We start from the raw sequence: 57,671 nt of genomic DNA on the forward strand, positions 1-57,671 counted from the left end.
TCTCAGGCTTTCCTCCGGGCGCTTCCCTTCGGTCTTGCGTTTCCGACTCTATCAGATCTTTTTCCGATCCGATTTCCTCGGTGCTTTCCAGGTTCCCGCTCTCGCGTTTCCCTTTCCGGCGCTTCCGACTTTATCAGAAGTTCTGAGTCGGAATTTCCACCCCCACCGGGGGACTGGTTCCAGCGCATGAGGTGGCTGGGTTCCCCGTCGGGTGGAGCCGTAAACGTACTGGAGCGGGGCGCCTCGATGCAAATCGAGGCGCCCCGCTCCCAGTTGGCGTCAGACCTCCACGACGACCGGCAGGATCATCGGCCGACGTCGATAGGTGTCCGAGACCCACTTGCCCAGGGTCCGCCGCACGAGTTGCTGCAGCTGGTGGGGCTCGACCACGCCGTCCTGGGCGGAGCGCTCCAGGACCTCGGTGATCTTCGGGAGCACAGCGGCGAAGGCGGAGTCCTCGATGCCGGAGCCGCGCGCCTGGACATGCGGGCCGCCCGTGATCTTGCCCGTCGACGAGTCGATGACCACGAAGACAGAGATGATGCCCTCGTCGCCGAGGATCTTCCGGTCCTTGAGGGCCGGCTCGCCCACATCGCCGACCGAGAGGCCGTCGACGTACACGTAGCCCGCCTGGACCTTGCCGGAGATCTTCGCCTTGCCCTCGACGAGGTCGACGACGACGCCGTCCTCGGCGATGACGATGCGGTCGTGCGGGACACCGGTGAGGGCACCCAGTTCGGCGTTGGCGCGCAGGTGGCGCCATTCGCCGTGGACCGGCATCAGGTTCTTGGGGCGGCAGATGTTGTAGAAGTACAGGAGCTCGCCCGCGGACGCGTGGCCGGAGACGTGCACCTTGGCGTTGCCCTTGTGGACGACGTTGGCGCCCCAGCGGGTCAGTCCGTTGATCACGCGGTAGACCGCGTTCTCGTTGCCGGGGATCAGCGACGACGCCAGGATCACCGTGTCGCCCTCGACGATGCGGATCTGGTGGTCCCGGTTGGCCATGCGGGACAGCGCGGCCATCGGTTCGCCCTGGGAGCCGGTGCAGACCAGGACCACCTCGTGGTCCTGGAGGTCGTCGAGCGTCTTGACGTCCACGACCAGGCCTGGCGGCACGCGCAGGTAGCCGAGGTCGCGCGCGATGCCCATGTTGCGGACCATCGAGCGGCCGACGAAGGCGACCCTGCGGCCGTACTCGTGCGCCGCGTCCAGAATCTGCTGGATGCGGTGGACGTGGCTGGCGAAGCTCGCCACGATGATCCGCTTGCGGGCGCTCCCGAAGACCTGGCGCAGGACGTTGGAGATGTCCCGCTCGGGCGGCACGAACCCCGGGACCTCGGCGTTCGTCGAGTCGGAGAGCAGCAGGTCGATGCCCTCCTCACTCAGCCGTGCGAACGCGTGGAGGTCCGTGAGGCGGTTGTCCAGCGGGAGCTGGTCCATCTTGAAGTCGCCGGTGTGGACCGCCATGCCCGCGGGGGTGCGGATGGCGACGGCCAGGGCGTCGGGGATGGAGTGGTTGACCGCGACGAACTCGCAGTCGAAGGGGCCGATGCGCTCGCGGTTCCCCTCGGCGACTTCGAGGGTGTACGGGCGGATGCGGTGCTCCTGGAGCTTCGCCTCGATGAGCGCCAGGGTCAGCTTGGAGCCGATCAGCGGGATGTCCGGCTTCTCGCGCAGGAGGAACGGGACGCCGCCGATGTGGTCCTCGTGGCCGTGCGTGAGGACGATGCCCTCGATGTCGTCGAGGCGGTCCCTGACGGACGAGAAGTCCGGCAGGATCAGGTCGATTCCGGGTTGCTCCTCCTCGGGGAAGAGCACGCCGCAGTCGACGATCAGCAGACGGCCGCCGTACTCGAAGACGGTCATGTTTCGGCCGATCTCTCCGAGGCCGCCGAGGGGGGTGACCCTCAGGCCTCCTTCGGGGAGCGGCGGGGGCGGGCCGAGTTCAGGATGCGGATGACTCAAAAGACTCTCCTCAACCATGCGCGCCACGTACCGGTAGGGCACGTGGCGCGCATGACGTTCGTGCAGAAGCAGTTGTCGTTGTGGGATGCGGGCACCGGTGGCCCGCCTATTCAGTTGTGAAGTCCGATGTCAGAGCTGTACCCCGCCGGCGGCAAGATCGATCTTGAGCTGCGCGGTCTCCTCGGCCGTGAGCCCCACCATGGGTGCGCGCAGCGGACCGGCGGGCAGGCCCTGGAGGGCGAGCGCGGCCTTCGTCGTCATGACGCCCTGGGTGCGGAACATGCCGGTGTAGACGGGGAGCAGCTTCTGGTGGATCTCGGTGGCCTTCTGTACGTCGCCCGAGACGAACGCGTCGACGAGGGCGCGCAGGTCCGGCGTGACGACGTGGCCGACGACCGAGACGAAGCCGACCGCGCCCACGGAGAGCAGCGGCAGGTTCAGCATGTCGTCGCCGGAGTACCAGGCGAGGCCGGACTGGGCGATGGCCCAGCTGGCGCGGCCGAGGTCGCCCTTGGCGTCCTTGTTGGCGACGATCCGCGGGTGCTCGGCGAGGCGGACGAGCGTCTCGGTGTTGATCGGGACGCCGCTGCGGCCGGGGATGTCGTAGAGCATGACCGGCAGCTCGGCGGCGTCGGCGACGGCCGTGAAGTGCCGGTACAGGCCCTCCTGTGGAGGCTTGTTGTAGTACGGGGTGACGATCAGGAGGCCGTGTGCGCCCACCTTCTGCGCTGCGCGCGCCAGCTCGATGCTGTGGTGGGTGTCGTTGGTGCCGACTCCGGCCACGACATGGGCACGGTCGCCGACTGCCTCCAGGACGGCTCGTACGAGGTCCGATTTCTCCGCGTTGCTGGTGGTGGGGGACTCGCCGGTGGTGCCGTTGATGATCAGGCCGTCGTTGCCTGCGTCCACCAGGTGGGTGGCGAGCCGCTGAGCGCCGTCGAGGTCGAGTGCGCCGTCCGCCGTGAAGGGCGTGACCATGGCGGTGAGGACCCGCCCGAAGGGGGTCTGCGGAGTGGAGGTCGGAGCCATGGGTTACACGCTACTCGTTGCTCAACGCGGGGTCTGCCCTCGGGGGGTGCGAAAAGTCCGGACAAAGATGGAACCCGGCACTGCCTGCTCGGGGGTTCAAGCAGTGCCGGGTCCGTTTGATGAGACTAGATGAACTTCTGCAAATGCCGCAATACGGACACTTCAAGCGGCTGATCCGTACATCTGTACCGGACGGGGCAGCGGTGTGCGCTACGGCGCGACCCGGCCGTTGGCGTTGAAGGCGGCGTGGGTGAGCGGCATGAGCCGGGCCCACTCGGCCTCCATCTTCTCGCCCACCATCTCGATCTCCCGCTGCGGGAAGGACGGGACCTTGGCGAGCTCGTGCTGGGTGCGCAGGCCGAGGAAGTGCATCAGCGAGCGCGCGTTGCAGGTGGCGTACATCGAGGAGAAGAGCCCGACCGGGAGGACCGCGCGGGCCACCTCGCGGGCGACACCGGCGGCGAGCATCTCCTGGTAGGACTCGTAGGCCTGGCGGTAGGAGTCCTCCATGACGCGCCCGACCAGTTCCTGCTGGGCCTGGGTGCCCTCCACGAAGACGTACTTGCCCGGGCGCCCCTCCTGGACGAGCTTGCGGGACTCGTCGGGGACGTAGAAGACCGGCTGGAGCTCGCGGTAGCGACCGCTCTCCTCGTTGTAGGACCAGCCCACGCGGTGGCGCATGAACTCGCGGAAGACGAAGATCGGGGCGCTGATGAAGAACGTCATCGAGTTGTGCTCGAAGGGGCTGCCGTGGCGGTCCCGCATCAGGTAGTTGATCAGGCCCTTGGAGCGCTCCGGGTCCTTCTTCAGCTCGTCCAGGGACTGCTCGCCGGCGGTGGAGACGCGAGCGGCCCACAGCACGTCGGAGTCGGCCGCGCTGTGCTTGACCAGCTCGACGGTGACGTCGCTGCGGAAGCTGGGCTTCAGGTCGTCGGCGGGGGTGTCGGTCACGGCTCGAAGGGTCCTTCCATCGCTTCTCACGGGCGGCGCCCACTCTACGGGGCGCACATTCGGGGATGGACGACACTTTGCCGCTACGAAGTTGGTGAAAGCGGGCACCATCCGGGGCACTCGCTCGTCTGAGCTGATGACAGTGATTTTTTCGAGACCCGAGAGGAGCAGGACCCTCGATGTTCCGTCGGCGCGAACCGGTTCCGTTCGCCTTCCTTGCCGAAGCCGACAGGTTCCGCAGCAATGTCACTCCCCCGCCCCGTGAGCGGGCGTCGGTGAGTCAGATAGCCGGGAGTTGGCTGTGGGGGCTCACGATCGTCGCCGCGCTCGTGGGGTCCCTGGTCGTCGGGATGCCGGCGCTGACGACCGACCACTCGACCTCGCAGACACAGCAGTCGCAGGCGTCGCAGGGGCACTGAGCCACCACTGACTCGGACGGACCCCCGGAAGTGGTGAGCGGGGGGACGGGCGGATAGCCTCACCGGGCACAGCCCATGCATGGATTGAGTGAGGACCAGCCGTGCCCCTGCCCTTCCTGACGGCCGACCGCACCTTCGAGGCGGCGGAGGACGACATCGCGTTGCCCTTCGACGACCGCGCCCGCTGGCGCCGCCCCTACCGGCCCGGCCCGTGGCGCGTGGGCGTGGCGGCCCTGTGGCTGCTGCTGGCGTCGTACGTGCTGTTCGCCGCCGTCATCATCGCGCTGACCGGCACGCCGGCCGAGGGCGGTGCGGTCTTCGGCATCGCGCTACTGGTCATCGCCGCCTCCCTGCGCCTGCTGCGCATGGGCGTCTGGGTCAGCGCACGCGGAGTGCGCCAGGTGGGCTTCTTCGTCACGCGGTCGGTGCCCTGGGACCGCGTGACCGCCGTGCGGACCGTCCAGCAGCCGGTGCGCTGGCTGGGTCTGCCGCGCACGGTGCAAGGGCAGGCGCTGACCCTCGTACGCGGCGACCGGCAGGACGCGCTGCCGATGCTGTCCACGCACGGCGCCGACTTCCTGGGACGCCCGGCGGCGTTCGAACGGGCGGCGGACGCGGTGGAGGCCTGGGCCCACGAACACGGGCGGGGCTGAGTCACCGCCTGTTGACGTGTCGGGGCCCGGTCCGCCTGTGCGGACCGGGCCCCGACGGTTGTCGGTGCGAGGGTCAGTGCGAGGTCTGGTGCAGGGTGATCGCCCGCTGCATCGCCTTGCGGGCGCGCGGGGTGTCGCGGGCGTCGTGATAGGCGACGGCGAGGCGGAACCAGGCGCGCCAGTCGTCGGGCGCCGCCTCCGTCTCGGCCTTGCGCCGGGCGAAGACCTCGTCCGCCGAGTCGCGGTCGACACGGCCGCTCGGGGTGCGCCGCAGTTCGTCGACGGGCAGGCCGCCCTCGGCGTCGAGTTCGGCGGCGAGCGCGTTGGCCCTGCGGACGAACTGGGTGTTCTTCCACAGGAACCACACGCCGATGACCGGCAGGATCAGCACCGCCACACCGAAGGTGACGGTGATGAGCGTGCCCGACTGGATGAGCATGACACCGCGGCTGCCGACCAGGACGAAGTAGAAGACCAGGACGGCGGCCGTGAGGGCGTAGGAGAGCTTCGCGCGCATGGCTGTCAGGGGCTCAGTTCAGGTCCAGGAAGTGTTCCAGGCCGAACGTCAGGCCCGGAGTGGTCACCACGCGGCGGGCGCCCAGCAGGATGCCCGGCATGAAGCTGCTGTGGTGCAGGGAGTCGTGGCGGACGGTCAGGGTCTCGCCCTCGCCGCCCAGCAGGACCTCCTGGTGGGCCAGCAGTCCGCGCAGGCGGACGGCGTGCACCGGGACGCCGTCGACGTCCGCGCCCCGGGCGCCGTCCAGGGCCGTGGCCGTGGCGTCCGGTGCCGGGGCGGTGCCGGCCGCGCGGCGGGCCTCGGCGATGAGCTGGGCGGTGCGCGTGGCGGTGCCGGACGGAGCGTCCACCTTGTTCGGGTGGTGCAGCTCGACGACTTCGACGGACTCGAAGTACGGCGCCGCGATCTGCGCGAACTTCATGGTCAGGACGGCCCCGATGGAGAAGTTCGGGGCGATGAGCACGCCCGTCTGCGGGGACTCGGCGAGCCAGCCGCCCAGCTGCGCGAGGCGCTCGTCGGTCCAGCCCGTCGTGCCGACGACGGCGTGGATGCCGTGCCCTACGCAGAACTCGAGGTTGTCCATGACCGAGGCCGGCGTGGTCAGTTCGACCGCGACCTGGGCGCCGGTCTCCGCCAGCACCTCAAGCTTGTCGCCCCTGCCCAGGGCGGCCACCAGCTCCATGTCCTCGGCGGCCTCGACCGCTCGTACCGCCTCGGACCCGATCCGGCCCTTGGCGCCGAGGACCGCCACACGCAGCTTGCTCATCTGTTGTGCTTCCTTACGGGAGTGAGTTAGGCGACCGCGTCGTGCAGCCGGGAGGCCTGCTTGTCCTTGAGCGGGCCGATGACCGACAGCGACGGACGCTGTCCCAGGATGGCGCGGGCGACGGAGCGGACCTCGTCCGGGGTCACGGCGGCTATCCGGGCCAGCATGTCGTCGACGGACATCTGCTCGCCCCAGCACAGCTCACTCTTGCCGATGCGGTTCATGAGCGCACCGGTGTCCTCGAGGCCGAGGACGGTGGAGCCCTGGAGCTGGCCGATGGCACGGCCGATCTCGTCGTCGGACAGGCCGTGCTCGGCGACGTGGTCGAGTTCGTCGCGGCAGATCTTCAGCACGTCGTGCACCTGGCTCGGGCGGCAGCCCGCGTACACACCGAACAGTCCGCAGTCGGCGAAGCCCGAGGTGTACGAGTACACGCTGTAGGCCAGGCCGCGCTTCTCGCGGACCTCCTGGAAGAGCCGCGAGGACATGCCGCCGCCGAGGGCGGTGTTCAGGACGCCGAGCGCCCAGCGGCGGTCGTCCGTGCGGGACAGGCCGGGCATGCCGAGGACGACGTGCGCCTGCTCGGTCTTGCGGCCGATCAGGTCGACACGGCCGGCGGTGCGCAGGGCGCGCTTGCCCTCGCGCGGGGCGATGGGGGCGGCGCCGTGGTTCGTGAGGGCGCCCGCCTTCTCGAAGGCCGCGCGGACCTGTCGTACGACCCTGGTGTGGTCGATGTTGCCGGCGGCCGCGACGACGAGGTGGGTGGGGTCGTAGTGCTTCTTGTAGAAGCGGCGGATGCGGTCGGCGGTGAGGGCGTTGACCGTGTCGACGGTGCCGAGGACGGGGCGCCCGAGGGGGTTGTCGCCGAACATGGTCTGCGCGAACAGGTCGTGCACGCAGTCGCCCGGGTCGTCCTCGGTCATGGCGATCTCTTCGAGGATCGCGCCGCGCTCGACGTTGACGTCCTCTTCGAGGATGAGGGAGCCCGTGAGCATGTCACAGACGACGTCTATGGCGAGCGGCAGGTCGGTGTCGAGTACGCGCGCGTAGTAGCAGGTGTACTCCTTCGCCGTGAACGCGTTCATCTCGCCGCCGACCGCGTCGATGGCGGAGGAGATGTCGAGGGCGCTGCGCCGCGAGGTGCCCTTGAAGAGCAGGTGCTCGAGGTAGTGCGTGGCGCCGTTCAGGGCCGGGGTCTCGTCGCGGGAGCCGACGTGTGCCCAGATGCCGAAGGTGGCGGAGCGGACCGACGGGAGCGTTTCGGTGACGATGCGCAGGCCGCCGGGGAGGGTGGTCTTGCGGACCGTGCCGATGCCGTTCTCGCCCTTGATGAGGGTTTGGGTACGGGCGACGGCCCGCGCCTCCGTGGAGGTGCGGGCCGTCGCCTTGGAGCTGCTCGACGTCACTTGTCGGTGTCGTCCTTCTGCTCGTCAGAGCCCGCGGCGGAGCCGCTGTTGGATGCAGTTTCCTCGCCCTCGATCACGGGGATCAGGGAAAGCTTGCCGCGGGAGTCGATCTCGGCGATCTCGACCTGGACCTTGGCGCCCACGCCGACCACGTCCTCGACGTTCTCCACGCGCTTGCCGCCGGCCAGCTTGCGGATCTGCGAGATGTGCAGCAGACCGTCCTTGCCGGGGAGCAGCGACACGAACGCTCCGAAGGTGGTGGTCTTGACGACCGTACCCAGGTAGCGCTCGCCGACCTCGGGCATCGTCGGGTTGGCGATGCCGTTGATCGTCGTACGGGCGGCCTCCGCGGAGGGGCCGTCGGCGGCACCGATGTAGATGGTGCCGTCGTCCTCGATGGTGATCTCGGCGCCCGTGTCCTCCTGGATCTGGTTGATCATCTTGCCCTTGGGGCCGATGACCTCGCCGATCTTGTCGACCGGGATCTTCACGGTGATGATCCGCGGCGCGTTGGGGGACATCTCGTCCGGCGTGTCGATCGCTTCCATCATCACGTCGAGGATGTGGAGGCGGGCGTCACGGGCCTGCTTGAGGGCGGCGGCCAGGACGGAGGCGGGGATGCCGTCCAGCTTGGTGTCGAGCTGGAGGGCGGTGACGAACTCCTTGGTGCCGGCGACCTTGAAGTCCATGTCGCCGAAGGCGTCCTCCGCACCGAGGATGTCGGTGAGGGTGACGTAGTGCGTCTCGCCGTCGATCTCCTGGGAGATCAGGCCCATGGCGATACCGGCGACGGGGGCCTTCAGCGGCACACCGGCGTTCAGCAGCGACATGGTGGAGGCGCACACGGAGCCCATGGACGTCGAGCCGTTGGAGCTCAGCGCCTCGGAGACCTGGCGGATCGCGTAGGGGAACTCCTCGCGGGTCGGCAGGACCGGCACGAGGGCGCGCTCGGCGAGAGCGCCATGGCCGATCTCGCGGCGCTTCGGGGAGCCGACGCGGCCGGTCTCGCCGGTGGAGTACGGCGGGAAGTTGTAGTTGTGCATGTAGCGCTTGCGGGTCACCGGGGAGAGGGTGTCCAGCTGCTGCTCCATGCGGAGCATGTTGAGGGTGGTGACGCCCAGGATCTGGGTCTCGCCACGCTCGAACACCGCGGAGCCGTGCACCCGCGGGATGGCCTCGACTTCGGCGGCGAGCGTGCGGATGTCGGTGACACCGCGGCCGTCGATGCGCTTCTTCTCCTTGATCACGCGCTCGCGGACGAGCTGCTTGGTCAGGGAGCGGTACGCGGCGGAGATCTCCTTCTCGCGGCCCTCGAACTCCGGCAGGAGCTTCTCGGCGGCGAGCGCCTTGACGCGGTCCAGCTCGGACTCGCGCTCCTGCTTGCCCGCGATGGTCAGCGCCTGGGCGAGCTCGGGGCGGACGGCGGCGGAGAGCGCCTCCAGGACGTCGTCCTGGTAGTCGAGGAAGATCGGGAACTCGCCGGTCGGCTTGGCGGCCTTCGCAGCAAGGTCGGCCTGGGCCTTGCAGAGCACCTTGATGAAGGGCTTCGCGGCTTCAAGACCGGCGGCGACGACCTCCTCGGTCGGCGCCTCGGCGCCGCCCTTGACCAGCTGGATGGTCTTCTCGGTGGCCTCGGCCTCGACCATCATGATCGCGACGTCGCCGTCCTCCAGGGCGCGGCCCGCGACGACCATGTCGAAGACCGCGTCTTCGAGCTCGGTGTGCGTCGGGAACGCGACCCACTGGCCGTTGATCAGCGCGACGCGGACGCCGCCGATCGGGCCGGAGAAGGGCAGGCCGGCCAGCTGGGTGGACGCGGACGCGGCGTTGATCGCGACGACGTCGTACAGGTGGTCGGGGTTGAGCGCCATGATCGTGGCGACGACCTGGATCTCGTTGCGCAGGCCCTTCTTGAAGGACGGGCGCAGCGGGCGGTCGATGAGGCGGCAGGTGAGGATGGCGTCCTCGGAGGGGCGGCCCTCACGGCGGAAGAAGCTGCCGGGGATCTTGCCGGCGGCGTACATCCGCTCCTCGACGTCCACCGTCAGGGGGAAGAAGTCGAGCTGGTCCTTGGGGTTCTTGGAGGCGGTGGTGGCCGACAGCACCATGGTGTCGTCGTCCAGGTACGCCACGGCGGAGCCGGCGGCCTGCTTGGCCAGGCGGCCCGTCTCGAAGCGGATGGTGCGGGTACCGAAAGCGCCGTTGTCGATGACGGCCTCGGCGTAGTGGGTCTCGTTCTCCACTAGCGTTTTCTCCATTACTTTGTCGTCTTTTGTCCCGCGGCTGCCCGTGTGGCAGGGGGACGGTGGCGGAGAAGCGCTCCATCGGTGCGGGCCGGTCTTCGATCGAAGCACCCGGGGCTCTGACGCCCGGGGGCCACTACCGAGGACCGGCGGCGGCTAGGCGCGCTTCTCCTCGTTCACTGTCGTACGTGATCTGTGTGGTGCGTGATCTGTGTCGTGCGTATTGCGTTGTGCTACCACACTACAAAGCGTGGGTGACACTCCGCACGTTTCCCCACGTGCGGCATCCCCACGCACGGCAAAGGGAGCGGCCCCCGATCCGCCGGGAACCGCTCCCCCTGCACTACGTCTTACTTGGCGCCCGCAGCACCACGGCGGATGCCGAGGCGGTCGACCAGCGTACGGAAGCGCTGGATGTCCTTCTTGGCGAGGTACTGCAGCAGGCGGCGACGCTGACCGACCAGGATCAGCAGACCACGACGGGAGTGGTGGTCGTGCTTGTGGGTCTTGAGGTGCTCGGTCAGGTCCGAGATACGGCGCGAGAGCATCGCGACCTGGACCTCGGGGGAGCCGGTGTCGCCCTCCTTGGTACCGAACTCGGTGATGATCTGCTTCTTCGTAGCGGCGTCGAGCGACACGCGTACTCCTCGTAGTCTTTGGATGCCACCGAGTGCCCCCGGTCTTTGTCTCGGGGGAGCTTCCGTTACTCGGGAGGCGGGGATCCGCTGGGCGCGGCCTCCAGAGCGCGGGGCTCCGGGGGTGCGTACACAAACGGCCGTCACTCAGGGTACCAGGCACAGGTGGGCACCTTCGCCCGGCTCCCCGAAGCCCCGGGCCGGCGCGCGCGGGGCCACTAGGGTGAGCGCTCGGATCGTTCTTACGTCGGGAAGGGGTCGCTGGGGCATGGCGGAGACGGAAGCGGAGACCAAGGCACGCAAGGAGCGGGAGCGGGACGAGCTGTACGCGCTCGACATCTCCGGCGTCGAGTGGCTGTGCGCGCCCGGTACGGAGGAGCACGAGGAGCGGGTCGAGATCGCCTACCTCCCCGAGGGTGCCGTGGCCATGCGGTCGTCGCTCGACCCGGACACGGTGCTGCGCTACACGGAGGCGGAGTGGCGGGCGTTCGTGCTGGGGGCGCGGGACGGGGAGTTCGACCTGGAGCCTGCGCCGCACAACGGGGGCCTCGCGGCGGAGTGACGGCTCGCGGCCGGGTGACGTACGCCGCGGGTTGGTTGTTCAGGGGGACCGGTCAGTGCCGGTCCCCCTTTCTCACTGCGCCGTGCCCGTCCTGCGTGCCGCGCTCTCGATGCCCAGCACCATCAGCGTCCACTCCTTCTCGCCCTGTTTCGCGGGGCCGTTGGCCTGCTTGGCGCCGAAGTAGAGCCTTCCGTCCTGCACCAGGACGTCGTTGGAGTCGATGATCGTGAAGTTCTCGGCCTCCAGGGGCAGGCCGAAGTAGAAGTACGGCGTCTCCTTGCCCGTCTCGGGGTCCAGGCTGACCAGTCCCATGGGTGCGATGCGGTCGCTGCTCAGACGGAGGGCGAGGAGCTGTCCGCCGCTCGTGCGGATCGGGCGGAGCGTCTCGTTGGGGCCGGACTCGAACTTCTTCGTGGTGTTCCCGGTGGCCAGGTCGAAGCCGACGATCCAGTTGGAGGGGTGCAGGGCGTCGTCCGAGTCCTTGCTCCTGAGGAAGACCTGGCCGCCGCCGACCGGGATGGTCGGGCAGTCGTCGATGACGAGGTAGTCGTTCTCGAAGTTGCAGTCGCCGACGTACTGTCCGTTCTGCAGGCGGATCGTGGCGCGGTTCTCGCCCTTGCCGTCGAGGGAGAGCAGTTCGGTGTACCCGGTGTCGCCGGCCGCGACGGCGAGGACGGGCGGATCGGTGGACGGCACCTTGACGTCGCGGACGCCGGTCGCGGCGGAGTAGGTCCACTTGGTCCGGCCGGTGCGCGGGTCGACAGCGCGCACCTTGTAGGTGAGGGACTCCCAGGAGTCTGCGGGCTTGCCGTCGTGCCGGCACGAGACCCGGATGAGCAGGGCCCCTCCGCCGGCGGCGCCGTCGTCCTTGCAGTTGCCGGTGGTCTTCGTACTCCAGAGTCGGCGGCCGTGGTCCATGTCGTAGGCGTCGGAGCCGCCGCCCCAGGTGACGGCGACGGTGGCGCGGGTCACGGTGACGCTGGGGTCGTCCTGGAGGGCGTCGTTCTCGGGCGTGCCCTTGCTGTTGCCGACGCGCGAGACCGGGATCCGATGCTCCCAGATCTTGTGGCCGTCGTCGAGGTCGAAGAACGCCACGTGGTCGCAGAGGGCGTCCTCGTCCTGGCTCCCCTTGAACAGGACGGCCGTACGGTTCTCACCGGTCACGTGGTCCGTGTAACCGCAGATCGGGCCGGTGAACTGGAGCTTCCAGCGCTCGTCGCCGGGTGAGGCGTCGGTGCCGACGGCGAGCCCGACGACCGATCGGTTGATGCCCTTGGCGAGGATCTTGTCCGTCGCCCACATGCCGGGCATCTCGTACTGCTCACCGGCGCTCATGTCGTCGGTGGAGAAGCGGAAGCCCATGGTGCTGGTGGTGCTCGCGGGCCGCTTCTCGACCGTCTCCCGGACGTCGAGGCGGCCCTGCCCGGTGGCGGCCAACGGCTTGGCGGACGTCTTGGAGTCCTGGTCCAGGGCGCCGGACAGCAGCAGCGCGCCCGCGCCCAGTGCGGCGACCACGACGACGGCGACCGCGCCGAGCAGCGTCCTGCGCCGCTTCTTCCTGCGCTGCTGGTCCGCCGACACGGTGGACTGGGTGTATATGGAAGGCGGCGGGCCGAAGCTCACGCTCGGGGTTCCCTTTCTTTCACCGACTATGGCCAATGCGTACGGGGCGGTCCGTCCGTACGGGGCGGTCCGTCCGTACGGGGCGGCCCGCCTGTACCGGGCGGTCCGTCAATACGGGGCGGTCCGTCAGCTCGTCATCGACCGGGCCGTCGCGTACACGTCGAAGACGGCCAGCGCGAGCGGTACCAGGGTCAGCAGCACGAAGCCCTCGGCGATCTCCAGGAAGCGTCCCCAGAACGGCGTGAGGCCGCCCCGCGAGACGATCAGACCGACCGCGGTGACGATCGCGGCCGCCGCGGCGATGGCGGCGACGAGCCAGATCGTACGGATGTCGAGGTCGGTACGGTCGCCCGTGAGCGCCTCGCGGATCAGCGCGTGCGGCGGGTTGAGCGCGAGGCCGAGGCCGAGCAGCACCAGGGAGGCCAGACCGGCGCCCAGGACCGGGGCGACCTGGGCCGTGTACCGGAACAGGTGGGCGCGCATCAGCAGCGCGACGCCGGTCGCGAGGGCGAGCAGCTGGGCCCAGACGCCGTCGGAGAAGCCGAGGACCGTCGAGGCGCCGACCGCGACGACCGCGCAGCCGCCGACCAGGCCGACCAGGAGTTCGTGACCGCGCCGGGCCTGAGCGGCGACGCGGTCGGCGTCGACCGGCTCCTGCGGGGCGGGTTCGGCGCCGTACGCGCTGCGCGGGGCGCTGTTTGGCGGGTCGAAGCCGATCGGAAGGCGGGCGAAGCGCATGGACAGGCCCGGCAGGAAGGCGAGGGCTCCCACGGCGACCGGGGCGCACAGCGCGCCGACCTCGGAGGGCGTCCAGTGCGCGAGGGTGGCCGCGAAGACCGCGAGCAGACCGACGGCGGAGGCGAAGACGAAGGCGACGAAGGGGCCGTCCCCGCTCGGGGAGCACAGGGTGAGCAGGACCGAGGCAAGCAGCACGGCGGCGCAGGCGAGCAGGAACTGCAGTTTGCCGATGCCCTGTCCGTCGGCGAGCGGGAGCAGTCCGGAGCCGGCCACCGCCACGTTGGGCAGCGCGCCGAGCCCGAGGGCGACGGCCGAGCCCCGGTCGTCGTAGATCCGGGCGCGTACGCAGGCGAGGACGACGAGGAGGATTCCCGTGACCGCGGCGAGGACGCCGGGCAGGCTGTGCATGTCGTGGCTCGGGTCGCCGGTCCACGCCACGAAGGCGAGCAGGGCCGGCAGGACACCTCCCCCGACGAGGCCGGCGGCGCGCGTCAGGTCGCCGCTCCACTGGGTGTGCGCGCGGGTCACGGCGGAGGCGACCGCTTCGGACATGTCGTCGAAGACGGCCGGGGGCAGCGACTCGGAGAAGGGGCGCAGGGTGAGCAGTTCGCCGTCGAGGATGCGCTGGGCGGCGAACGAGCGGGAGCTGTCGAGGACGGTGCCGTCCCGGCGTACGAGGTGGTAGCCGACGGGGGCGCCCTCGGCGGGGCTCTGCTGGGAGAGCCGGAGGATCTCCGGGTAGATGTCGGCGACCGGGATGTCGTCGGGCAGTGCCACGTCGATGCGGCTGTCGGGGGCGACGATCGTGACTCGGCAGAACCCGAGCCCCGTACCCGCCCCGGAAGGCGTTTGGGAACCGGGGCCTCCCCCGGTGGCTGCCGCGGAGGCCGTCATGCTCACCTGCTGCTCCCCCTCAGTGATGATTGTGCGTCTGCGGTGTGAAGGTCCTGCGTCGCTCTCTCCGCCGCTTGCGGGCGGGGTGCGTGACGCGCCGTCGCCGGGGTTCCACACCTCACCGGATCGACCGATTTGCCCCGATCCGACTGGCCCGAGTCCCCTGTGCGCACGCGAACATCCGGCACCCTACCGCCCCCTCGTCCCCCGGGTAGTCAGTAGGATCACGCGGCGGCCTGCGTCCGCCCGACACGGGGTGGCGGACGAACTCCGGGGGCCCCGCCAGGGTCTGTCCGGCGGAGCGGGTCGTAGGAATGCTGCGGCAACCGATGAGCGCAGGTGAACGGGGGCTGGTGCGGCCGGCTGCAAGGCGGAGGAGGACGTCGACGCGACGGGGTGCCTGGAGGTGTCCCTGCTCGAACTCGTCGAGAGCTCGGGGGAGTCGACGGCCGACGACACCGCGGCAGGCGGGCGTGCGAGGCCTCGCGTCTGCGGCTCGGTCCGCCGGACAGGCCGCCGGACAGGCCCTAGGGAATGAGTGACCAGTGAGCCACATCGTCGTCAAGCGCCCGCCTCGGGTGCTGCCGCCCGAGGTGTCCACGGACGAGATCGTCCTGCAGCCTCCGCCCGAACTGCCGCGCGGGCACCAGGAGAGCGTGCTGATGCAGCTGCTGCCCACGCTCGGCATGGGTGGCTCGGTGGTCTTCTTCTTCACGAGCGGTCAGCCGTTCATGAGGATCATGGGCATGGTGATGATCGCCTCGACGGTGGCCATGTCCATCGCGATGGTGGTCCGCTTCCGGCGCGGCTCCCAGGGGCAGTTGGCGGACATGCGCCGTGACTACCTGAGCTATCTGACGCAGACCCGGCGCACCGCCGTCGACACGGCGAAGGCGCAGCGGGACGCGCAGTACTACCTCCACCCCTCCCCCGAGCAGCTGTGGGCGCTGGTCGCCGAGGGCAGCCGGGTGTGGGAACGGCGGGCGGGCGACGAGGACTTCGCCCAGGTCCGCATCGGCCTCGGTGCCCAGGCGCTCGCCACTCCCCTGATCGCCCCGGAGCACGGTCCTGTCGAACAGCTGGAGCCGCTGACGGCGGGCGCGATGCAGCGCTTCCTCGCGGTGCACGGCACCCTGGAGGACCTGCCGATGGCGGTCTCCCTGCGGGCCTTCTACCACGTCACCATCAGCGGTGAACCGCACTCCGTACGCTCCTCCGCCCGGGCCATGGCCGGTTCGCTGGCCGCGCTGCACTCCCCTGAGGACCTGGTCATCGTGGTCGCGGCGGGCCGGGAGGCGCTGCCGCACTGGGAGTGGGCCAAGTGGCTGCCGCACACGCAGGCGTCCGGCGCCGTGGACGGCGCGGGCAGCCGCAGGCTGATCGACAGCGACACGCGCGAGCTGGAGAACCTGCTGTCCACCCGGCTGACCGGCCGCCCTCGTTTCCACCCCAACGCGACGCCGCTGCCGGACGAGCCGCACATCGTCGTCGTCCTCGACGGCCTGTCCCTGCCGCCGGACTCGGTCCTGGCCAACCCGGAGGGGCTGCAGGGCGTGACCGTCCTGGAGGTCGTCGCGGGCGAGCTCACCGGGGCGGGCGGCGAGCTCGCCATCGTCGTACAGCCCGACGCGCTGCACCTCGAGTCGGGGCACGGTGTCGTCTACGAGGGGACGCCCGACGCCCTCTCCCCCGAGTCCGCCGAGGCCCTCGCCCGGCAACTGGCGCCGCTGCGGGTGGCGACCGGTGGGGACGACGACGAACCGCTGCTGGCCAACCTGGAGTTCACCGATCTGCTCAACCTCGGTGACGCGGCGTCCGTCGACACCAAGCGCACCTGGCGGCAGCGTTCGCTGGCGGAGCGGCTGCGGGTGCCGATCGGTGTCGGGGAGGACGGCCGGCCCGTGATGCTCGACCTCAAGGAGGCCGCGCAGGAGGGCATGGGCCCGCACGGGCTGTGCGTGGGCGCGACGGGCTCCGGCAAGTCCGAGCTCCTGCGCACGCTGGTGCTCGGCCTCGCCGTCACCCACTCCTCCGAGACCCTGAACTTCGTCCTCGCCGACTTCAAGGGCGGCGCGACCTTCGCCGGCATGGCGCAGATGCCGCACGTGGCGGCCGTCATCACCAACCTCGCCGACGACCTCACCCTGGTCGACCGCATGGGCGACTCCATCCGTGGTGAGCTCAACCGCCGCCAGGAGATGCTCCGTGACGCGGGCAACTACGCCAACATCCACGACTACGAGAAGGCCCGCGCGGCCGGCGCTCCCCTGCAGCCGATCCCCTCGCTCGTCCTGGTGATCGACGAGTTCAGCGAACTGCTAACGGCCAAGCCGGACTTCATCGAGATGTTCGTCCAGATCGGCCGCATCGGCCGCTCCCTCGGCGTGCACCTGCTGCTGGCGTCGCAGCGTCTGGAGGAGGGCCGGCTGCGCGGCCTGGAGACGTACCTGTCGTACCGCATCGGTCTGCGCACGTTCTCGGCCGCCGAGTCGCGGGCCGCGCTCGGTGTCCCGGACGCCTACGAGCTGCCGAACGTGCCCGGTTCCGGGTTCCTGAAGTTCGGCACGGACGAGATGGTGCGGTTCAAGGCGGCGTACGTCTCCGGCGTGTACCGCTCGGGTACACAGCGGGCGGCGCTGGGCGGCGGTCCGCTGCCGGTGGACCGGCGGCCGGTGCTGTTCACGGCGGCGGAGGTGCCGGTGCAGTACGTGCAGGTGCCGCAGCAGCGTCCCGCGGGCGCTCCGGATGTCGATGAGGCGCTGGCGGACACCGTGCTGGACGTGATCGTGCGCCGCCTCGAGGCGCAGGGTCCGGCGGCGCACCAGGTGTGGCTGCCGCCGCTGGACAGCCCGCCGTCGCTGGACGACCTCCTGCCGGGCCTGACGGCGGTGGACGGCCGGGGTCTCACGCAGCCGGGCTACGAGGGCGCGGGCCGTCTGGTCGTCCCGGTCGGCCTCGTGGACAAGCCGTACGAGCAGCGCCGCGATCCCCTCTGGGTCGACTTCTCCGGCGCGGCGGGTCACATGCAGGTCATCGGCGGCCCGCAGTCTGGCAAGTCGACGCTCCTGCGCTCGCTGATCTGCTCCTTCGCCCTCACGCACACGCCGCACGAGGTGCAGTTCTACGGCCTCGACTTCGGCGGCGGCGGCATGGCGTCGGTGGCGGGCCTCCCCCACGTGGGCGGGGTGGCCTCACGCCTGGACCCGGAGCGGGTACGGCGCACGGTGGCCGAGGTGTACGGCGTACTGACCCGCCGCGAGGAGTACTTCCGCTCGGCCGGCATCCCGTCGATCGCGGACTTCCGTACCCGCCGGGCGCGCGGCGACATCTCGGTCACGGACCAGCCGTGGGGCGACGTCTTCCTCGTGATCGACGGCTGGGGCAACTTCCGTACGGACTACGAGACGCTGGAGCCGATCGTCGTCGACATGGCGGCGCGCGGTCTGGGCTACGGCATCCACGTCGTCCTGACGGCGTCGCGGTCGATGGAGGTCCGCGCGAACCTCAAGGACCACCTGATGAACCGCCTGGAGCTGCGGCTCGGCGACCCGATGGACTCGGAGATGGACCGCAAGGTCGCAGCGAACGTCCCCACGGGCGTGCCGGGCCGGGGCCAGTCCCCGCAGAAGCTGCACTTCATGGCGGCGGTGCCACGCATCGACGGCCTCACCTCCGACACCGACCTGTCGGACGCTACGCAGGCACTGGCGACGGAGGTCACGCGCCACTGGCAGGCGCCGCCGGCCCCCGAGGTCCGGCTGCTCCCCCGCGAGTTCCCCGCGAACCATCTCCCCCCGGGCGACCGCTTCCCGCGCCGCGGAGTGGCCTTCGCCCTCGACGAGGACAACCTCGAACCGGTCTTCGTCGACTTCGAACAGGACCCGTTCTTCCTCGTCTTCGGCGAGAGCGAGTCCGGCAAGTCGAACCTGCTGCGCCTGCTGGTCAAGCAGCTGACGGAGCGCTACTCGGGCGACGAGTGCAAGCTGTTCGTGGTCGACAACCGGCGCTCCCTGCTCGACGTGACGCCGTCCTCCCACCTGGCCGAGTACATCCCGATGTCCAACGCCATGGAGCACCACATGTCGGCTCTCGCCAACCTCATGCAGCGCCGCACGCCCACGGCGGAAGTCACGGCCCAGCAGCTACGGGACCGCAGCTGGTGGCGCGGCCCGACGGTCTACGTCGTCATCGACGACTACGACCTCGTCTCCACCTCCAGCGGCAACCCGCTCTCCGAGCTCACCGAACTCCTCCCCTTCGCCCGCGACGTCGGCGTCCGCTTCATCATCGCCCGCTCGACAGCGGGCGCAGGGCGTGCCTCCTACGAGCCCTTCATGCAGCGCATGAAGGAACTGGGCGCCCAGGGCGTCGTCCTGGCGGGCGACCCGGGCGAGGGCGATCTCCTGGGCGGGGTCCGGCCGCGGCCGATGCCTGCGGGGCGGGGGGTCTTCGTGTCCCGGCGGAGGGGGAAGCCGTTGGTGCAGGTGGGGTTGGTGGAGGGGACGTACTAGGCGCTGGTCGAGGCACCGTTTCCTGTCGAGAACCCCGGAGGGCTTCGCCCCGCATTGTCCAGTGGTACGGCTGTGACGTGTGGAAGATGCGGCGAGATCCGTGAACCAGTTTGTACTCGGCTCACGGATCTGGCCCGTTGGAAGCCGGAGCATTCAGGCCCGCCCGGGGAGCACGGGCCTCGGGATCCCGGCAGCGGCGGACACCCCGCACCGGACCCCAGCAGCTTCGGCGACCTCGAAGCGAGCCAGAAGGAGCTGGCGATCGGTGCGGCGATCACGACGAACGTTCCGCCGGAGGGCCGCGCCAAGGAGGACACGGACAACAAGGGCGAGATCACCGCCCTCCGAGGGACGACGTCTTCTTCGAGAGGTCACCGATAGCGGATGACATACAGGGCGTGGACGCCAGGTCCCTCAAGTGAGGGCACGGCGTCCGAGGCGGCTCCGTCGATCAGCGTGACTCCTTGGGACGTGTGTACCGCGTTCAGGAGCCAGCCGACGGACTCTCGTCCGCGGGTGTCCACGCGGCGCACCCAGACAACGGCTCGGGCCTCCAGGGGGAAGGCCCGTAGCTCCTCCATCGCGGTGGACCAGGTCGCGTGGGCGGTGGTGGAGAGGACGGGGCCGAGAGCGGACAGGGTGGGCTGGAACCAGGCCGCTTGAGCGGGTGGTGGGGGCTTCGAGAAGCCCGGCGAGCCCGGGCTCCCGCCGGCGTCCCAGCGGGCCAGCCAGGTCCAGGGGTCGGCGTTGGGCAGGCCGAAGGGGGCTGTCGTCGACTTGGGCACAATCAGCGTGGCGTCGAGCATGGCGTCCTGCCAGTGGCCGTCACGCAGGTAGCTCTTCGTGTTGCACGCGAACACCCAACCGCGTCGGATCTCGTCCTGCGGTGCGGGGTCGAGCAGCTGGACAGCGCCGTTGTAGGCCTGGTCCACCCACAGCTGTGCCTTGCGGAGCGCGGAGCCGAAGTCGTTCGCCTCTGATTCCCACGGCCAGCGCTGGGCCGGTCCCGTGTCCGGCAGTTGGCGGATGAGGACCAACTCACGGAGCATGGACGTGTCGAGCTTCGCCAGGCCGCCCACCTGGGCGTCCAGCAGGACGACCTGCCCATGGTTGTTGTGTGCGTAGAGCAGGTTGCCGGTCGCTTCAGCTCCGCCGAGTTGCCGACGGACCCAGACCACACCGCGGGTGTCCGGGCCCGGGTCGCCCACCGCTCTGATCACCGAGTCCCAGTCACTGACCGGGATCTGTTCGAAGCTCGGGAAGTAGCGCCGGGCCAGCCGGTCCCACCAGCCGGGAGCCTCGTCGGAGGGCTGCCACGGCAGGGGCGTCGAGGGGGCGCCGTCGATCGCGGAATGCACAGTCACCACGCAACCGCGCGCATTGATCCGGCGGGACTGGGCGGAGACGCGGTTGGCCGCCTCCTGCGGGGCGGCCGGTGCCATGTCAGCGAGCGGATCACTGGCCGAGGGGTGGAACGGCGCGCTGCCGTCCTTGGAGACGACCAGGGAGGCCGCCAGCATGGGTGTGGGAGGGTACCCCGGTTGCGCAAGGGTCCGGCAGGCGAACATCCACGCCGTGGTGGTCTCGTACACGGGGTGGGGGGCGGCCAGTTCGACGAGGTCTCGGTAGGTGTGGTGGAGCCAGGCTGCGGCCTGTCGATCAGGGCTGAGCACTGGGTCAGCTCCCGGGGCGCTGGTCGATGCCCGGCCAGTCGCCCACTTCACGCCGACGCATGTACTCGGCGACGGGAAGTGCGGTCGGCGGCCAGTGCGCCGCTTCTTCCTCGTGCGGAACAATCACCACAGCAGTGAAGGGCGCATCCGCGAGATGCCCGGTCTCGAGATGCTCCTTCCAGTCGAACCGGATCGCCCAACCGAAGCCGTACTCCTCGGATTCCGGCAGCATGACCAAGGAGTCGGTTTTGTCGGGATACCTCGTCCTTACGAACTGTGCGGCTGCCTCGACTGCTTCGGACTTGCTCACCGCTTACTTGACTCCCTCGTGATACGGAATGTGCCCAATTGCAGACGCATTCTTTTCGAGTCGCCCCAAGGCGCCGAACTGGCCGTCCAGGAAGACAACTCCATGGGTGGGTTCTCAGCGTGGAAGACGTGCGCCGAGTACGCAGCCTGGGCCCGCTCCTCAGGGGGGAGGGCCCGAAGGTCTCGTCCAGGAATGCCTCGTACTGCTCATCGCTCACGCCTGTGGCGTGCTGGACGTTCAGTGGGCCGGGGATGGGGCCGGTCATCGCCTGCGAGGTCATCACGTCCCTGGCGGCGTCCTTCAAGCCCTGCTTGCTGGTGTCGGCACGCCCATCTCCGGGATCACTACGTCCAGGAGGCGCCAGCCGAGCACCGAGACGCAGTCGCGTCCGTCTCGGGGGCCGCCCTGCAACTGGTCGAATCTGGCGACGTTCGCTTCGCTGGTGAAGGCATGGATCCATCGCACACCACCGAAGTCGGCGGTCAGAAAGCCCTCGCCTCGCACGATGGGGAGGAGGACTGTGGTGTCCCGGAAGCGGCGATCGTATGCCTGATCCGCTGTATCCGCTCGGTGGCGCCGAGGGTTGTTGCGTCGAGGCCTGGGGGCGCTTCGACGCGTGCGGCTGCGTCAGGGTCGTCTGGTGTCGCGGTCGGTTCCAGTCCCGCGATTAGCTTTGCTGATTTTCTGACGATTCCCCGAGCCGGAGGGTCCGAGGCGGCCGCTTCGCGCTCAACCGCCTACCTTTTCAGCCCTTCCCACTCGTCCCAGACCACTGGTGGTTCCTCAAGGTGATACGGGACGGGGTGGGCACCTCCCGCGCGTGCCCACCCCGGATGTCGCTCTGTCAGCTCACTGGAAGTAGCTGGCTGCCTTGAGGTCGCCGCCGCGGTAGTCGCCGCTGGCGGTGTTGACCTTCTGGCCGATGCTGACGAGGGCCGTGTGGATGGCGGCGGCGTCGGCGTCCCACTGCTTCATCTTCTCGCCGAAGGCGGTCGCGGCCTCGCCCTCCCAGCCGGCGGCGGCCTGGACCACGGCGGCCTTCAGCGCCTGGAGGTCCTCTTCGAGCTTCTTGGCCTGGTTACCGAGCTCGGTGGTGATCGCGTCGAGACCGCCGTACTTTACGGCGAGTTCGTCGTAGTGCACTCCAGCCATGGTTCCTCATCTCTCTTCGTTGAAGTTCGGTGGGGGCTCTGTGGCCCCGCGGCCCCGCTCAGTAGCTGTTGAGAGCCGAGTGCGCGCCGCCCTGCTGGACGTCGATGCTCGACATGGTCGCGCGGACCTCGTCCTCGAGCTTGTCCTTGTCCTTGCGGGTGGCGTTGATGTTGTCCAGGAACCAGGTGAGCAGCCCGCCGATGTGCTTCACGCGCTCGTTGATCTCGACCTGCTTGTCGTTGAAGGCCTTGGCGCCGATGCCTCGCCAGTTCGCCTCCATCATGTCCAGCGTTCCCTGGAGGCGGGAGAGCTGGCCCTTGATGGACTCGTACCTCTCCACGATGTTCTTTTCGAGCTTGATTACGTCGCCGTCATTGAGCCGCTGGCCATCTGCCATTGCGGGACATCCCTTCGTGGAGTTCGGGTGGTGCGTGGTGCGTGGTTCTGAGGTGCGTCAGGTGGTTCGCCTCTTGCGCACGACGGCGAAGATGCCGCCGCCGATTGCCAGGACAGCCACCGCGGCTCCGACGGCCACCCACATCGTGGTGTCGTCGGACGTGTCCGAGCTTGATCCTGCCGCCGAAGTCGCGCCGCCTGAAGTGTTTTTCGAGGGCTGTGACGAGGTTGGTGCGGAGGGGGAGGCCGACTTGTCGCCCGTGACGCCCGCCGCGTTTTCCTTGGCGAGCGGGTCGGTCTTGGCCGGGCCGGGGTTGAAGTCGCTGTTCTCCAACACCTTGCGGGGACGGATCAGCCCGTATCCGAGGTACGTGCTCGGGTCGTCCTTCGCCCAGTCGCGTCCGGCGGTGTCGATCAGGCTGGCGAGGACCTGGTTTGCCGTCCACTTCGGGTGGGCGGACCAGACGAGGGCGGCGGAGGCGGAGGCGATGGCTGTGGCTTGGCTGGTGCCCTTGCCTGAACAGTACGAACGGAACGTGTGGTCACACCAAGTCGGGACGTCGAGGCCAGGCGACGCAAGGTCTACGTAGTTGCCGTGCTCCGAGAACTTTCCGACCTTTCCGTGCTCGTCCGAGGCTGCGACGCCAACAACGTACGGATACGCGGCCGGATAACCAATAAGGCTCTTCCTCTCCCCGTCGTTGCCCACGCCTGCGAACATCAACTTGCCCTTGGATTGGGCATACTTGATGGCCGCTTCCTCCTCTGGATCGTCACCGGGGCTACCGTAGGACATGTTGATAATCTTGGCGTCGCTGTCAGCAGCGGCTCTGATGGCCTGCGCCGAGTTGGCGGTCTTCTCCCTCTCCGCCTTGTCCTTCAGATCGTCGAACGTGATCCGGTAAGGCACAATCTTTGCGCCGGGGGCCAGGCCTTTCAGCCCATCACCCGCACCAGTACCTGCGATCAGCTCCGCCATGGTTGTTCCGTGGCCCGAGTAGTCCTTTGTCGCACCGTAAGCGACGGCTTTCGGTACCTCGTCGGTCAGAACCTGGCCCTTCAGAGAGGAGGTGGCAGAGTTGACGCCCGAGTCAATGACAGCGACCTTGACGCCTTTGCCCGTGCTCACCTTCCACATTTCCTCAGCCCTCATCGCCGACAAGTACCACTGCTGAGACTGAACGTCGGCGGCCTGCGCGCTTGGAGCCAGGCCTGCGGACAGGACGACCAAGGCGCCAAGCGCTGAGCAGACGGTGGAGACCCGTCTCCGATTTCGTCTCGCGTAAGGCGCGCTCCACATGCCGCGTCGACTGATCCCTGCCACCATTCCTCTGTCTGTCCTTGCTCTTGTCCGGTCAGTCGGTCGCCGACGCGTCGTCGCGCCGCTGGTCGCGACGTGCACGCGTCTCGCGTGGACTCTGGTTGGCCGCTGAACCACGCGCCGCGTCGGGCCTGCTGTTCCTTGCCCCAGTAGCTCGTCCCTTCGGCGTTCCGACGACGCCGTCAGGGCTACCGACAGCACGGCGAGGCGTCTGTCCCGCGCCCGTCGTTGAGCCTGGAGCTCCGATCACCCCACGCTGGGCGCCCCCGCGCCTCTCGCTCACACCGCGCGATGTGGGTCCACCCTCAGCGCCTACAACCGTTCCGCGTGGCAGCTTGGAACCCTTGGCAGTGGAAGTGGCTCCGGTGACGGGCTTCCCGCCGACAACGCCATCGGTGCTACGCCCGGCGCCTGTGCGCCCAGCACTTTGACGGCCGGAGTTCTCAGTACCCATGCCAGTGACCGGACCCCGAACACCACTGGCCCGTCCGGCCGCCGCCTGTCCCTCGGCCTTCGGCACCCCGCCGACCACGCCTCGCCCCGTAGGCCCACTCGCACGGCCGCCTGCCTGCCCCGGTGCAAGGGCACGCCCGGCCTGCCCGATGGGGCCGGTTCCCGTACGCCCTGCAGAGGTGCCGCCGGGGATACCGCCGGCCCGCCCCTGCGCCGAGGCAGGCAGCTTGCTCCCAGGCACTCCGCCGAACCCAGAGGTACGCCCGGCCAGCCCTCGAGGAGTAGTGGGTACCGCAACAGGGGCAAAGGGAGGAATCGTCCCCGGTGGAGTTCCGCCTTGGCCAGCGGTCGGGGGCGGTGTGATGGTCGTCGGCTTCACGGTCTCCTGTGGCGGCAGCGTACCGACGCTGTCGATCTCCGTACCGACGTGCCGGTCCGGGAGTGTGGGGGGATCGACCAGCTCTCTGGCAGACGGAAGAGAAACGTCCGACTGCGCCCGCTCGGTCGGGGCATGCGTCGAGTGAGGGCCCACAATCTCCGAGCCCCTCGTGTGAGCAACAGGATTGGTCGCCTGTCCTCCAGGAGGCTCCACCTTGTAGCCACCCGTCGGCTCCGGCACCCCCGCAGCCGGCATCTTGGGAAACACCGGCTCCTCAGCCAGCTGCATCATCCCGCTAGACACCGTGTAGAACGACGCCAGCCGGTACATCTGGTTGATGGCTTCCTGCCGGTGGTTCTCCGCCGTGACCGCCGCTGCGTACTCCTCGTTGCTGTCGATCCGCTTCGTCTCAGGGATTTCATCGATCGATTTGGGGGCGGAGCGGGTGTCACGCGGGGGCATGGACTTGCGTACGGAGGCGAGTCCCGAGCTGGCCGCCATCACCTGGGTGCCCACCTCGTCGGCGTAATTGGCGAGCGCGAGGGCGGTGGTGGCCAGGTTCGTGCCCCAGGTGTAGAAGGCGGTGTGGGCCTCGCCCTGCCAGTCGACGTTGCCGAGGTTGCGGCTGAGTTCTTCGGCCGCCTCGTTGATGGCGTCCCGGGCGTCGACGAGTGCCGTGGCCGCGCTCTCCAAGGTCTCCGGGCTCGCCGACTCCACGATGTCGATCATCTCGTTGAGGTCGTAGCCCTCGAAGCTGGTCTTGCCGAAGCCGCCGGGACTGCCAGGGGCAGCGGGGCTGATCACCGCCGCCTTGTTCATCGCGTCGTCCACGCCGGTGTTCTGCTGCGTGGCGTCCTGGCGTGCCGCCTGGTAACTGTCCGACTTGTTCTTGTCGCCGCTCATCAGTACCCCGCGTTGGTGTGGTCGGCGGTGTTGTCGCGCTTGGTCTGCTCGTTCAGCATCGCTTCGCGTTCCTGGTTGACCTCGGTCCGGATCTCGTGGAACCGGTACCGCTGGTCCTCTTCGAGGTTGTCGAAGGTGACGTCAGCGCCATGGACGGCGATCCGCATGGCCTCCAGCTGGAGGCCGAGCGACTTGGACAGCGACGTGATGCGCTCATGGACCCGCTCGTACTCCACGTGGAGCGCCTTCGCTTCGGGGAAGTTCCCCATACCGAACGCGGACTCCGACAGGCGGTGCGTTCCGACCTTGGACGAGCCGCCCGCTGAGTCCTCGAAGGCCTTGAGCAGGTCGTCCACACGCTCCTTGAACTTCGACAGCGCCATGAAGCCACGGCCTACGTCGGCGGCGCCCCCGCCCATGTCTGCAGGAAGCACGAAGCGTTCCCTCCCCGTTTCCGCTGCCCGTCCTGGGCAGCCAATGCCCCTCAAGTGTTCATGACCGCAACATGACCACTGTAGTGAATACCTCTGACAGCCCCAACTGCCATATGCAACAACCGTGCTACCACTGAACGAAGCTTCATTGGTTCTTCACGCCACGGCACCGCCCTCAGGCGGCTCGCTGTTCCTCCAACCAGCGTCGCGCCCCGACCTCGCTGGGATACTCGCGCACCGTCATCCACGCGGTCAGCCAGCCCACGATGTAGGCAGCGAAGGCCGGCATGACGGGTGCCGCGAGGAGTACCAGGGCGCGGCCGAGTGCGACCCGGCCGGGGGCACGACCGTTGTGGGCGCGTTTGGCGGCGCGGGTCTGCTCGGGGGTCGGGGGGTGGAGCATGCCTTCGCGGTGGCTTCGGCGCTGCTTGATCCAGCCCCAGACCAGGGCGACGGCGGACGCCGCCACCTGCACGCTGTCGGACACGGTGCGCGCGGTGGGCGGTATCTCGTCGCGGAACCCCTGGTAGAGGCTGAGGGCGATGAAACAGAAGAAGGCCATGACCAGGAGCAGGAAGACGGTCGTACGTGCTCGGCTGAGCCAGTAGAGCGCGCCCCGCCTGTACCAGGTGGTGCCCAGCTTGGGCAGGGAGGGGATGGGGACCGGGGCCTCGACCGGCCGGGCCTCAGAAGATGCTCGTGACGCCATGCCAGATGTCCTTCGCCATGCGTACGCCGTCGTCCTTGGTCTCGGTCAGCACGTGACCCGTGCCGGTCAGCACGCCCCCGACCACGCCGTGGTCGTGGATGTCCTCGCTCCAGTGCTCGTGGAAGGAGTGGTCGAGGAGACTGGTCGCGCCGATCGCGGCCACCACACCGACCCCGGCGACCGCCACGGCGCCCTCGACGGGCAGGGCGGCAGCGGCGGCGGCTCCGACCGCCACACCGCCGAGCGCCGCGGCGCCGTCGACTTCCACGGAGTGCTGCCAGGACCAGCCCTTGTCGTGGTCCTCCTTCGCCTCCACCAGGCCGCAGGCGGCGGCCGCGGCGACGTCGAGTACGGGGATCTCCCGGAGGAACTCGGGCAGTTCGGCGACGCCTTTGCCGAGGCGCAGGGCGTCCGCGGCGTCGGCCAGTTTGACGTTCAGGGCGCGGTCGTAAGGGAGGGCCGTACTGCCGTGGTCGGCTCGGGCGATGGACTCCTCGAGGGAGTCGACCTTCATCATCGCGTCGCGATAGGCGCTCTTGGCGGGGAGGTCCTTCGGGAGGGACCGGCCCGCCTTCTGGAAGGCCTTGCGCTCCGCGCGGAGTTCCTTCTTGGCCTCGCGCTCCTCCGCCTTGGCGCCGTCCAGCAGTGTGCGGGCCTCTCTGCCGCCGGCCCGCGCGTCCTCCGCGTCGTACGCGTACAGACCGCGCAGCGCGTCGGCGAGGGTGATCTTGTCTCCGGTCGAGACCGGTTTCGTCACCTGCTCGTACAGGCCGCGCAGTTGGTCCGCCGCCGCCAGCCGTGCGTGCTGGGCGGTGTGCAGGACCTCGTCGCGTACCTTGGCGTACTCGTTCATCGCCGAGATCGCCTTCTGGTCGTCCGCGCTGGGCGGGTTCGCGGTGACCATGGGTTCCGGGACGCCCTTGTCGCCCATGGTCACGCCCTTGCGTGTGGCGACGTGCTCGGCGTTCTGCAGGGCCGTCTCGCAGGCGGTGAGTGCGTCGACGAGGGTGGCGAGGATGTCGCCGGCGCTGTGGACGAGACTCGCGAAGGCGCCGGCCGCCAGCGCGTCCTCGCTCCAGGTGGCGCGGAAGGTCTCGGCCGCCTCGCCCTTCCAGCCGGCGTCGCCGACGAGGGATTCGACCGCGGTGGTGAGTGGCCGGACCACGTCGTCGAGCTTGTCCTTGGCGTTCTTGTACGTCTCGGCCATCGTGCGCAGGCCGCCGATGTCGCCGCCGACCCAACTTCCGCCGGTCATCAGCCGTCCCCCGTCATGAGGTCCTCGAACAGTCCGTGCACGTCGATGTCGTGCCGTTGGAAGGAGTCGCGGGCGTACGTCACCTTGTCGCCGTGGTCGTCCAGCCGGTCGGCGAAGCCGGTGTGCAGGGCGACGATGAGGTCGGCGACCTCCTTGAGGGCGTGGTCGAGTCCGGCGTCTCCGCCGTCGGCCACGGGCGGGGCGACGTCGGCGTGCAGGGTGCGGTAGTCGCGGGCCTGGTCGTGGAAGGTCTTGGACATCGAGGTGAGGTCGCTCAGGACCGCCTTGAAGTCGGCCGCCATCAGCGCACCTCCCGCGCGTAGGCGGCGAGGTCGGCGGGATGCCAGTTGGGCGGTCCGGGGGCCAGGTGCGGGTTCAGCCGGACGGTCACGCCCTGTCCGCCCACGCCCTCGGCCAGTGGGCCGAGGGAGGTGACGACCCACGGCTGGGCCTCGCCCAGCGCGGCCACGAGCCGGTCCAGGGAGGTGAAGGCGAGGGCCACGGTGCCGTCCGTGGGGTGCTCGAAGAGTTCGTACGCGATGAAGGGGACTCGGGTGGGGGTGCCGGATTCGTCGGTGGCTTCGACGTAGCGCGGGTGCGCGGGGACGAACACCGGGGTGTGGTACGGGGGTACGCCCGGCTTCGGGCCCTCCGGTCGTGCTGCCTCGACCGGCTGCTCGTCGGCGTAGTCGAGAAGGGGGGAACGGCGGGGTTCCGGACCCGACGGGCAGGGCGGGGCCGGTGTCTGCGGTGGGTCCGCTTCGAGGTAGTCGAGAAGGCGTGAACGGATCGGTGTGCTCACCGCCGTCTCCTCTTCGCCGTGGCTGATGTGGCGTCATCACAGTAGCCAGCGGGCAGTGGGGCGGATCCCGCTATTTCGGGCAGCGGGGGCGCGGCATGCGGAACCCATACGGCGGTTTGGGCGCGGGCTGGTGCGCGTTTGACCGCGGCATGACCAGGTGGCCGAAAGAGTGCCCCTCGACCGCACCCGCCCCTACTCCGCCCCGGCGGTCCTCCTGGCCCGGCGCCTGGCGTCCCTGAGGGCCACCGCCGTGCCGCCCGCCGCGGCCACGAGGACTGCGGCGCCCACGGCGACGTACGTGGCGAGGCGGGCGTTGCGTTCGTCGGGGGTCTCGCCGAGTCGGAACCTGGCCGGAGTGGGGGCCTCGGCCTTGGAGAGGCCCGACCGGGGGTCGGGGGACTCCACGGGTCGGTCGTCCTCCGTGAGGGCGCGGACGGGGTCGACGACGCCCCAGCCGACGAGGCGGTCGTGGCCGGCGATGGTGCGTTCCGCGGTCTGTTCGATCTGGGCGACGATCTCGCGCGCGGTCCAGGTCGGGTGCTTGGCCTTGATGAGCGCCGCGACGCCCGCGACGTACGGGGCCGAGAAGCTCGTACCGTTGTCGGAGCAGTGGCCGCCCTTGGGGACCGTGGAGATCATGTCGACGCCGGGGGCCGCCACGCCGACGAAGTCGCCGGACTGGGAGAACGCGGCGCGCTCGTTGTTGCGGTCGGAGGCCGCGACCGCGAGGACGCCCTTGTAGGAGGCGGGGTAGGTCTTCTTGACGTTGCCGCCGAGGCCGTCGTTGCCCGCCGAGGCCACGACGACGATGTTCTGGGCGAGGGCCGCGTCGACGGCCTGTTCCAGGGCGGCCGCGGGCTTGATCGCCTTCGAGGTGTCCTGGGAGATGTTGATGACGTCGGCCTTGGCCTGGATGGCGTAGCGGATCGCCTGGGCGAGGGTGTCCGCGGTGCCGTGGCCCTCGGCGTCGTTCTGCTCGATGGGGATGATCGTCGCCTCGGGGGCCAGGCCGACGAAGCCGGTACCGGAGGCCGGGCGGGCCGCGATGATGCCGGCGACCTTGGTGCCGTGGCCGACGGTGTCCGTCGTGCCGTTCTCCTTGCCGCGCTCGACGGGGTCGCCGTTCTCGTCCTTGATGCCGCGCGGGAGGAAGTTGCGGCCGCTCTTCGCGTCCACCGCGCGGGTGAGTTGGGGGTTCGTCATGTCGACGCCGGTGTCGATGACGGCGACGCGCGTGCCCTTGCCCTTGGACTGGCTCCACAGTTCGTCCAGGAGGACGCGTTGCAGGGACCAGGGGCGGCCGGGGTACTTGCCGTTGGGGAACGAGCACTGGTCCGAGTAGGGCGGGTCGGCCGCCGCCGCGGGGGGTGCGAGGACCGTGGCCGTCGTCAGCAGGGTCGCGGCCGCCACGAGGGTCGTACGCAGCACCGTCACCCCGGTCCCCAGGAACGCCGTCGTACGCAGCACCGTCGCCCCCTTCCTCAAGAGCCCTGCGGCTGACGTGCCGCTGCCGTGGACAGTCGTGGGCCGGTGGGCAGGAACTCGGACCAGGCGGCGGGGATCGGCGCGGGGTCGACGTCGGCGTAACCGAGGCGCGTCTGGGCCTGCTTGGCCTCCTGCTGGAGCTGCTCGCGGTCCTTCTCGGTGGTACCGATGCCGGCGTCGTCGGTGGCGCTGTCGGCGTTGGACTGCAGGACGTACCGCAGCCCGGTGTCGGTGACGAGGAAGACGGGGCCCGTGTTGGTCGCCCTGCCCTGGTACTGGCGGTAGAGCTGGCCGGAGCCGGGCGTGACGTAGGCGCTGGAGGAGCCCGTGGGGAGCTTGGCGGGGAAGTCGGTGCCCGCCCAGGTGCTCAGGGTCGTGGCACCCGAGCCGTTCACGTCGCGCAGGACGTTGCAGACGGTGCTGCGGCTGCCGGTCGTGCCGGACGCCTCGTTGACGGGGGCGGGGTCGCCGGTCGGCCAGCGGTGCTCGGTGCCGAAGGGCTTGCCGGGGACGATCGCGCCGGGGCTCACCTCCCGGGCGTGACCGGCCTGGCCGAGCGGGGCCAGTTCCTCGCTGAACAGCAGGAGTTGGGCGACGAAGGCAGAGACGGGGGCGACCCGGCCCGGCAGCACCACGTAGTACTGCTCGCTGTTGTTGTCGAAGGCCTTGAGCACCATGCCGACCTTGTTGGTCGACGCGTCGAGCTGGCCGGGGGCGTCGGCCGCGGTGCCCGGCTGGTCGGTGATGTCGGGGAAGCTGATGGGGTCGCCCTGATGCAGGGTCTCCAGCCACTCCTTCGACACCGGCTCGGGGACGCGGCCGGAGCCGACCACGGCGCGCAGCAGGAGTTCGTCGGACTTGTCGACGCGGTACGCGGTCCCCTTCGCGTCGACGACGTAGCGGTTCTTGTCCGGGTCCACGACGTAGAGGAGCTGGCCGCCGCGCAACCGCTCCTTGCCCTCGGTGGACTTCATGTCGCGGGAGGCGAGGACCAGCGCGGCCTTCTGGATGGAGCCGCCGCCCGCGCTCGGGCGCTCGCAGACCACCCAGCGCTTCGCCTTGCCCGCCTCCGAGGCCTCCGGCAGGCGGTCGGGCGCGTACGGGATGCCGATCGTGACGCCGTGCGGGATCTTCCCGCTGTCGAGGACGGATTCGGCGACCGTCACGACCTCGCCCTGGTTGGAGTTGAGGAGCAGCTTGGCGGACGCCATGTTGAGGACCGGGTGCAGCTGGACCTCGCCGTCCGTCTTGAGGACGACGTACCGGGTGGTCGACTTGTCGGCGACGATCACCTTGGCGTTGGGGGTGTCCCAGCCCTTGGGCGCGGTCGGCTTGAACATGCCCCAGGCGCCGAAGACGGCCATGACGACGACGCCCACGATGACGCTGGGGACGATCGCCCGCAGCGGGCGTGGTGCCGCCTCCTCCGAACCGTCGGACGATGACTGAAGGAAGGCCGCGAGCATGCGGCGCTTCGCGAAGGTGTAGGCATTGAGCTGGTCGCGCCGAGATGCCATCTGTGCCTGTCTCTCCCCGTTTTCGCCTGGGCCGCGCTCGCCGGTGACGCGGTCCCCGCGCCCTCCGTTGTCAGACCGGCCCCCTACTATGCCTGGTGTCCGCGGTGACTTGTGGCGCGGGTAGGGTGCCTGGACTTCGAGGGCCCGGTGTGGTGCTGGAACACCGGCGAGTTGTGAACAAAACGGGGGGATGGAGTGATGGCTTCCGGAACGCGCGTGCCGTCCCGTGAACGGTCGCGGAGGCGGGGAGCCTCGGCGCCCCGGCCGGAGCCGGAGCAGCGGTCGTCGGCGCCGGGCGCGCTCCATCTGAGAACGCGTTCGGGGCAGACCGGAGTGTTCCGGTTGCAACGCCTTGTCCTGCTGGAGATCGCGGCCGCCGCCCTGCTGGTCGGCTGGGTGATCGACCCGGTGGCCCTGATCGTGGCGGGCGTCGTCGCGGCCGTCCTGGTGCTCGCCGCCTTCGTCCGCCGCCGCGGCCGCTCCCTCCCGGAGTGGTTCGGTACGGCGCGGGCGTTGCGGGCACGGCAGCGCCGTGCCGCCAATACGCCGATACCGCCCGGGACGGAGCCGGGGTTCGCGCCGGCCGTGGAGTGCGACCCGAGCCTGCGGACGTACACCTATGCGAGCCGTGACCGGCGGCCCATCGGCATCGTCGGGGACGGCACGTTCGTCACCGCCGTCCTCCAGGTCGAGGCCGACGCGACCGCGCTGCGCGCCGAGCGCAACCGGCAGCCGCTGCCGCTCGCCCTGGTGCACGACGCCCTCGAAGTGGACGGAATCCGCCTGGAGTCGGCGCAGGTCGTACTGCACACGCAGCCCGCGCCCGCGCTCCATCTGCCCCAGCAGTCGGTCGCCGTCTCCAACTACGCGCCGTTGCAGGAGCAGACGGGTGCGCCGGCGGTGCGCATCACCTGGATCGCGCTGAAGCTCGACCCCGAGCTGTGTCCGGAGGCCGTGGCCGCGCGTGGCGGCGGTCTCGTCGGGGCGCAGAAGTGCGTCGTGCGTGCCGCCGACCATCTCGCGAGCCGGCTGACCGGGGCCGGGTTCCGCGTCACCGTCCTCGACGAGGAGGAACTGACCACCGCGATCGCCACCTCGGCCAGCGCCAACCCGCTGGTGACGGCGGAGGCCGGACGTACGGAGGCGCGGGAGCGGCGGACCGAGGAGTCGGGCCGCAGTTGGCGCTGCGACAACCGGCGGCACACCACGTACTGGATACGCCGCTGGCCCACCCTGGGCGGTCGGCGGGCACCGTCGCTGCCGCAGTTCCTCGCCCTGGTCACCGCCGTCCCCGCGCTCGCCACCACCTTCAGCCTCACGCTCGCGCGCGGGGAGCGCCAGGAGGTCTCCCTGTGCGGCCATCTGCGGGTGACCGGGCGCAGTGACGACGAACTCGTCGCGGCCCGGCGTGCGGTGCAGGCGGCGGCACGCCACGCCGGTGCGGGGCTCGCCCGTCTCGACCGGGAACAGGTGCCCGGCATGCTCGCCACTCTCCCCCTCGGAGGGGCCCGATGACACCGACGAACACCCGGACGGCACGCACGACACGGGCGGCGGCCGCCGCTCCCGGCGAGCCGCAGACCTCCGGTGACGGGCGGGCACGCGAACTGCTGCGCAGAGGCTTCGGCCTGCTCGGCCCCCGACACGGACGCCACTCCGTGCCCCTGGACCAACTGGACGCGCTCGCGCTGCCCATCGGGGACGACGGTGTCGTCGTCGGGGTGGACGCGGAGGGGCGCCCCGCGGTGCTGGGCCTCAACCGGCCGACGCCGTACGACGTCGTCCTCATCGGTGGTCTGTGGACCGCGCAGGTCATCGCCCTCAGAGCGGCGGCGACGGGAGCGCGTGTCGCCGTGGAGACGGGGCGGCCGCAGGCCTGGATGCAGATGGTGCACGCCATGGGCGGCGGACAGAACGGCCTGGCCGTGTACGACGTGGGCCGGGTGCCGCCGCAGGGCACGTCGGCGGGAACTCCGGTGCTGGTGGTGCGGGACTGCGGTATGCGGCCTCCGCGCGGGCGGGTCGTCTCCGGGCCGTGGCAGTCGGTGTTGACGCTGCTGCCGTATCTCAGTCCCCTGGCGCCGCGGCTCGTACGGCAGGCGCGGCTGGTCGGCGTGCAGCGGATCTCGCCGGACGAGGCCGCGGAGCTGGGCCGCACCATGGCGTTGCCCCGGGCCGAGGTCGAGGCGTTGCCCACGCTCTCCGACGGGCTCACGCTCTGGTGTGCGGACCGTGACCGGCAGTACGTGTTGACCCAACCCACGGACGCCGAGATCGGATTGTTGGGTATGCCGCGACGGATGGACTGAATCGGCGTTTTCCTGCCTGGAATTGGGCAAGCGTTGTTGTTTCGTTCATTTTTCTGCGTGACGCCGTAGTCGCTATCGGTTGGTTTGTTCGCCAATGGGGCGGCCGTGTGCGGCACTTCTGAGGGGTGCGCGACGTCATGGGTGGGCGCTGGTGAGCGGACGGGCCTGCCGAGGTGGGGCGCGTGATGATTAGGCTGGGAGGGGGCGCCGTGCCAGAACCCGTGGACCGGGCGTCGGCGTCCCAGGGGGAGAGCCGGTGGATCGGACGACCTCGAACGACAAAGGACGACAAGTAATGGTCGCCCCGGCACGGCATGAGGGTGCTCGACCACACCAGGAGGAATTGTGAGCAGCGATCGGGACGGGATCCGCGGGGGCTGGGCCACACCCGGCGATGACCAGACCGACGCGGACTCCGCCGTCGAGGCGACGGGGGAGTTCACCATCGACTACGCGCCGCCCGCCTGGTACACGCAGAACGCGGGTGACGGGTCGGGGACAGGTGCGGGTGCCGGCGGCGGCTCGGGCGCGGGCCCGGGTTCAGGTTCGGGTTCGGGTTCCGGGGTGGCTCCTGGGGCTCCGTTCGCGCCTCCTGGGCCGTCGGCTCAGGGGACTGGAGGTCCGTACCCTCCGCAGGTTCCGGCTCCGGCTCCGGGTGTGCCCTTCACGCCGCCCGCGCCGCCCACGCCTTCGACCGGGGGTCCGGTCGAGGGGCAGCCTCAGGGGCAGTGGGCGCCGCCGCCGGTGCCTCCGGCCGACCCTGCGGGGCAGGGGGCCGCGCCGTCGCACACGGGTGCTCAGGCTTCGCCCTCCGATGCCGAGGAGGCTGGTTCCGGGAACGGGGATCTGGAGAGCGGCGCCACCATGCGGTTCTCCGCCGTCGCCTTGAAGCAGGAGATCGCGGAGCGGGCGGCTGCGGCCGACGGCGCCGATGCTTCGGCGGCCGGCGCCGCGGAGAACTCGGAGGATCCGGCTGGTACGGCTGACACGGCGGCCCCGGCCGAGGAGACGGACGCGGGTGCGTCCGCGGACTCCTCGGGTTCCCTGGGCGCCGACAGCGACGACGCCTCTTCCGTAGGGGCGGAGATCGGCGAGCCCGGTGCGCCCGGTGCGCCCGGTGCGCCCGGGGTAGGCGACGGCTCGGAGGACCCGGCGGCTTCGGCGGCCGAGGGTGAGTCCGACGACGTCGACTCTCAGGAAGTCACTGCCGGTGACGCGGGTACTGACGGCGCCGTGTCCCAGGGCGACGATGTCACCGCATCCGAGGAGGAGGGCGGGGCTGCCGACACCCCTGCGCCTGAGGCCGAGGCCGAGGTTTCGGACCATGTGGCCCCGACCGCTGAGGCCGCAGACGCGGTGGCGCCCGTGGCCGAGCCTGCCGGCGAGGCCCCGCAGGACGGTTCCGCCCCGGCCGCGGCCGCCGCACCGCAGGGTGCGCCGCCCACTGCCTGGGCTCCCCCGCCCGCCCCGCAGAGCGGAGTGCCGCCGCTGCCACCGTCGTACCAGCCTGCTGCCCCCGCACCGGCCGCGCAGTGGCCCGCACAGCCGCAGCCCGGGAACCCGGCGACTCCGGGGCACCCTCAGGCCCAGTCGCCCCTGCCGCCGCAGCAGCCGTCCGCCCACCCACAGGCTCCGCAGCCCGCACCGCCCGCCTGGAACCCGGCGGCCGCGCAGAACCCGGAGTCCGCGGCGGCCCAGCAGCCCGGCACCCCGCCCCAGGCACCCCAGCAGCCGTACACCGCGCCCGCACCGGCACCCAACCCCCAGGCTCAGCCCCAGGGCCCGGGCGGTTACGGCTTCCCCCAGCCGCCCGCACCCCAGGCACAGCCCGGCCGGCCCGGCTACGGCTTCCCCCACCCCGGTGCCCCCGATGCGCAGGCCTGGCCCGGCGCCCAGCAGACTCCCGCGCCCCCCGCGCCCAACGCACCCGGTGGCTACGGCTTCCCGCACCCCAGCGCCCCCGCGCCCATGCCGCCCACCGCGCCCCACGCGCCGAACGCACCCCACGCGCCGAGCGGCTACGGCTTCCCGCAGCCTCACGCGCCACAACCCGGACCCACCCCTCCCGCCCAGCCGGGCGGCTACGGCTTCCCCCAGCCCCCTGCCCAGCAGGGACTGCCGGGACAGCCGGGGCACCCAGGGCAGCCGCAGCCCGACGGCGCTCCCCCGGCTGCCGCCCCGCACGGAGTCCCGCAGCCGCCCGAGCACGCTGGTCAGCACCCGCAGGGAGCGGCGCCGCACCCACAGCAGCCCATCGACCCCCGCGCCGGGGCCGCATGGCCGCAGCCGATGCAGCACGACCAGCGGCAGCCGACCAACCCCGGTGCCGCGCCGCTCGGTTACACCGCTGCCGTGGAGCTGTCCTCCGACCGGCTGCTCAACAACAGGAAGCAGAAGGCGAAGAGCGGGCGTCCGGCGTCCGCGTCCTCCCGGTTCAAGATCGGAGGGAAGAAGGAGGAGGCCGAGCGGCAGCGGAAGTTGGAGCTGATCCGGACCCCGGTGCTCTCCTGCTACCGCATCGCCGTGATCAGCCTCAAGGGCGGCGTCGGCAAGACGACCACGACGACCGCGCTGGGCTCCACCCTCGCCATAGAGCGGCAGGACAAGATCCTCGCCATCGACGCCAACCCCGACGCCGGCACGCTCGGCCGCCGGGTGCGGCGCGAGACCGGGGCCACCATCCGTGACCTGGTGCAGGCGATCCCGTACCTGCACTCGTACATGGACATCCGGCGCTTCACCTCCCAGGCCCCCTCCGGGCTGGAGATCATCGCCAACGACGTCGACCCGGCCGTGTCGACGACCTTCAACGACGAGGACTACCGGCGCGCGATCGAGGTGCTCGGCAAGCAGTACCCGGTCATCCTCACCGACTCGGGCACCGGCCTGCTCTACAGCGCCATGCGCGGTGTGCTCGACCTCGCCGACCAGCTGATCATCATCTCGACACCGTCGGTGGACGGTGCGAGCAGCGCCAGTACGACGCTGGACTGGCTCTCCGCGCACGGGTACGCCGGACTCGTCTCGCGCTCCATCACCGTGATCTCCGGTGTGCGCGAGACCGGCAAGATGATCAAGGTCGAGGACATCGTGTCGCACTTCGAGACACGGTGCCGGGGCGTCGTCGTCGTGCCCTTCGACGAGCATCTCTCCGCCGGTGCGGAGGTCGACCTCGACATGATGCGCCCGAAGGTGCGGGAGGCGTACTTCAACCTCGCGGCGATGGTCGCGGAGGACTTCGTACGCCACCAGCAGTCGCACGGCCTGTGGACCTCGGACGGCAACCCGCCCCCCGTGGCCGCCCCGCCGATGCCCGGCCCGGACCAGCAGATGCCCGGCCAGTACGCGGGCCAGCCGTACCCCGGCCCGTACCCGGGCCAGCCCGGCCCCGGCCAGCCGATCCCCGGACAGCCGTTCCCGGGACACCCCGCCCCGGGCCAGCAGATGCCGGGCCAGCCGGTCCCCGGACAGCAGCACCCCGGTCAGCCCGGCGCCTACCCCCAGCCCCCGCACCAGGGCCAGCCGTACGCCCCGGGCCAGCCCTACCCGCAGCCCGGACAGGTCCCACCGGCGCAGGCCCACCCGGGACAGGCCCAGCCCGGCCAGTTCCCCCCGGGGCAGGCCCCCGCCCAGCCGGGCCAGCCCTACCCGCACCCGGGCCAGCCCCACCCGCAGCAGCAAGGCCACCCGGGCCAGCCGGTTCAGCCCGGCTACCCCGCCGCCTACGGCTACCCCCAGGCCCCCCAGGCCCCGGCCCCGGCCCCAGAAGCACCGCAGGCCCCCCAACCCCCGCACCCCGACGGCCAGACCCCTCCCCCGCCCCCGCCCCCTCAGCAGTAACCCGCGGGCGCCTCACGGCAGAACAAAAGGGCGGCCGGTGCCTCCAAGGCACCGGCCGCCCTCCGCCGTCGTACAGCCGAACTCGCCGTCGTACAGCCGTCGCTACTGTCGTACAGCCGTCGGCTACTCCGCCGCGGCCACCAACTCCCTGCACCGCTTCACGTCTTCAGCCATCTGCTCCAGCAGAGCCTCCAACGTCTCGAACCGTGCCTGCCCCCGCACGAACGCCAGGAAGTCGACGGCGACATGCAGCCCGTACAGGTCGAGACCCACCCGGTCGATGGCGTACGCCTCGACCGTGCGCTCCGTGCCGTCGAACTGCGGATTCGTGCCGACGGAGATCGCGGCCGGCATCGCCTCGCCGCCCGCGTGCAGCCAGCCGGCGTAGACGCCGTCGGCGGGGATGGCGGTGTGGGGCAGGGTCTCGACGTTGGCGGTCGGGAAGCCCAGTTCGCGGCCCCGCTGGGCGCCGCGTACGACCACGCCCTCCACCCGGTGCGGCCGGCCGAGGATCTCCCCGGCGCCCGCGACGTCGCCCTCGGCGACCAGGCGCCGGGTCAGGGTCGAGGAGAAGGGCTCGCCGCCGCCCGCCTCGCCGGTGACGTACAGGTCGACGACCTCGACCTCGTAGTCGTAGACCTTGCCGAGTTCGGTGAGGAACTCGACGTTGCCGGCGGCCTTGTGGCCGAAGCGGAAGTTGGGGCCCTCGACGACCGCCTTGGCGTGCAGCTTGTCGACGAGGACCTTGACGACGAAGTCGGCCGGCGACAGCTTCGAGAACTCGGTCGTGAAGGGGAGGATCAGCACCGCGTCGACGCCGAGGTCCGCCATCAGTTCGGCGCGGCGGTGGTGCGGGGCCAGCAGCGGCGGGTGGCTGCCGGGCCGGACGACCTCGCTGGGATGCGGGTCGAAGGTGACGACCACCGAGGGAACGCCCAGCTCACGCGCTCGGTCCACCGCGTGCTGGATGATCAGCTGGTGCCCGCGGTGCACCCCGTCGTAGGAGCCGATGGTGACGACGCTGCGCCCCCAGTCCTGGGGGATCTCCTCCAAGCCACGCCAGCGCTGCACTGTGACCGCTCCTCGAACCCTTGTCCGTAGTTACCTTCGACCTCTTACGCAGGTCTAAGGGTGCCATGCCGCGTGCTGTCGGCCCGCATCGGCATGTGTCCTGTGACGGGGCGCACGCGACGGGCCGGTCTCCAGCGGGGACTCGCACCCCGCCAGACTCTCGATCGTCCGCCGTGTGCTGGGCCCGACCACCACGGCCCAGTCCGCGGGAGCGCCGTTCAGCCAGCCGGCCATCAGCGCGGCGAAGCCGGGGACGGTACGGCTCAGGTCGACGAGGGCGCGGTCGAAACGGGTCGCGCCGTCCGGGGTGCGGACGAGACGCAGGCCGACGCGGCGCACGACGTCACGCAGGCCCGTGCCGCCGTGCCGGACAGCGGCGTCCAGCAAAGCGTTCAGGACGGCGGGGGCGTGTTCCCGGCCCAGGAGGAACTCGCGAAGTTCATGGCGCAGGGACGGGCAGTCCGGGGCCCCGGCGCTGCCGGGGGCGGCGAGGACCGCGGCCAGCGCGACCCGCACCCGCTCCGGGCCGCCGCCGTCGAGCAGGCCGGTGACCAGCGGACGGAGGACGGTCCGCGCGGTCGGTCCGTGGTCGAGGTCGAGGCGGCGGTCGACGTACGCGGCCACGTGGTCGGCGACCTCCGGCCGCTCCCGCACCGCCTCGCGGACCAGGGCGGCGACCGGGCGGGCGAGGTCGGGTGTGGTGGCGTCGGCGAGCGTGCGCAGGGTCTCGCCGGTGTCCGGTCCTCGGCGCAGCCGGGCCAGGAAGGCGTCCAGGACCGGCTCGGGACGGGTGTGCAGCGCGGCGGCCGGCGCGCTCGGCGGGAACTGCGGATCCCCGGTGGCGAAACGCTCCAGCGCCCGCTGGAGGTGGGTGTCCCTGGTGTGCGGGTCCCGTACGAGGAGGGCGAGCGCGCCGCCGTGCAGGGTGCAGTCGGCGGGGCGGGCGATCAGGGAGAGGGCGGCGCGGCGCAGCAGCTCGCGGTCGGCCTCGGTGCGTACGTGGGCGGCGGCCAGCAGCCCGTACTCCACCGCTGTCGTCCTCCGGTACGGCCGCTCGTCGCGCACCCATCGGTCGACGGCCCGGCAGATCGCGGACGGCTCCTCCTCGGCGAGGACGGCGAGCAGCTCGTCGGCACGCCGGTGGGCACGGTCGGCGAGGACTTCGGTGAGATCGTCGATCGCCCGGTGCCGGTGCGTGTGCAGCAGGGCCTGCGCGGCCGTGGCGACGGTGGCGTGCGGGGTCGCGGGCAGGGGCCGCTCGTCGTCGAACCAGCGCGTCAGGTACGGCTGTACGGCCTTGGCGTCGGCGGCGAGGAACCGTGCGGCCGCGTCGAGGTAGCGGGGAGTGTCGGTGTCCTGCGGGGCCGGGTCGGCGAGGACGAGTCGGCGCAGCAGGTCGAAGCGGCGGTCCTGCGGGAGGCGCAGCTCGCTCCAGAAGACGGGGCCGAACTCCTCGGGCACGTGCTGCCCGCGCTGTCGCCAGGCGACGACACGGTCGGCGAGGAGGCGCAGCACGGCGGTGTACGGCGTCGCGTCGGCCACGCGCAGCAGGGTGCGGGAGAGCAGGCGGGCGGCCCACCAGGAGTGCGGGTCGGCGTCCAGGGCGTGCACCAGGTCGGCAAGGCGGGAGGCGAGTCGGCGCTCACCGTGCTGACGGGCCAGGAGGAGCAGGGACTCGACGACGGGGCCGATGCGGTGGTGCGGGACGGGGAGGGGGTGCCGCGTGCCCTCCTGGGTACGGCGGTGGACCAGGGCGTGCAGGGCCTCGTCCAGGTCGAGGTGGATGCCCTGGATCCAGTCGGCGAGTTCCTCGTGGGCGAAGCGGTAGCCGCCGCCCGCGGGGACGACGAGGCCCTCGGTGAGGGCGGCCGAGGCCCATCCGGTGCCGCCGAGGCGGGCCGGGGCGGGGCCCCACGGGAACAGCGACTCGAACGTCTCGCGGTCCAGTTCGCCCTGTCCGGGGCCGAGGCTGCGCCGGGCTGCCTCGTGGATCTGGCCGGAGACCTTCGCCGCCAGCCGGCGGACGGCCGTACCGCGCAGGCCGCCGTCCGCGGCCAGCCGCACCGCGATGCGCAGGCACACCAGGTCCAGGTAGGCCGCGAAGACGTCGTCGCGGTCGAGCGGGGGGAAGGGGGCGTCGGGGAGCGCGGCGCGGATCTCGGCGAGGAGGCGGAGGGTGAGGGGGTGACGGGCGTCGCTGTCGCGGAGGCTGCCGTCCGGGATGCGGTAGCGCGCACGGGCCTGGGCGGCTTCCGGGTCCCACAGGTCGCCGAGGCGGACGCAGGGCGGGAGCAGCCGAGGAGGGTTGTCGCCCCCGCCGCCCCTGCCCGTCCCGTCCCCGGGGGCTGTGCCCCCGGACCCCCCTTCGGCCTGAACGGCCTCGTCCTCAAGCGCCGGACGGGCTGGAATGTCACCCGGCGCCTCAGAGGTGTCCCCCCGATACAGCACCTCCGCCGGGAACCCCGCCTCCTCCCAGTACTCCTCCCCGCTCGCCACCACCAACCGCGCCCCCGTCTCCCCCAGCCACCTCACCGTGCCCCGCGTCCACGCGCCGAGCCGAGGCGCCAGCGCCGGAGGCATCTCCTCCGGTCCGTCGAGCAGCAGAAGCAGGGGGCGCCCGGCGGCACGGGCCGGCCGGGCCAGCAGCTCCGGTGCGACGTCGCCCGGCACCACCGGGGAGGCCGGTGCGGAGGAGGCCACGATGCGCGCCGCCCGGTGCAGGGCCCGGTGTGCCGCGTCCGCCAGGGACTCGTCGTCCTCCCTCAGGTCGGCGCCGCGCAGCCACAGGGTGGGGGCGGGGTCGGGGCCCCGGTGGCGGCGGGCGGCGAGGGCCGCGAGTTCCGTCGTACGGCCGCTGCCGGGTGGGCCGACGAGGCCGAGGACGGCGTACGGGCTCCGGGTGAAGGCCGCGAACTCGCGGGCGAGGCCGGTCCGTTCGACCGGCTCGGCCACCGCGACGGTGCCCTCCGTGCCGGTCCGCGGGCCGTCCTGCGCCACGGAGGTGGCCGTCAGTTCCAGGACCCCGGCGAGGTTGAGGTCGGCGCCGTAGGCCGGGACCGTCGCCGCGTTGCGGGCGAGCAGGTCGGCGAGCAGGCCGGGCCATGCGGTGGAGGTGTCCCCGGGCCGGGCGAGGGCGAGGGCACGGGGGTGCAGGGGGACCGCGAACCCGCAGTCGCGCGCGTCGGACCGCAGCGCGGTGCCGAGGACGCCCAGCACGGCGCCCGTCTGGGCGTCGAGGACCGGTCCCCCGGCGGCTCCGCCGCCCAGCCGCAGCGCGTCCCGGCCGGCCGTGCCGATCGCCAACTCGAGGGCCTCGTCGATGAGATGGGGGTGATCCGTCGCCGTGTACGTCACCGAGGTCGCGCCGAGGACCCGTGCCTCGCGCCAGCAGCCTGCGGCGAGGCGGACGTAGGTGCCGGTCTCGACACGCTCCCGCACGGTGACCGGGAGGGGGGCCACGCCGAGCCCCTCGGTGCGTACGAGGGCCAGTCCCTGGGCGGGCAGCGGGGTGACGTCGGCCGCGGTCACGAGGCAGTGCCGGTCCCCGGCGGCGTGCAGGAGGAGGCGCGGCAGGCCGTCGACGCTCTCGTGGGCGGTGATCACCGTGCCGTGGTGGTCCGCGACGAAGCCCAGGCCGCGGGGGCGGCCTGCCAGGTCGTGGACGCGGACGAGGGCGGCGTCGAGCCCGTCCCACGGCCGCTGTTCCGGCGCGACGCCGGGGCGGCCTGGTTCTCGCGCGGCACTGCTACCGCTCTCAGCCTGATCCACCCATGGGATCCGGCCGCCCTGTTCCGATTCCACCCACGGGATCCGGCCGCCCCTTTCCTCTTCCACCCACCGGAACCGGTCCAGCGCGGCCCGTTCCGCCATGGTCCTGCCTCCCCGCCGTACACGCGTGCCCTGTGTTCGACCGTAGGCGTGGCGTGATCGGCGGGACAGATCATGCGGCGAACGCGCCCCCGTGCACTCCCTCGGTTCACTCCGAGCGCCTGCCCGGACGGGTGAATGAACGGCGGCCGCTGGATAACCCTAGGGGTGGGGGAACCGAGGGGGGACCGTGGAGCGGCGACAGTGGAGGACCCCGTGATCGCCGCTCCACGGGCGGACCGGGCCCCGGGTGCCTGCCTCAGCCGAAGACGGCCAGGCTCTTCGCCTTGCCCTTGTGCTCCTCCACGAGCGCGAGGAAGCGTCCCTCGGGGTCGTAGACGGCCACGGCTCCGCCGCCCGCGTACTCCTCGGGCATCTCCAGCCGTACTCCGTTGAGGAGCAGCCGGGCGCGCTTGGCGTCGACGTCCCAGCGAGGGAACGCGGCCGCGGCCGCCTCGGCGATCGGCATCACCGTCAGCTCCTGCTGCAGTTGGTCCAGCGTCCTGGCGGAGTCCAGCTTGTAGGGGCCGACGCGGGTGCGGCGCAGGGCGGTGAGGTGCCCGCCGACGCCGAGGTCGGCGCCGAGGTCGCGGGCGAGGGCGCGGATGTACGTGCCGGAGGAGCAGACCACCGACACCACCAGGTCCAGGACGGGGGTGCCGTCCTCGGCGACGGCGTCACGGACGTCGTACACCGCGAAGGACGAGACGGTGACGGGCCGGGCGGGGATGTCGAAGTCCTCGCCGTCACGGGCCCGCTTGTACGAGCGCACGCCGTTGATCTTGATGGCGCTGACCTTGGACGGCACCTGCATGATGGCGCCGGTCAGCTTGGCGATGCCGGCGTCGATGGCGTCGCGGGTGACCTGGGAGGCGTCCACCGACGCCGTGATCTCGCCCTCGGCGTCGTCGGTGAGGGTGGTCTGTCCGAGGCGGACGGTCCCCAGGTACTCCTTCTCGGTCAGGGCGAGGTGTCCGAGGAGCTTCGTCGCCTTCTCGACGCCGAGGACGAGGACGCCCGTGGCCATCGGGTCGAGGGTGCCGGCGTGGCCGACGCGGCGGGTTCTGGCGATGCCCCGCATCTTGGCGACGACGTCGTGCGAAGTGAAGCCCGACGGCTTGTCGACGATGACAAGGCCGTCGGGCGGGGTGGGCTTCTGGGTCATTCGGCGGTGTCGTCCTCGTCTTCGCCCGGCTTCTTGTACGGGTCCGCCTCGCCGGCGTAGGTGGCGCCGGCCGAGACCTCGCGCACCTTCTCGTCGGACTGGCGCGCCTTGTCGAGGAGGTCCTCGATGGTCCGGGCGGTGTCGGGCAGCGCGTCGGCGACGAAGGTCAGCGTGGGTGTGAACTTCACGCCCGCCGCCGCGCCGACCGCGGAGCGCAGGACGCCCTTGGCGCTCTCCAGTCCGGCGGCCGCCGCCTGCCGCTCCTCCTCGTCCCCGTACACGGTGTAGAAGACGGTCGCCTCCCGCAGATCACCCGTGACCCGGGTGTCCGTGATGGTGACGTGCGAGCCGAGCCGCGGGTCCTTGATCCCGCGCTGCAGCTTCTGGGCCACTACTTCCCGGATGAGGTCCGCCAGCCTCTTGGCCCGCGCGTTGTCGGCCACTGGTCCGTCTCCCGTTCTTTCCTGTCTGGGTCGTTCTCTGGGGTCGTCAGTCGTCTTCGCCGTGGAAGCGCCGCCTGACGGACAGCAACTCCACCTCGGGGCGCCCGGCGACCAGCCGTTCGCACCGGTCGAGCACGTCGGTCAGGTGCCCCGCGTCGCCGGACACCAGCGCGAGGCCGATGGCGGCCCTGCGGTGGAGGTCCATGTGATCCACCTCGGCCGCGCTCACCGCGTACTTGCGCTGGAGCTCGGCGACGATGGGGCGGACGACGGAGCGCTTCTCCTTCAGCGACCGTACGTCGCCGAGGAGCAGGTCGAAGGACAGCGTCCCCACATACATGTGTGTAACCGGTTCACCCGCCGGTACGGGATCGATGGCCCCGCCATCCACGCGGCGGGGACATCAGAACCGTACAACGAACGGCCGGGGCCGATCGACGGAGTTTACTCTCCGTCGACCGGCCCCGGACCGGACCGTCTCAGAAACGGAAGCCCGAACGCTTACACGCGCGGCTTCTCCCGCATCTCGTACGTCGCGATGACGTCGTCGATCTTGATGTCGTTGAAGTTGCCGAGGTTGATACCACCCTCGAACCCTTCGCGGATCTCGGTGACGTCGTCCTTGAAGCGGCGCAGACCGGAGATGGTGAGGCTCTCCGCGACCACCTTGCCGTCGCGGATGAGGCGCGCCTTGGTGTTGCGCTTGACCTCGCCGGAGCGGACCAGGACACCGGCGATGTTGCCCAGCTTGGACGACTTGAAGACCTCGCGGATCTCCGCCGTGCCGAGCTCGACCTCTTCGTACTCCGGCTTGAGCATGCCCTTGAGGGCCGCCTCGATCTCCTCGATCGCCTGGTAGATGACCGAGTAGTAGCGGACGTCCACGCCTTCGCGCTCGGCCATCTGCGCGGCACGACCGGCCGCACGGACGTTGAAGCCGATCACGATGGCGTCCGAGCCCATCGCCAGGTCGATGTCCGACTCCGTGACCGCACCGACGCCGCGGTGCAGGACGCGGATGTCGACCTCTTCGCCGACGTCCAGCTGGAGCAGGGAGGACTCGAGGGCCTCGACGGAACCAGAAGCGTCACCCTTGATGATGAGGTTGAGCTGCTGGACCTCGCCGGCCTTGAGCACCTTGTCCAGGTCCTCGAGGGAGACGCGACGCGTGCGCTTGGCGAAGGCCGCGTTGCGCTCGCGGGCGGCACGCTTCTCGGCGATCTGACGGGCCGTACGGTCCTCGTCGACCACCAGGAAGTTGTCACCCGCACCCGGGACGTTGGTCAGGCCCAGGACCTGGACCGGCGTCGACGGGCCCGCCTCGGCGACGTTGTTGCCGTTGTCGTCGAGCATGGCGCGCACACGACCGTAGGCGTCGCCCACGACCATCGTGTCGCCGACCCGCAGCGTGCCGCGCTGGACGAGGACCGTCGCCACGGCACCACGGCCGCGGTCGAGACGGGACTCGATCGAGATGCCCTGCGCGTCCTGGTGCGGGTTGGCCCGCAGGTCGAGCGAGGCGTCGGCGGTGAGGACAACGGCCTCCAGCAGGGAGTCGATGTGCAGACCCTGCTTGGCGGAGATGTCGACGAACATGGTGTCGCCGCCGTACTCCTCGGCCACCAGCCCGTACTCGGTGAGCTGGCCGCGCACCTTGGTCGGGTCGGCACCCTCGACGTCGATCTTGTTGACCGCGACGACGATCGGGACCTCGGCCGCCTTGGCGTGGTTGAGCGCCTCGACCGTCTGCGGCATGACGCCGTCGTTGGCCGCGACGACCAGGATCGCGATGTCCGTCGACCGGGCACCACGGGCACGCATGGCGGTGAACGCCTCGTGACCCGGGGTGTCGATGAAGGTGATCGCGCGGTCCTCTTCGTTGACCTGGGTCGAGACCTGGTAGGCACCGATGTGCTGGGTGATGCCGCCGGCCTCGCCCGCGATGACGTTCGTCTTGCGGATGGCGTCGAGCAGTCGGGTCTTACCGTGGTCGACGTGACCCATGACGGTGACGACCGGCGGACGGACCACCAGGTCCTCGTCGTCGCCCTCGTCCTCGCCGAACTCGATGTCGAAGGACTCGAGCAGCTCGCGGTCCTCCTCCTCGGGGCTGACGATCTGAACCGTGTAGTTCATCTCGCCGGCGAGGAGCTGCAGCGTCTCGTCGGAGACGGACTGCGTGGCCGTGACCATCTCGCCGAGGTTCATCATGACCGCGACGAGCGACGCCGGGTTGGCGTTGATCTTCTCCGCGAAGTCGGTGAGGGACGCACCGCGCGACAGGCGAATGGCTTCGCCGTTGCCGCGAGGCAGCATCACGCCGCCGACCGACGGGGCCTGCATGGCCTCGTACTCCTGGCGCCTCTGCCGCTTCGACTTGCGGCCACGACGCGCGGGACCGCCGGGACGACCGAAGGCGCCCTGCGTGCCACCACGGCCACCCGGACCACCGGGACGACCGCCGAAGCCGGGACGGCCACCGCCGCCACCCGCGGGACCACCGGGACGACCGGCGAAACCGCCGCCACCGCCACCGGGACCGCCGGGACGACCGGCGAAGCCGCCGCCGCCACCGCCACCGGGACGACCGGCGAAGCCGCCGCCGCCACCCGGACGACCGCCGCCGCCACCGGGACGACCGCCGCCGCCGGGACCGCGGCCGCCGGGGCCACCGCCGCCGGGACGCGGGCCGGCAGCCGGACGCTGCGGCATCATGCCGGGGTTCGGACGCGGGCCGCCGGGGCCGCCGCCGGGACGGGGGCCGCCCTGCGGACGAGGCATACCACCCGGGGTCGGACGCGAGCCGCCCGGAGCCTGGGGACGGGGACCGCCGCCCTGGCCGCCGGGAGCCTGCGGACGGGGACCGGCGCCTGCGCCGGGAGCGCCACCAGGACCGCCGTGGCCGCCGGGGCGGGGGCCGCCCTGCGGACGAGGCGACTGCGGGCGCGCCATGCCGGCGTTGCCGCCGGAGGTGAAGGGGTTGTTACCCGGACGCGGACCGGACGGACGGGCACCGGGACGCGGCGCCTGGCCACCGGGACGCTGGCCCTGGCCACCGGGACGCTGCTGGCCCTGGCCCTGACCGGGCGCGGCGGGACGACCGCCGGGCTTCGGGGCACCGGGACCGGGACGCGCACCGCCGGGCTTCGGACCGGAGGCGGCCGGGGCCGACGGCGGAGCGGTGAACTCCGGCGCGGCCGGGGCCGGACGCGGCGCGGGCTTGGGGCCCGGACGCGGGCCGGAGGCCGGCGAGGGAGTCGACGCCGGGGCCGACGGGGCCGACGGAGTTGTCGGAGCCGACGGGGCCGACGGAGCCGCGGGCTGCTGGGCAGCCGGAGGCTTGGGGGCGGCCGGCCGCGGGGCAGCCGGACGTGCCGACTGCGCCGGGGAAGGCGCGCCGGGCTTGGGGGCGGCCTTGCGCGGGGCGGGCTTCGCGGCGGACTTGCCGTTGCCACCGCCCTGGAAGGCGTCGGTCAGCTTGCGTACTACAGGCGCTTCGATCGTCGAAGACGCCGAACGGACGAATTCACCGAGTTCCTGGAGCTTGGCCATGACGACCTTGCTCTCCACACCGAACTCCTTGGCGAGTTCGTAGACCCGGACCTTAGCCACTTCGCTCCTTTGAGGTCCGGGTTGCGTCCGGACCGTCGCTAGTTCATGGGCGTACTCATCGCGTACTCATCGAGTGCTCATCGCAATCTCGACCTGCTTTCGACTCGCGAGGTACCAGAACCGCACGGGGGCTTCCGTACGGCACGTCTTACGGTGTTGCCTGCTCGGCAACTGTTGTCTGCTCGATGTGTCGGCGCAACGCCTTTGTGTCGAGCGCTCCCGGGGCGCGCAGTGCCCGCGTGAACGCCCGGCGGCGTACCGCCTGGTCGAGACAGACCAGGGCGGGGTGAACGTACGCACCCCGGCCGGGCAGCGTACCGCGAGGATCAGGGACGCACGCGTCCTCGATCGCCACGATCCGCAGCAGATCGTGCTTGGCCGCTCGCTCCCGGCACCCCACACAGGTGCGCTCAGGGCATGCTCGGGCGTGCGTCCGGCCAGACACTGCTAAGTCTACCTCCCCGCACCGACCTCACCCCTTTGGGGCAGGAATCGAACGGTTGTTGTCGTGATCTAAGCGGGCTGCGGCTTGGATCTATTCCCCCGCCGGTCCGAGCACCCCTACGAGGGCTGCCCGGGCGCCTGCTCGGACGGCTGCTCGGTGTCCGGCCGGATGTCGATCCGCCAGCCGGTCAGACGGGCGGCGAGCCGGGCGTTCTGCCCTTCCTTGCCGATCGCCAGCGACAGCTGGTAGTCCGGCACCGTCACGCGCGCGGAGCGGGCCGCGAGGTCGACGACCTCCACCTTGGACACCCGAGCGGGTGACAGGGCGTTCGCGACCATCTCGGCCGGGTCGTCCGACCAGTCGACGATGTCGATCTTCTCACCGTTCAGCTCGCCCATCACGTTGCGCACCCGCCCGCCCATGGGGCCGATGCAGGCGCCCTTGGCGTTCAGGCCCGAACGGGTGGACCGGACGGCGATCTTCGTACGGTGACCGGCCTCACGGGCGATGGCGGCGATCTCGACGGACCCGTCGGCGATCTCCGGCACCTCCAGCGCGAAGAGCTTCTTCACCAGGTTGGGGTGCGTGCGCGAGAGGGTGACCGACGGTCCCCGCACGCCCTTCGCCACCCGGACGACGTACGACCGAAGCCGCATCCCGTGCTGGTACGTCTCCCCCGGCACCTGCTCCTGCACCGGCAGGATGGCCTCGAGCTTGCCGATGTCGACGAGCACGTTCTTCGGGTCGCGGCCCTGCTGCACCACGCCGGTGACGATGTCGCCCTCACGGCCGGCGTACTCGCCCAGCGTCGCGTCGTCCTCGGCGTCGCGCAGGCGCTGCAGGATCACCTGCTTGGCCGTGGTGGCGGCGATACGGCCGAAGCCGGACGGCGTGTCGTCGAACTCGCGGGGCTCCTGGCCCTCCTCGAGGTCCTCGGGGTCCTCCTTCGCCCACACGGTCACATGTCCGGTCTCCCGGTTGAGCTCCACGCGCGCGTGTCGGCGGCTTCCCTCGGTGCGGTGGTAGGCGATGAGGAGGGCCGACTCGATCGCCTCGACCAGCAGGGGGAAGGAGATCTCCTTCTCCCGTACCAAGCCCCGCAGGGCACTCATGTCGATGTCCACGGCTACGCCTCCTCTTCCTTCTCGTTCTTGTCCTTGCGATTGAACTCGACCTGGACGCGCGCCCTGTCGATGTCCGGGAAGGCGAGTCTGCGGGTCGTGGCCTTGCGGCCCTTGACTCCGGGCACCTCGACGTCGAGCCCGTCGTCGTCGACCTCGATGATCCGGGCGACCAGTTCGCCGCCCTCGACCAGCTGGAACTTCACCAGCCGGTCCGTGGCGCGCACATAGTGCCGGTGCTCCTTGAGGGGGCGCTCCGCGCCCGGCGTGCCGACCTCGAGGGTGTACTCGCCCTCGCCCATCGCGTCCGTCTCGTCGAGCTTCGCCGAGAGCGCGCGGCTCACATCGGCGATCTGGTCCAGGTCCGCACCGGTGTCGGAGTCCACGACGACGCGCAGCACCCGCTTGCGTCCGACGGAGTCCACGGCGATCTCTTCCAGATCGAGGCCCTGGGAGGTGACGAGCGGTTCCAGCAGTTCTCGCAGCCTCTCGCTCTGGGTGGTGCTCATCCGGGTGACTCCTCGGCCGCGTGTGCTGTTGTGGGATGGGTCGCGTGTCAGGTCAAAGGGTATCCGGTCGCGGGGAGTGTTGCCGTCCACCTGTGCACGGGCGGTGCCGGTGCGTGGCGACGGGCGATACCGCGGGTACGGTGATCACGGGCGTGCCGCCCGTCGTGGTCTTTCTTTCGTACGAGTTCCCCGAGGACGTCTGCCGTGCCGTTCCCCTCGCCGTCGCGCACCCCCTCGGGGCCGCGCAGAAGATCCCTGCTCGCCTCGGCCGCCGGGGCCGCCCTGTTCGTGGGCTGCTCCTCCCCCGACGACGACTCCGACAGCGGCACACACACGGGTCCGTCGGCTGCCGAGCGGGCACGCGCGCGTGCGGCCCGGGACAGCGCGGGGCTGGTGGAGCGGTACGACGCGGTGATCACCGTCCATCCGGCGCTGGCGCGGCGACTGCGACCGCTGCGGGCGGAGGCCGTACGGCACAGGGAGGCGTTCGGGGGTGTGGGCGACGGGTCGGGGTCGCCGACAGCCTCTCCGTCGCCCGGGGCGGATGCCGAGGCGTCCCCTTCGGTGTCGCCCATGGCGTCCGTGCCGGGGAACGAAAGCGACGCTCTCGCCGACCTCGCCGCTGCCGAACGGACCCTGGCGGACCGGCGGACCACGGCGCTCGCGACCGTACCGGGCGAACTGGCCCGCCTGCTGGCGTCGGTGGCCGCGGCCGGGGCGGCGCACGCGTATCTGTTGACGGAGAGTGCCGGGTGAGCGGGGCGAACGGCGTCGGGTGAGCGAGGTTCTGCCGGGTGACCGGCGAAGGACCGGTCGAGGTGTGCCCGGGTGACCGGGGCGTACGGCGTGGAGGCGTGGAGCTGATGGAGGGTGTCGGGTGAGCGAGGCGAAGGACGGGGAGCTGCGGGCGTTGCAGGCGGCGCTCGCGGCGGAGCACGCGGCCGTGTACGGGTACGGGGTGGTCGGCGGGCGGATCCAGGAGGGGCGGCGCACTGAGGCACGGGCGGCGTACGACGCTCATCGGGCGCGCCGGGACGCGCTGGTGCGCGAGTTGCGCGACCTGGGCGCCACTCCGGTCGCCGCGAGCGCCGGGTACGCGCTCCCCTTCCCCGTGCCGGACTCCGCGGCGGCGGTCCGGCTCGCCGGCGAGCTGGAGGAACGCGTGGCCGGGGTCTACTCGGACCTGGTCCGGGCCACCGGGGACGCGCGGCGCCGTGAGGCGGCCACGGCCCTGCGGGAGGCGGCGGTGCGGGCGGTGCGCTGGCGCGGGGAGAGCGTAGCCTTCCCTGGGCTCGCCGAGCGGGCCGGCAAGGCCACGGCGTCGGCGGCACCGCCGGTGTGAACCGGAGGGACCGGACGGGACCGGACGGAACGGCACGGGACCGGACAGAAAGGGAGCGACTCGCGTATGGCTTTCGAACCGCCGCGGCGTCTGGTGCGGGCGCTCGGCGAGACCGCGCCGGCCGGTGACGACTGGTTGGAGAAGTTGCCCGCGGCGGTCCAACAGGCTGTTGCTCTACGCGAGTTGACCGTGGAGCGGGTACAGGTGCCGGGTGGCCGCAGCAGCCTGGTCGTGCTCGTACGGCGGGCCGACGCGACCCCTGCCGTGCTGAAGCTGGCCCCGCCCCGGGCCCGCCCGGAGAGCGAGCGGGCCGCGCTGGCGCACTGGGACGGCCTGGGCGCCGTACAGCTGATCGAGCCGGTGTCGACCCCGGGTGTGCTGCTCCTGGAGCGGCTGCATCCCGACGTGTCCGTGCGGTCGCTGCCTGAGGCGAAGGCGTTGCTGGAGGCGGCGGGGACGCTGCGCCGGCTGTGGGTGGAGCCGCCGGACGGGCACACCTTCGAGACGGTCGTGGAGCGGACCGGGCGGCAGGCCGAGGCGATGCGGGCGAGCGCGGCGGCCGACGCCGAGGTGGCGCCCCTGGTCGACGCGGCCCTCGCGGCCCGGGAGGAGCTGCTGGCCGCGCCGCCCGAGCACCGGCTGCTGCACGGCACGTTCCGGCAGAGCAAGGTGCTTTCGGGTGAGCGGATGCCGTGGCTGGCCGTGGGCCCCGATCCGGTGGTCGGCGAGTGTGCCTTCGACCTGGCCCGACTGGTCCGGGACCGGGTGGAGGACCTGATCGCCTCGCCCTCCGGCGCCGCGATCACCCGGCGCCGGGTCAAGCGCCTCGCCGAGTCGCTGGACGTGGACCAGGAACGGCTGCGGGGCTGGACGCTGTTCCGCGCCGTGGAGTCCGGGGTGCGGGCCCGGCGGGTCGGGCGGCCGCAGGACGCGGAGCTGCTGCTGGAGTTCGCAGGCTGGTTGTAGGGCGGCTCGGGGGCTGGTTGCAGGGCGGCTCGGGGGTGTCCTGGGTGAGCCGCCGCACGGACAGCGGAGAGGTCAGCGACCGCGGCGGGTGTTGAGCCGGGCGGCCTGGCGTGTCAGGTAGTCGCGTTCGGCGAGGTTGGATGCCTTGTGGGCCGCCTCGGCGTACAGCTGTGCCGCGGTCGTGAGGTCGCCGTCGCGCTCGTGGAGGTAGGCCGCCACCGCGGTGTGGCGGGGCAGTGAGTCGTCCAGCGCGGCGAGCGCCGCCAGGCCGGCGCGCGGTCCGTCGGCCTCGCCGACGGCCACCGCGCGGTTGAGGCGGACTACGGGGCTGTCGTTGAGGCGCGCGAGCTCGTCGTACCACTCGACGATCTGCACCCAGTCGGTCTCCTCGGCGGTGGGCGCGTCGGCGTGGAGTGCCGCGATGGCCGCCTGGGCCTGGAACTCGCCCAGCCGGTCGCGGGCGAGGGCCGCCTGCAGGATCTCGACGCCCTCGGCGATCGACCCGGTGTCCCACCGGCCGCGGTCCTGCTCGGCGAGCGGCACCAGGCTGCCGTCGGGCGCGGTCCGGGTGGCGCGTCGGGCGTGGTGGAGCAGCATCAGGGCGAGCAGGCCCGCCACCTCGGGGTGGTCGATCTCGGCCGCGAGCTGCCGGGTGAGCCGGATGGCCTCGGCGGCGAGGTCGACGTCCCCGGAGTATCCCTCGTTGAAGACCAGGTAGAGGACGCGCAGCACGGTGGCGACATCGCCGGGCTGGTCGAACCGCACACCGGAGACGGTGCGCTTGGCCCGGCTGATGCGCTGCGCCATCGTCGCCTCGGGGACGAGGTACGCCTGGGCGATCTGGCGGGTGGTGAGCCCGCCGACGGCGCGCAGGGTGAGGGCGACGGCGGAGGACGGGGTGAGCGAGGGGTGGGCGCACAGGAAGTAGAGCTGGAGCGTGTCGTCCACGGCGGGCGTGGGGCCGGGTGCCGGTTCCTCCTCGACACGGTCCTCACGGCGGCGGCGTGCGGTGTCCGAGCGGGTCGCGTCGAGGAACTTGCGCCAGGCCGCGGTGACCAGCCAGCCCTTCGGGTCGCGCGGCGGGTCGGACGGCCAGACGCGGACCGCCTCGACCAGCGCGTCCTGGACGGCGTCCTCGGCCGCCGCGAAGTCTGCTCCGCGGCGGACGAGGACGGTCAGCACGCTCGGCGTGAGGCTTCTGAGCAGCGCCTCATCCACCGGCGTGGCAGTCCGTTCCGGTGGGCGACGCGGTGAGGAACGGACGCAGCTCCAGCCACTCGTGGATCGGCTTCCCGCCGGCACCCGGGGCGGCCGACAGCTCGCCGGCCAGTTCGACGGCCCGCTCGTGGCTGTCGACGTCGATGACCATCCATCCGGCGATGAGGTCCTTGGTCTCGGCGAACGGGCCGTCGGTGACGGGCGGGCGCCCCTCACCGTCGTACCGGACCCACTGGCCCTCGGGGGCGAGGGCCTGGCCGTCGACGAACTCGCCGGTCTTCTCGATCCGGGCCGCGAAGTCCTGCATGTACTGCACGTGCGCCGAGATCTCCTCCGGCGTCCACTGGTCCATCGGCACGTTGTTCGCCGGGGCCGGGGCGCCGCGGTAGTGCTTCAGCAGCAGGTACTTGGCCATGGTGTGTCTCCTCGGTGCTGGTGCGACCCATTGTGGCCGCCTTCACCACGGGGACGGAGCCGGTCGCGGGTTCTCGACATCACCGTCGGAAATTTTTTTGGGCAGTCATCGAGACCCCAGTCGGATGGCGAGCGCGGGGCAGTCCGCCGCTGCTCTGCGGGCCCGTTCGACCGCGCGCGCGGGGACCCGGGTGCCGTCGACCAGCGGGTAGCCCCACTCGTCCGGGGTGATGTGGTCGGGGAGCAGTTCCGCGCACAGGCCGTGGCCCTGGCAGGCGGTCCAGTCGATGTCGATGTGCTGGGCCGTGCTCATGACCGGTTCTCCTCGGGGACGGGCAGCGGGGGGGTGGGTCGGTCGCGGTGCAGCGGCCGTGGGCGTCGGCCTCGGCGGCGAAGGTGGTGAGGGCACTGCGCACCAGACGGACCGTGCCGTCGGGGTGATGGCAGGCACCGCGGCCCTCGACGAGGCCGGACCAGCGGGCGAGGTCGGCGCGGACGGTCCCCTGGGGGCCGGGCGTGGCGAGGGTGCGGAAGGCGGTGGCGATCCGGGGCAGGCCGTTGAGGCAGGGGCCGCACTGGCCGGCCGACTGCAGGGCCAGGTAGCGGAGGACGCGGGCGGTCTCGGCGAGGCCGCACCGGCCGCCGGGCAGCGCGGCGAGCACGCCCGCACCCAAGTGCCCTGCGTCGACGGTCAGTCGGGACGCCTCACGGGCCGGGACCCACGTGCCGTGGTAGCCGCCGACGAGGACCGCCGAGGCGCCCTGGAGGGGCAGCAGCCGGGCGATCGGCAGGCCGTAGGGGGCTTCGACGACCCGCGGCTCGTGTCCCGCGACGAGGAGCGTGCACAGGGCGCTGCCCGGCTGGGCCGGGGTCCCGGCCGTGCGGTACCAGTCGGCGCCGTAGCGGGCGATCAGTGCCAGGTGAGCCAGCGTCTCCACGTTCTGCACGAGCGTCGGCGCCCGGCGCACCCCGCGTTCGCGGACCGGCGGGCGCTGGTGCGTGGGCAGGGCGGCGCCGCCGGACACGAAGCGGGCCAGGGCCGACGACTGCCCCGACAGGAACGACTTCGGCAGCCGGACGACCCGCACGGGCAGCGGGTCGCTGCGATGGGCGAGCGCCGACTCCAGGTAGGTCGCGCCGTCCTCCACGGCCAGGTACGCCTCCCCCGCCCCGACCGTCGCGGCGGCCACCTGGAGCCCGTCCAGGACGAGGTGGGGCGAGCGGTGCAGCAGGGTCCGGTCCTTGCGGCTCGCCGGTTCGCCCTCCGCGCCGTTCGCGACGACGACGGGGGCACGGCCGGCCCGGTGCCCGGCGTCCGCGACCGACACGAGCTTGCGGTACGTCGGGAAGGCGGCCCCGCCGCGCCCGGTGAGACCCGAATCGGCGACCGCGCGGAGCACACCGGCGGGGTCGCCGTGGGCCAGGGGGCCGTAGCGCTCGCGGTGGGTCGGGAGGTCGGCCGGGGCCGTGCCGGGGGCGAGGAGTCGGGGGGACATGAAGAGGTCCGGGAAGGTCGCGGTCATCGGCGGGCTCCTTGGGTGGTGCGGAAGCGGGCCTCTTCGGGGGCCCCGGTGCGGGCCTCTTCGGCGATGCGCGGGCGGGCCTCTTCGGAGGCGCGCAGGAGTGCTGCGGGAGTGTGGCGGGAGGCGCGGACGGCGTGGGCGGCGCGCAGCGCGGACGCCGCGACCACGGTCGCCACGCACGCGACGGTCAGCCAGGTCATCCAGTCCGTGCCGGTGTCCGCGCCGAGGTCCGTGCCGATGCCGAGCCCGTGGGCCAGGGCGACGGGCCAGGAGGCGTACGCCAGCCAGTGGACGGCCCGCCAGGTGCGGTGGCCGAGGTGTGCGCGCAGGAGGCTGGTGACCAGGACGGCGAGCATCAGGTCGAGGGAGACCGTGCCGAGGCCGAGCCAGAGCGGCCGGTAGGCGGAGACGAAGGGCACGAGCACGTCGACGAACGTGATGTCGACGTAGCTGTCGACGATCGCGGTGGTGATGTGCAGGGCCAGGAAGGCGGTCGCGGAGAGGGACAGCGTGCGGTGCAGACGCACGGTGCCGAAGCGGGGCAGGCCGGGGATCCGGCCTCCGAGTCTCACCGCGATGCCGAGCAGGACGACGACCGTGAAGAGGACGAGGCAGACGGCACCGGTGGCCCGGTTGGCGTACCAGAGGGTCTCGGAGGTCATGCGGCGGCCTCCAGGGCGGTGCTGGGCCAGCCCGGGGTCGTGACCACCGTCCCGTCGTGCGCCACCAGCCGGGATGGCAGGCCGCGCCGGGTCAGCCACCGCTCCGCCGCCGCGCCCTTGACCAGGGCCGCGGTGCTCGCCGCGTTGGCGTCGGCGCAGGTGGCCGCGGCGACGGACACCGTGCGCCACGGAGAGCGGACGGGCAACCCGGTGCGCGGGTCGACGATGTGGTGCAGGTCGTGTCCGCCGCGCCGCCAGCGGCGGGCCGTCGTACCGGACGTGGCGAGCCCGCCGCCGCGCAGACCGACCGTGGCGTACGGGCCCCGCGCGGGCGTCTCGTCGACGGGACCGGTGACGTCCTGGACGCGGATCTGCCAGCCGCCCGCCGGGGGTTCGCCGGCGACGGAGGTGTCGCCGCCCAGGCTGACCAGGACCCCGCAGCCGGCCGCCGCCGCCAGTGTCCGCGCGGCACGGTCGGCCGCCCATGCCTTCGCCGTGGCGCCCAGATCCAGGCGGATGCCCTCGGGGACGGCGACCGTGCCCGTCGCGGGGTCCAGCCGCACCCGGCGCCAGCCCGGAGCGCGCCGCACCGCCAGCCGCACCGGTCGGTCGTCCTCGCGTACGAGCGTGAAGTCGCGGTCGTAGCCGATCGCGTCCATCGCCGAGCCGACCGTCGGGTCCACGGCACCGTCCGTCGTCTCGGCCGCGCGCAGGGCGACGGCGAGGGCCTCGGCGAGCACGGGGCTGACCCGCACCGGGCGGCCGGCCGTGCCGTCGAGGGCGGCCAGTTCGGAGTCGGTGCGGAAGCGGCTGCACGCCGCGTCGACCTCGGCCAGGTGCCGGGCGAGAAGCAGGTCGCAGGAGTCCAGCAGGGCCGGGTCGGTCACGACGAGGCGGACGCCGGTACCCAGGGCCCGCCCTTCGGTGGCGGCGGTCGTCGTCCTGGTCACGACGCCCCCGAGGTGGAGTCGGCGGAGCCGCCGGAGGGCGAGGTGAGGCCGTGGGAGCCGGCGCCGCTGTCCGAGGACGAGCCCGTGTCGGTGGACGAACCGCTGTCAGAGGACGAGCCGGTGTCGGTGGACGAACCGCTCGACGAGGAGTCCGTGCCGGAGTCCGCGCTGCTGCTGGAGTTGGTCCCGCTGCTCGTCGTCGCGTTCGCGTCCGCCTGCATCGTGCCGACCAGGGCGAACACCCCGGCCACCGCCGCGAGCGTGATCGCCGCCGCGACTGCCGCCGTGCGCCGTGCTCCTCTGCGGACCGCCGCCGCGGCGCCCCGTTCCCTCGTGTTCATGACCGTTCCCCTCCGCAGTGACGCTCTGTCACGCCCTACGCTCGGGGAACGGCCTGAGAGAAGTCTGTGAGGCGCCCATACGCCTCGACAGAACTCTCTGAGAGGTGCCTTTGAATCAGGCGGTGCACAGCGGGCTCAGGATCAGGCGGTGAGGCGTGCGATCGCCTCGTCC

49 protein-coding genes and 1 pseudogene (1 of these 50 running past the window's edge) are annotated in these 57,671 nt (G+C 71.5%); 10 read left to right on the forward strand and 40 right to left on the reverse strand.

Annotated elements, in window-relative coordinates:
• Window positions 1-279 precede the first annotated feature (279 nt).
• The 3 genes from ACGFNV_RS41555 to thyX all read right to left on the reverse strand — a co-directional run bounded on the left by ACGFNV_RS41555 (window position 280) and on the right by thyX (window position 3,945).
• Window positions 280-1,965: a ribonuclease J gene (locus tag ACGFNV_RS41555; protein WP_393630222.1), complete on the reverse strand. Its 1,686-nt coding sequence runs from the start codon at window positions 1,963-1,965 to the stop codon at window positions 280-282.
• A gap of 129 nt (window positions 1,966-2,094) precedes the next feature.
• Window positions 2,095-2,994 carry a 4-hydroxy-tetrahydrodipicolinate synthase gene (gene dapA, locus ACGFNV_RS41560; protein ID WP_393630224.1) on the reverse strand — a complete coding sequence of 300 codons (900 nt, stop codon included), beginning with the start codon at window positions 2,992-2,994 and terminating at the stop codon, window positions 2,095-2,097.
• A gap of 210 nt (window positions 2,995-3,204) precedes the next feature.
• On the reverse strand, window positions 3,205-3,945 hold the full coding sequence (gene thyX, locus ACGFNV_RS41565) for an FAD-dependent thymidylate synthase (protein ID WP_393630225.1): 741 nt from the start codon (window positions 3,943-3,945) through the stop codon (window positions 3,205-3,207).
• A gap of 179 nt (window positions 3,946-4,124) precedes the next feature.
• Here thyX and ACGFNV_RS41570 point away from each other — a divergent pair, with 179 nt between their 5' ends.
• On the forward strand, window positions 4,125-4,364 hold the full coding sequence (locus tag ACGFNV_RS41570; protein ID WP_393630227.1) for a hypothetical protein: 240 nt from the start codon (window positions 4,125-4,127) through the stop codon (window positions 4,362-4,364).
• Between the two features lie 101 nt (window positions 4,365-4,465).
• Window positions 4,466-5,017, forward strand: a complete 552-nt coding sequence (locus ACGFNV_RS41575) for a hypothetical protein (RefSeq protein ID WP_393630229.1) — start codon at window positions 4,466-4,468, stop codon at window positions 5,015-5,017.
• Between the two features lie 73 nt (window positions 5,018-5,090).
• Here ACGFNV_RS41575 and ACGFNV_RS41580 read toward each other — a convergent pair whose 3' ends face one another.
• From ACGFNV_RS41580 to rpsO, 5 genes are all read right to left on the reverse strand, one after another.
• Window positions 5,091-5,534: a hypothetical protein gene (locus ACGFNV_RS41580; protein WP_393630230.1), complete on the reverse strand. Its 444-nt coding sequence runs from the start codon at window positions 5,532-5,534 to the stop codon at window positions 5,091-5,093.
• Between the two features lie 13 nt (window positions 5,535-5,547).
• A complete protein-coding gene (gene dapB / locus ACGFNV_RS41585) occupies window positions 5,548-6,300 on the reverse strand; it encodes a 4-hydroxy-tetrahydrodipicolinate reductase (RefSeq protein ID WP_393630232.1) in 753 nt (250 codons plus the stop codon).
• 26 nt (window positions 6,301-6,326) lie between these two features.
• Window positions 6,327-7,706, reverse strand: coding sequence for a M16 family metallopeptidase (locus tag ACGFNV_RS41590; RefSeq protein ID WP_393630234.1), 1,380 nt, complete (start codon window positions 7,704-7,706; stop codon window positions 6,327-6,329).
• Entirely contained in the window at window positions 7,703-9,949 is a 2,247-nt protein-coding gene (locus ACGFNV_RS41595; protein WP_393630236.1) for a polyribonucleotide nucleotidyltransferase, read from the reverse strand. Before ACGFNV_RS41595 ends, ACGFNV_RS41590 begins: the two co-directional genes overlap by 4 nt.
• A gap of 350 nt (window positions 9,950-10,299) precedes the next feature.
• Window positions 10,300-10,587: a 30S ribosomal protein S15 gene (gene rpsO, locus ACGFNV_RS41600; protein WP_020138875.1), complete on the reverse strand. Its 288-nt coding sequence runs from the start codon at window positions 10,585-10,587 to the stop codon at window positions 10,300-10,302.
• 265 nt (window positions 10,588-10,852) lie between these two features.
• Here rpsO and ACGFNV_RS41605 point away from each other — a divergent pair, with 265 nt between their 5' ends.
• Window positions 10,853-11,146 carry a DUF397 domain-containing protein gene (locus tag ACGFNV_RS41605; RefSeq protein WP_133930345.1) on the forward strand — a complete coding sequence of 98 codons (294 nt, stop codon included), beginning with the start codon at window positions 10,853-10,855 and terminating at the stop codon, window positions 11,144-11,146.
• Window positions 11,147-11,218: 72 nt separating this feature from the next.
• On the opposite strand, the gene ACGFNV_RS41610 is transcribed toward ACGFNV_RS41605, so the two are convergent.
• Complete coding sequence (locus ACGFNV_RS41610) at window positions 11,219-12,769, reverse strand: PQQ-binding-like beta-propeller repeat protein (RefSeq protein ID WP_393630238.1); 1,551 nt, start codon at window positions 12,767-12,769, stop codon at window positions 11,219-11,221.
• 126 nt (window positions 12,770-12,895) lie between these two features.
• Window positions 12,896-14,401: a type VII secretion integral membrane protein EccD gene (eccD, locus tag ACGFNV_RS41615; protein WP_393630395.1), complete on the reverse strand. Its 1,506-nt coding sequence runs from the start codon at window positions 14,399-14,401 to the stop codon at window positions 12,896-12,898.
• Window positions 14,402-14,946: 545 nt separating this feature from the next.
• On the opposite strand from eccD, the gene eccCa reads away from it, so the two are divergent.
• Window positions 14,947-18,912 carry a type VII secretion protein EccCa gene (eccCa, locus tag ACGFNV_RS41620; protein ID WP_393630240.1) on the forward strand — a complete coding sequence of 1,322 codons (3,966 nt, stop codon included), beginning with the start codon at window positions 14,947-14,949 and terminating at the stop codon, window positions 18,910-18,912.
• Window positions 18,913-19,283: 371 nt separating this feature from the next.
• Here the strand turns inward: eccCa and ACGFNV_RS41625 are convergent, their stop codons facing one another.
• From ACGFNV_RS41625 to eccB, 13 genes are all read right to left on the reverse strand, one after another.
• Window positions 19,284-20,585: a YrhB domain-containing protein gene (locus tag ACGFNV_RS41625; RefSeq protein ID WP_393630241.1), complete on the reverse strand. Its 1,302-nt coding sequence runs from the start codon at window positions 20,583-20,585 to the stop codon at window positions 19,284-19,286.
• A 4-nt stretch (window positions 20,586-20,589) separates the two neighbouring features.
• Window positions 20,590-20,895, reverse strand: coding sequence for a serine protease (locus ACGFNV_RS41630; protein ID WP_393630243.1), 306 nt, complete (start codon window positions 20,893-20,895; stop codon window positions 20,590-20,592).
• Between the two features lie 849 nt (window positions 20,896-21,744).
• Window positions 21,745-22,047, reverse strand: a complete 303-nt coding sequence (locus tag ACGFNV_RS41635) for a WXG100 family type VII secretion target (protein ID WP_133930343.1) — start codon at window positions 22,045-22,047, stop codon at window positions 21,745-21,747.
• A 58-nt stretch (window positions 22,048-22,105) separates the two neighbouring features.
• Complete coding sequence (locus ACGFNV_RS41640) at window positions 22,106-22,444, reverse strand: WXG100 family type VII secretion target (protein WP_393630245.1); 339 nt, start codon at window positions 22,442-22,444, stop codon at window positions 22,106-22,108.
• Window positions 22,445-22,501: 57 nt separating this feature from the next.
• Window positions 22,502-23,581 (reverse strand): S8 family serine peptidase, encoded by a 1,080-nt coding sequence (locus ACGFNV_RS41645; protein WP_393630397.1) that lies wholly within the window; start codon window positions 23,579-23,581, stop codon window positions 22,502-22,504.
• Window positions 23,582-23,798: 217 nt separating this feature from the next.
• Window positions 23,799-25,499: a hypothetical protein gene (locus tag ACGFNV_RS41650; protein ID WP_393630247.1), complete on the reverse strand. Its 1,701-nt coding sequence runs from the start codon at window positions 25,497-25,499 to the stop codon at window positions 23,799-23,801.
• Entirely contained in the window at window positions 25,499-25,933 is a 435-nt protein-coding gene (locus tag ACGFNV_RS41655; protein ID WP_393630249.1) for a hypothetical protein, read from the reverse strand. The genes ACGFNV_RS41650 and ACGFNV_RS41655 overlap by 1 nt, the downstream gene beginning before the upstream one ends.
• 175 nt (window positions 25,934-26,108) lie before the next feature.
• Window positions 26,109-26,642, reverse strand: a complete 534-nt coding sequence (locus ACGFNV_RS41660; RefSeq protein ID WP_393630251.1) for a hypothetical protein — start codon at window positions 26,640-26,642, stop codon at window positions 26,109-26,111.
• Window positions 26,620-27,897 carry a WXG100 family type VII secretion target gene (locus ACGFNV_RS41665; protein ID WP_393630253.1) on the reverse strand — a complete coding sequence of 426 codons (1,278 nt, stop codon included), beginning with the start codon at window positions 27,895-27,897 and terminating at the stop codon, window positions 26,620-26,622. Before ACGFNV_RS41665 ends, ACGFNV_RS41660 begins: the two co-directional genes overlap by 23 nt.
• On the reverse strand, window positions 27,897-28,199 hold the full coding sequence (locus ACGFNV_RS41670; RefSeq protein ID WP_393630255.1) for a DUF6317 family protein: 303 nt from the start codon (window positions 28,197-28,199) through the stop codon (window positions 27,897-27,899). The genes ACGFNV_RS41665 and ACGFNV_RS41670 overlap by 1 nt, the downstream gene beginning before the upstream one ends.
• The gene (locus ACGFNV_RS41675) at window positions 28,199-28,699 is read right to left on the reverse strand and encodes an SAV_915 family protein (protein WP_393630257.1); all 501 of its coding nucleotides are present in this window, start codon (window positions 28,697-28,699) and stop codon (window positions 28,199-28,201) included. Before ACGFNV_RS41675 ends, ACGFNV_RS41670 begins: the two co-directional genes overlap by 1 nt.
• A 192-nt stretch (window positions 28,700-28,891) precedes the next feature.
• Window positions 28,892-30,163 (reverse strand): type VII secretion-associated serine protease mycosin, encoded by a 1,272-nt coding sequence (gene mycP / locus ACGFNV_RS41680; protein WP_393630399.1) that lies wholly within the window; start codon window positions 30,161-30,163, stop codon window positions 28,892-28,894.
• 17 nt (window positions 30,164-30,180) lie between these two features.
• Window positions 30,181-31,701 carry a type VII secretion protein EccB gene (eccB, locus tag ACGFNV_RS41685; RefSeq protein ID WP_393630259.1) on the reverse strand — a complete coding sequence of 507 codons (1,521 nt, stop codon included), beginning with the start codon at window positions 31,699-31,701 and terminating at the stop codon, window positions 30,181-30,183.
• Between the two features lie 198 nt (window positions 31,702-31,899).
• Here eccB and eccE point away from each other — a divergent pair, with 198 nt between their 5' ends.
• The 3 genes from eccE (at window position 31,900) to ACGFNV_RS41700 (ending at window position 37,850) form a co-directional block, all read left to right on the forward strand.
• Entirely contained in the window at window positions 31,900-33,216 is a 1,317-nt protein-coding gene (eccE, locus tag ACGFNV_RS41690; RefSeq protein ID WP_393630261.1) for a type VII secretion protein EccE, read from the forward strand.
• Window positions 33,213-34,010, forward strand: a complete 798-nt coding sequence (locus ACGFNV_RS41695; protein ID WP_393630262.1) for a hypothetical protein — start codon at window positions 33,213-33,215, stop codon at window positions 34,008-34,010. The genes eccE and ACGFNV_RS41695 overlap by 4 nt, the downstream gene beginning before the upstream one ends.
• Before the next feature lie 345 nt (window positions 34,011-34,355).
• Window positions 34,356-37,850, forward strand: a complete 3,495-nt coding sequence (locus ACGFNV_RS41700) for an SCO5717 family growth-regulating ATPase (RefSeq protein ID WP_393630264.1) — start codon at window positions 34,356-34,358, stop codon at window positions 37,848-37,850.
• 123 nt (window positions 37,851-37,973) lie between these two features.
• Here the strand turns inward: ACGFNV_RS41700 and ACGFNV_RS41705 are convergent, their stop codons facing one another.
• The 9 genes from ACGFNV_RS41705 to rimP form a co-directional block, all read right to left on the reverse strand.
• Entirely contained in the window at window positions 37,974-38,921 is a 948-nt protein-coding gene (locus tag ACGFNV_RS41705; protein ID WP_393630266.1) for a bifunctional riboflavin kinase/FAD synthetase, read from the reverse strand.
• A 54-nt stretch (window positions 38,922-38,975) separates the two neighbouring features.
• Window positions 38,976-42,791, reverse strand: a complete 3,816-nt coding sequence (locus ACGFNV_RS41710) for a serine protease (protein ID WP_393630268.1) — start codon at window positions 42,789-42,791, stop codon at window positions 38,976-38,978.
• Between the two features lie 256 nt (window positions 42,792-43,047).
• The gene (truB, locus tag ACGFNV_RS41715; RefSeq protein ID WP_393630270.1) at window positions 43,048-43,953 is read right to left on the reverse strand and encodes a tRNA pseudouridine(55) synthase TruB; all 906 of its coding nucleotides are present in this window, start codon (window positions 43,951-43,953) and stop codon (window positions 43,048-43,050) included.
• Complete coding sequence (gene rbfA / locus ACGFNV_RS41720; protein WP_393630272.1) at window positions 43,950-44,396, reverse strand: 30S ribosome-binding factor RbfA; 447 nt, start codon at window positions 44,394-44,396, stop codon at window positions 43,950-43,952. The genes truB and rbfA overlap by 4 nt, the downstream gene beginning before the upstream one ends.
• 46 nt (window positions 44,397-44,442) lie before the next feature.
• A complete protein-coding gene (locus ACGFNV_RS41725; protein WP_393630274.1) occupies window positions 44,443-44,736 on the reverse strand; it encodes a DUF503 domain-containing protein in 294 nt (97 codons plus the stop codon).
• Window positions 44,737-44,897: 161 nt separating this feature from the next.
• A complete protein-coding gene (gene infB / locus ACGFNV_RS41730) occupies window positions 44,898-48,008 on the reverse strand; it encodes a translation initiation factor IF-2 (protein ID WP_393630276.1) in 3,111 nt (1,036 codons plus the stop codon).
• Between the two features lie 148 nt (window positions 48,009-48,156).
• On the reverse strand, window positions 48,157-48,453 hold the full coding sequence (locus ACGFNV_RS41735) for a YlxR family protein (RefSeq protein WP_393630278.1): 297 nt from the start codon (window positions 48,451-48,453) through the stop codon (window positions 48,157-48,159).
• Window positions 48,454-48,569: 116 nt separating this feature from the next.
• Window positions 48,570-49,577 (reverse strand): transcription termination factor NusA, encoded by a 1,008-nt coding sequence (gene nusA / locus ACGFNV_RS41740; protein ID WP_393630280.1) that lies wholly within the window; start codon window positions 49,575-49,577, stop codon window positions 48,570-48,572.
• A 2-nt stretch (window positions 49,578-49,579) separates the two neighbouring features.
• Entirely contained in the window at window positions 49,580-50,083 is a 504-nt protein-coding gene (gene rimP, locus ACGFNV_RS41745) for a ribosome maturation factor RimP (RefSeq protein WP_133930324.1), read from the reverse strand.
• 204 nt (window positions 50,084-50,287) lie between these two features.
• Between rimP and ACGFNV_RS41750 the strand changes: the two genes are divergently transcribed.
• The 3 genes from ACGFNV_RS41750 (at window position 50,288) to ACGFNV_RS41760 (ending at window position 52,391) form a co-directional block, all read left to right on the forward strand.
• Window positions 50,288-50,839 (forward strand): hypothetical protein, encoded by a 552-nt coding sequence (locus ACGFNV_RS41750; RefSeq protein WP_393630282.1) that lies wholly within the window; start codon window positions 50,288-50,290, stop codon window positions 50,837-50,839.
• Window positions 50,840-50,960: 121 nt separating this feature from the next.
• Window positions 50,961-51,425: a ferritin-like domain-containing protein gene (locus ACGFNV_RS41755; protein WP_393630284.1), complete on the forward strand. Its 465-nt coding sequence runs from the start codon at window positions 50,961-50,963 to the stop codon at window positions 51,423-51,425.
• Between the two features lie 66 nt (window positions 51,426-51,491).
• Window positions 51,492-52,391, forward strand: coding sequence for an aminoglycoside phosphotransferase family protein (locus tag ACGFNV_RS41760; protein ID WP_393630285.1), 900 nt, complete (start codon window positions 51,492-51,494; stop codon window positions 52,389-52,391).
• Between the two features lie 72 nt (window positions 52,392-52,463).
• Here ACGFNV_RS41760 and ACGFNV_RS41765 read toward each other — a convergent pair whose 3' ends face one another.
• From ACGFNV_RS41765 to ACGFNV_RS41800, 8 genes and pseudogenes are all read right to left on the reverse strand, one after another.
• Window positions 52,464-53,609: an RNA polymerase sigma factor gene (locus ACGFNV_RS41765; protein ID WP_393630287.1), complete on the reverse strand. Its 1,146-nt coding sequence runs from the start codon at window positions 53,607-53,609 to the stop codon at window positions 52,464-52,466.
• Complete coding sequence (locus ACGFNV_RS41770; RefSeq protein WP_393630289.1) at window positions 53,602-54,024, reverse strand: YciI family protein; 423 nt, start codon at window positions 54,022-54,024, stop codon at window positions 53,602-53,604. Before ACGFNV_RS41770 ends, ACGFNV_RS41765 begins: the two co-directional genes overlap by 8 nt.
• A gap of 105 nt (window positions 54,025-54,129) precedes the next feature.
• Window positions 54,130-54,336 carry a ferredoxin gene (locus ACGFNV_RS41775; RefSeq protein WP_393630401.1) on the reverse strand — a complete coding sequence of 69 codons (207 nt, stop codon included), beginning with the start codon at window positions 54,334-54,336 and terminating at the stop codon, window positions 54,130-54,132.
• A gap of 118 nt (window positions 54,337-54,454) precedes the next feature.
• Window positions 54,455-55,546, reverse strand: a pseudogene (locus ACGFNV_RS41780) (NADH-ubiquinone oxidoreductase-F iron-sulfur binding region domain-containing protein); the annotation flags it as partial.
• The gene (locus ACGFNV_RS41785; RefSeq protein WP_393630291.1) at window positions 55,543-56,208 is read right to left on the reverse strand and encodes a ferric reductase-like transmembrane domain-containing protein; all 666 of its coding nucleotides are present in this window, start codon (window positions 56,206-56,208) and stop codon (window positions 55,543-55,545) included. The pseudogene ACGFNV_RS41780 and the gene ACGFNV_RS41785, both read right to left, overlap by 4 nt.
• Window positions 56,205-57,158: an FAD:protein FMN transferase gene (locus tag ACGFNV_RS41790; protein WP_393630293.1), complete on the reverse strand. Its 954-nt coding sequence runs from the start codon at window positions 57,156-57,158 to the stop codon at window positions 56,205-56,207. The genes ACGFNV_RS41785 and ACGFNV_RS41790 overlap by 4 nt, the downstream gene beginning before the upstream one ends.
• A complete protein-coding gene (locus ACGFNV_RS41795; protein ID WP_393630294.1) occupies window positions 57,155-57,499 on the reverse strand; it encodes a hypothetical protein in 345 nt (114 codons plus the stop codon). Before ACGFNV_RS41795 ends, ACGFNV_RS41790 begins: the two co-directional genes overlap by 4 nt.
• A gap of 141 nt (window positions 57,500-57,640) precedes the next feature.
• On the reverse strand, window positions 57,641-57,671 hold the 3' end of the coding sequence (locus tag ACGFNV_RS41800) for a proline--tRNA ligase (protein ID WP_393630296.1). Its footprint extends 1,673 nt past the window's final position; 31 of the gene's 1,704 nt are visible here — the last part of the coding sequence; its start codon lies beyond the right edge, outside the window; it ends in the stop codon at window positions 57,641-57,643.

The organism is Streptomyces sp. NPDC048751 (assembly GCF_043198595.1).
Lineage (GTDB): Bacteria > Actinomycetota > Actinomycetes > Streptomycetales > Streptomycetaceae > Streptomyces.

Bases quoted from the DNA above. Each gene is read 5' to 3' on its own strand.
- dapA (WP_393630224.1), bottom strand. From the start codon at position 2,994: ATGGCTCCGACCTCCACTCCGCAGACCCCCTTCGGGCGGGTCCTCACC.
- ACGFNV_RS41570 (WP_393630227.1), top strand. From the start codon at position 4,125: ATGTTCCGTCGGCGCGAACCGGTTCCGTTCGCCTTCCTTGCCGAAGCC.
- ACGFNV_RS41580 (WP_393630230.1), bottom strand. From the start codon at position 5,534: ATGCGCGCGAAGCTCTCCTACGCCCTCACGGCCGCCGTCCTGGTCTTC.
- dapB (WP_393630232.1), bottom strand. From the start codon at position 6,300: ATGAGCAAGCTGCGTGTGGCGGTCCTCGGCGCCAAGGGCCGGATCGGG.
- ACGFNV_RS41605 (WP_133930345.1), top strand. From the start codon at position 10,853: ATGGCGGAGACGGAAGCGGAGACCAAGGCACGCAAGGAGCGGGAGCGG.
- eccD (WP_393630395.1), bottom strand. From the start codon at position 14,401: ATGACGGCCTCCGCGGCAGCCACCGGGGGAGGCCCCGGTTCCCAAACG.
- ACGFNV_RS41635 (WP_133930343.1), bottom strand. From the start codon at position 22,047: ATGGCTGGAGTGCACTACGACGAACTCGCCGTAAAGTACGGCGGTCTC.
- ACGFNV_RS41640 (WP_393630245.1), bottom strand. From the start codon at position 22,444: ATGGCAGATGGCCAGCGGCTCAATGACGGCGACGTAATCAAGCTCGAA.
- ACGFNV_RS41645 (WP_393630397.1), bottom strand. From the start codon at position 23,581: ATGTGGAAGGTGAGCACGGGCAAAGGCGTCAAGGTCGCTGTCATTGAC.
- ACGFNV_RS41650 (WP_393630247.1), bottom strand. From the start codon at position 25,499: ATGAGCGGCGACAAGAACAAGTCGGACAGTTACCAGGCGGCACGCCAG.
- ACGFNV_RS41660 (WP_393630251.1), bottom strand. From the start codon at position 26,642: ATGGCGTCACGAGCATCTTCTGAGGCCCGGCCGGTCGAGGCCCCGGTC.
- ACGFNV_RS41665 (WP_393630253.1), bottom strand. From the start codon at position 27,897: ATGACCGGCGGAAGTTGGGTCGGCGGCGACATCGGCGGCCTGCGCACG.
- ACGFNV_RS41670 (WP_393630255.1), bottom strand. From the start codon at position 28,199: ATGGCGGCCGACTTCAAGGCGGTCCTGAGCGACCTCACCTCGATGTCC.
- eccB (WP_393630259.1), bottom strand. From the start codon at position 31,701: ATGGCATCTCGGCGCGACCAGCTCAATGCCTACACCTTCGCGAAGCGC.
- eccE (WP_393630261.1), top strand. From the start codon at position 31,900: ATGGCTTCCGGAACGCGCGTGCCGTCCCGTGAACGGTCGCGGAGGCGG.
- ACGFNV_RS41695 (WP_393630262.1), top strand. From the start codon at position 33,213: ATGACACCGACGAACACCCGGACGGCACGCACGACACGGGCGGCGGCC.
- ACGFNV_RS41710 (WP_393630268.1), bottom strand. From the start codon at position 42,791: ATGGCGGAACGGGCCGCGCTGGACCGGTTCCGGTGGGTGGAAGAGGAA.
- truB (WP_393630270.1), bottom strand. From the start codon at position 43,953: ATGACCCAGAAGCCCACCCCGCCCGACGGCCTTGTCATCGTCGACAAG.
- ACGFNV_RS41725 (WP_393630274.1), bottom strand. From the start codon at position 44,736: ATGTATGTGGGGACGCTGTCCTTCGACCTGCTCCTCGGCGACGTACGG.
- rimP (WP_133930324.1), bottom strand. From the start codon at position 50,083: ATGAGCACCACCCAGAGCGAGAGGCTGCGAGAACTGCTGGAACCGCTC.
- ACGFNV_RS41760 (WP_393630285.1), top strand. From the start codon at position 51,492: ATGGCTTTCGAACCGCCGCGGCGTCTGGTGCGGGCGCTCGGCGAGACC.
- ACGFNV_RS41770 (WP_393630289.1), bottom strand. From the start codon at position 54,024: ATGGCCAAGTACCTGCTGCTGAAGCACTACCGCGGCGCCCCGGCCCCG.
- ACGFNV_RS41775 (WP_393630401.1), bottom strand. From the start codon at position 54,336: ATGAGCACGGCCCAGCACATCGACATCGACTGGACCGCCTGCCAGGGC.
- ACGFNV_RS41785 (WP_393630291.1), bottom strand. From the start codon at position 56,208: ATGACCTCCGAGACCCTCTGGTACGCCAACCGGGCCACCGGTGCCGTC.
- ACGFNV_RS41795 (WP_393630294.1), bottom strand. From the start codon at position 57,499: ATGAACACGAGGGAACGGGGCGCCGCGGCGGCGGTCCGCAGAGGAGCA.